This window comes from Hymenobacter setariae (assembly GCF_007713685.1).
GTDB lineage: Bacteria > Bacteroidota > Bacteroidia > Cytophagales > Hymenobacteraceae > Hymenobacter > Hymenobacter setariae.
Window position 1 is genome coordinate 230,687 of record NZ_VMRJ01000001.1, and the last position, 57,671, is coordinate 288,357.

Sequence of the window (57,671 nt, forward strand, 5' to 3'; positions counted from 1 at the left end):
CTCTGCATGACAGGCGTTTTTGCAAGCAAAGCCAATTAATGAATTTCGGGCTGGGCGGCATTCATGGCCTTGGTATCGGGGTCGCGGCGGGTGCGGCGGGCCCGCTCGCGTTGCTGCAGGGCCCAGGGCTCATCGGCCTCGTGGGGCATTACTAGGGGTATTTGCAGGCAGGCGCTCTGGGCGGGTAGCACTTGGCGCCAGTCCTCAATGAGCTGCTTATAGGCCGTGCCCACGGGCCGAACGTTGCGGTCTAGGTCGTAGAGCCCTAGGGGGTTCACTGTGCCGTGGTTTTCGCGCAGGGCAGTGTCCCAGTCCACTTGGTCAGTGAGCGAGTACCAGGTAAAGCCCACGATGGGTACGCCATCGTTGCGCACGCGCAGCACGTTGGCCCATTCTTTCCACAGCCAGTTCACCGCCTCGTCGCCTTTTGGGCCTTGCCACAGGTTGGTTTCGGTGTGCATCACAGGCAGCTGGTAGCGGTCGTGGTATTGGGTCGTAATAACGTGGTAGCCAAATACCTCGCCCGAAGCTGTGGTGCTGCCGTCGGCCCCCACGCGGTGCTCATTGGTGCGGTAGTAGTCGTTGCCCATGATGCACTGGTGCTTGAGGTTGTTGCCCAAGAAAAAGTGGTACTCGTCGCGGGTCATGCCGTTGTCGAGCAAGTACTCGTACATCTCCGAGTCCACGCGGCGGCCGTAGTTCAAGTCTAACGACAAGAAGCGCTTCGAGTTCATGAGCTCGGCGGGCTTGATGGCGGCGGGGTTTTCGGCGTGGAAATACTCGCTGCTCTCGCTTTGGATAAAGAGCGCATCGGCCCGCACTTCTAGGATGCGCTGCATAGCCAGCACGTTGCCCTTCACAATGTTTTTGAGGGCCGTCACAAACGAGCGGTCGTCGGCGAGTTGCTCGTTCCACCAGCCGTAGAGGGCCGAAAACTCGGCGCAGATATACATCTCATTGACGGGCGTATAGAGCTGCACCCACGGGTAGCGCGCGGCAAAATCGTGGCAGTAGTCACCAAAGAGCTTGGCGAAGTCTAGGTTCTGAAAATTACCCAGCCAGTCGGGCACCCCAAAGTGGCACAAATCCACGATGGGCATGATGTTGCGCCGCTTTAGGTCTTGAAAAGTGGCATCGGCGAAACTCCAGTCGTACTTGCCCACGCCCAGCCAAGTAGTATGGATGGGCGGCCCATAGCGCAAAAACCGAATGCCCAGTTCCTGCACCAGGTCAAAGTCTTTCTGCCAGAACTGGTAGTGCTTGCACTTCTCCATCTCATCCACCCGCAGGCGGCCGTTTTGGATGGTAGGGTTGGAGTTTTCGATGCCGGTGGCAAACAGAAACTGAGCGTCCATGGGGGTGGGGAGGGCGAGGATGGCAAAGGGAACACGGCTACATGAAAAAACCGGGAAGCTGCACGCTAGCAGCTTCCCGGTTCTAACGGATTCGGGCGTAGTGAGGCTACCTAGGCGTCCTTCCCAGCCGTGAAATTGAGCCCAAAAAACAGCTTTTCCTTGAGCAGTGAATTGGTGCGCCACAGCCGGTCTTCGCGGGCCATAAGCTGCGGCACGTTGTCAGATTTAAACATAAAGGGTGGAAACAGCCGAATGTACTGCACCTCCTGGGCCGGAATCTGTAGCCCTTGCTGGGCCAACTCGCGCCGCCACGTGGCTAGGTCACGGATGTTCTCATTGCCGAGCAAAATGTTCTTTTTCAGCTGTTCATCATAGATAGTGATGATGCGCTTATTGCCCCGGCGCAAATACAGTTTGAAGCTTTGCACCACGTTGCCGCCGTTTTCTTCCACCACAATGAGGTCACCGCCCGGCCGCAGGGCCTCCCGAAAAATGCGCAGCGCATCTTGCAGCGGCTCAAGGTGGTGCAGCGTGTCCTGGATGATGATGTGGTCGTAGGAAGCTGGCGGTGGGGGCGAATCAAACAGGTTTTCGTAGCTGTAAGTAAAGCCCGATACGTCGCCAAACTGCCTCCAGTACTGCAGGCGCTTGGCAATGTGCTCGTAGTAAAACTCTAGGGTAGTGCCGTGCACCTTGTAGCCATTGAGAGCCAAAAAAATGGCCGTGGTGCCGTAGCCACAGCCGCAATCCCAGATGGCGGCATTCTGGCTTGGCAGGTGCTTCAGGATGTAATGCAGCCGCTGCACCACGTAGGCCTTGCGAAACTCGAAGCTGGCGGGGTTGGCCAGCATTTTATAGTAGCTGGTAAGCTGAGGGTTACTACGTAATTCGTCTAGAAACAGGTCGAAAAACTCATTGACAGTCATACAGAAAACGGCAACTCGAAAAGCATAAAAAGTAGCAAGTCAGCCCACCCGCTAGGCGGCGAAGTTACACGCCGCTTGCAGTAGCCTCCGGCTAGTAGGCGACGCGCGCCCTAGGTAATGCACATAAGCCAGCGCCTATTACGACCTATAAGCATGCTTGTTGTGTGCGCTATTGTTTGGCTTATAACAAGATTAAGTTGGCGAGTAGGCTTGCGGCTTTTTCTCTACTTTATAGAGCTTAGCGGCGAACAAAAACACCACTATGTAGCAGATAATGGGCAGGTAATAAGCCTGTGCCACGCTGCGGTCGGCCACCAGGCCCATGAGCCGCGGAAAGAGCGCCGCGCCCACCACGCCCATCACAATAAACGACGAGGCCAGTTGCTTGTGACGCCCTAGGTCCTTGAGCCCCAGGCTGTAAATAGTGGGAAACATGATGCTGAAAAAGAAATTCAGCAGGATGAGCGCTACAAACGATACCACGCCCCAGTGCTGCGCTACTATGAGGCACATGCCGATGTTGGCCACTGCCACCGCCGCCAGCAGGCGGTTGGGGGCGATAAACTGCATGAGGTAGGTGCCCAGAAAGCGGCCCACCATCATGCCTACTAGGCTAAGCGAGAAAAAGTAGGCCGCTTTATCGTTACTCAGGCCGAAGTATTCGGTGCCGTAGTTGATAAAAAAGGCCCAGGTACCGCCCTGGGCTGCCGTGTTGAAAAACTGCGCCACGCAAGCCCACACAAAATGCTTATGCTGAAACAGGCTTTTGTCGGCCCCTAGGTCGGTGGGCGCCTCGTCGGTTTCGCTCACGGCGGTGCCGGGCGTGTGCTCGGCGTTGAGGGGCGGCACTTTCACAAAGAAGAAGGCCAGGCCAATGCTGCCCACCACGGCGCCAATGGCCGAGTACAGCACCTTGACGGAGGTGAGGTCGCCGGCCGCGTGGGTGCCACGCAGCACGAAGTATCCCCCGATGAGCGGCCCCGACACTGCCCCAATGCCGTTGATGGCGTGAGCGAAGTTGATGCGCCGGTCGGAGCTGTCAGGGTCACCAAGGCCATCGAGAAAAGGGTGCGCCACTGCCTCGAGCGTGGCTAGCCCACATGCCAACACAAACAAGGCAATGCGCAAGTAGCCAAAGGACAACGCATTGGCCGCCGGCACCATCAAGAAGGCACCTAGGGCGTAGAGTCCCAAACCCAGCAACACGCCTTTTTGGTAGCCAAAGCGCTTCATAAACCAGCCCGCCGGCAGCCCCATAATGAAGTAGGCCCCAAAAATCGAGAACTGTACTAGTGCTGAGTCGGCCTTGCTCACGTGCAGCACTTCTTGAAAATGCTTGTTGAGAATATCGCCCATCGTGACGCCTACGCCCCACAACATGAAGAGCGAAGTGACAAAGATGAGCGTAAGCACATAGCGCCGCTCAGTGAAGGCGGGGGCACCTAGGGCTGGCGGCGAAGTAGTTGTTTGCATAAACAAAAGAAAAAGTCGGAATGAACTTAGGCGGCATGCCTAATTAAAGCTACTCCGTAATGACCGAGCAGGTTGGCGAGCGCAGCAGTAGCACGGCCGAACCGACGCACAAAAAAGCCGTTGCCAATAGCTGGCAACGGCTTTTGCTGGTTGGTAGCAGTTAAATAGTTTATTCTACCACTAGGCGCAGTGCGCGGGTGGCGCGGGTGGCCGTGGCGTGTAGCAGGTACAGGCCGGGGGCCAAGCCCGCCAACTCAACTTGCGGTGTAGTGGCCGTGCGCACCAAGCGCCCCTGCCCATCGAACAGGCGCAGTGTAAATGCCCCGCTGAGGCCCTGCACCTGCACTTGACCGTGGGCCGGGTTTGGCACTAGTTGCCATGCTAGGGTTTGGCTGGGCGTGGTACCTAGGGGGGTGCCTGCGATGGCTTGCGGCACGAGGCTGGTATTAGGCTGGGCCAACTGGCCGCTGCCATTGTAGCCCCATAGCCACAGAGTGCCATCGGCGCGCACGGCAGCAGTGTTGGTACTATTGGCGGCTACGAACAGCCAAGTACCCCCGCCGCTAACAGGAGTTGGTGAGAGCTGGCTAGTAGTAGTACCAGTGCCAAGCTGGCCGTTGGCATTGCTGCCCCAAGCCCAGAGCGACCCATCCTGGCGCAGTGCTACAGAGTGGCTGTTGCCCGCCGCTACTGCCCGCCAGGTGGTGCCGCTGCCCACCTGCCTAGGAGTAGCATGGGCTAGCGTAGTACCATCGCCGAGCTGGCCGGAGGTGTTATCGCCCCAGGTCCAGAGGGTGCCATCCTGGCGCACGGCCACGGTGTGAGTAGCGCCAGCGGCTACGCTGGTCCAGGCGGCCCTGCCTATCTGCGTCGGAGTAGTTCGGTAGAGAGTATCGCTAATGCCGGTGCCGAGTTGGCCGTTGGCATTACCGCCCCAGGCCCAAAGCGACCCATCCTGGCGCAGGGCTACAGAGTGGTTATTGCCCGCGCTCACGCTAACCCACGTAGTAGCCGTGCCTATTTGGGTAGGCTCAGATGGTACTACGGTGGTGCCATTGCCTAATTGGCCTAGGCTGTTGCGGCCCCAGGCCCAAAGGGTGCCGTCTTGGCGCAGGGCTAGCGAGTGGTACCAGCCTGCGCTCACGCTAACCCAAGTAGTGACCGTGCCGATTTTGGTAGGAGTAGGCTGATTGGAGCCAAGATTGCCGTTACCAAGCTGCCCTTGGTTATTGTAGCCCCAAGTCCAAAGCGAGCCGTCTTGGCGCACAGCCATGGTGTGTAGCTGGCCGGTAGCCACGGCCTGCCAAGCAGTGCCCGCGCTTATGGTGGTTGGGTTCAGTTGGGCACCGGGGCCACCGGCTCCCAAGCCTAGTTGGCCCGCGCTATTGTCACCCCATGTCAAGAGGGCGCCGTCTTGGCGCAGAGCCGCCACGTGGCTAGCTCCTAAGGACACTGCGCGCCAGGGGCCAGGCATGGCTAGGGCAGCAGGCACTAGCTGCATACCAGTGCCGATGCCGAGTTGCCCATTGGCATTGCTACCCCAGTCCCAGAGAGTGCCATCAAGGCGCTGGGCTATGGTGTGATACCAGCCCGCCGCTATTGCCTGCCAAGTGGTGGCCGTGCCTACTTGGGTGGGTAGCAGCTGGTTGGTAGTACTGTTGGTGCCGAGCTGGCCGTAGTAGTTGTAGCCCCAGGTCCACAAGGTGCCATCCTGGCGCAAAGCAACGGTGTGGCCGTTGCCGGCGCTCACGCTAGTCCAGGTAGTGGCTGTACCGATAGGTTGGGGCGTCTTATACGAAAGGAGGTCGCCAGTACCGAGCTGGCCCTGGCCATTGGTGCCCCAGGCCCAAAGCGACCCGTCCCGGCGCAAAGCAACGGTGTGATTGTTGCCCGCACTCACACTAGCCCAACTCGTGGCCGTGCCAACAGGCTGAGGCGTCTTATACGAAATAATGTCGCCAGTACCGAGTTGGCCTGCGCCATTTTCGCCCCAGGCCCAGAGCGTGCCATCTTGCCGAATGGCTATGGTTTGATGGTAGTTGGCACTCACGCTGGTCCAGGTGGCGCTGCCCACTTGAGTTGGTCGCAGTCGGTTGCCGGTGCCATTGGTGCCGAGCTGGCCGTAGCCATCATCGCCCCAAGTCCAGAGAGTACCATCTTGGCGCAGAGCCACTACGTGGTGCCAACCGGCACTCACACTAACCCAGGTGGTGACATTATCTACCGGCATGGGGGTAACATGCCCCTGAATGGTACCATCGCCGAGTTGGCCTTGCCCGTTGGCTCCCCAGGCCCAAAGGGTGCCGTCCTGGCGCACGGCCACCGTAAAGTCCTGGCCCGCACTCACGCTGCGCCAGGTGGTGGCAGCCGGGCCGATGGCTACCGGCGTAGGCTGATAGGTAGCGCCCCCAGTGCCGAGTTGGCCGAAGGTGTTATCGCCCCAGGCCCAAAGGGTGCCATCGGCATAAATAGCCACCGTGTGCAGTTGCCCAGCTGCCAAGCGCTGGGCCTGCGCCCGGCTCAGCAGTAGCCCGCTCAAGCAAACTAAAAATACCCATAGTTTACTGGTAAAAATTGACATAGAATAAAGCGAAAAGAATAGGTTAGCGCGTTGAAATTCCGGCAAATGTAAGTGCTTGTTGAGCGGCTTCAATACGCGGCAAGCAGCTAATTTTTGGTGTTTCCTAAGCCCGCACTGGCGGCTGGCCACTTACGAGTAAGTAAGGGCAGTTGGGTGTACCTATTCTTAAAAAAGCCTCAACTGTAGCTGCGGGGTAAACTCAGCTCTAGCAAAAAGGAAGCCGCAGTGAGAGTAGCGACGCACACAGTGCCCCAAGCCGCACCGGCCGGGCGAGTAAGCCTGGCGTTTTTACTACTTGCGGTAAGAGAGTAAAACCTTGGTAATCAGCTAGCGTGCCCGTAAATAGCGACCTAAGTCCGAAATGCTGGTTATATTCAGCTCCGAGGCTTGCTGCTGCCGCATGAGTAGGCAATAAGCGTTGTTGAAGCCCAGCGGCGCCCGCCACGCCAGCCCATAGCGCCGCCCAAACTCGGCTTGCACGTACTGAAATACGGCCTCGGGACGTCCGCCCAGCGAGTCGAGCACCGCTGCCGAGGGCTGCAGCAGCACTTGCAGGCCCGTGCCAGTATACTCTGGGTACATATCAATCTGACCGCCGCGCAGAGCTTCAAAGCAGATGGTAGTACCCCCTAAACCGGTTTTGGTGGCTACTCCTAGGTCGGTATTACCCCGGATGAGGGCTGCATACATCTCTAGTAGAATGTACTGCTCGGCAAAAATTTTAGAGCCCAGGCGCACCTCTGGCGCGCCGGGTAGCAGCGGGCGCGGGGCTTTGAGCAAGCCGCGGCGCCGCAGCCATCCTAGGGCCACGGCCTTAGGGTCTTTATGCAGATTATCGACCTGGTAGTTGAGGTTGGTCATGGCCGAGTCGGATAGCTGCCCGCTGAGCTGGTCGAGCACAGGCCCCAGCTCGGGGTGGGCGCGCAGCAGCTCGGGCCGCAGTACCGGCGCGCAGTAGTAGGGTGGCAAGGCATGGCGGTCGTCGCGCAGCACCCGCAGGCCGTAGGCGCGAATACGCCCATCGGTAGAGTATCCGTCTATGACATCAACGCGGCCATCGCGCAGGGCTTCGTAGACTAAGGCCGGGGCTAGTACGCCGTGGGGCAGCTTACCTAGGCCGTAGATGCGGCTGAGGCCCGGCAGGCAGTCGGCCCGTCCCACAAACTCGGGGCTAAAGGCGGCCTGCAATGCCGGCCGGCCACCCTGCGCGCCTATCAGTTGCGGCCCCCAGTAGCCGGCCGCTAGCAGCGGCAGCGCCACCAGCAGCCCAAGGCCTACTGCCCGCAGGCGCCGGGCCGATAGCGCCGCGAGCGCGCCTAGTCCTGCATCGAAGGCCAGTGCCAGCGCGGCCGACGGAATGGCGCCCGCCAGTATCATTACCGGGTTGTTGAGCGAGATGCCTTCAAAAATGAACTCGCCCAGCCCACCTGCCGCCACGTAGGCGGCCAGCGTGGCCACGCCCACATTAATAACCGTAGCCGTGCGGATGCCCGCCATAATTACGGGCAGGGCCAGTGGTAATTCGACTTGGCGAAAAATCTGCCCATCGGTGAAGCCTAGCCCACGCGCCGCCTCTACCACGGCCGGTGGCACGCCCTGGATGCCGGCCACCGTATTGCGAATGATAGGCAGTAGCGAATACAGTAGCAGCGCCACAATGGCCGGCTTCGCCCCAATGCCCATAAATGGAATCAGAAAGCCCAACAACGCAATGCTAGGTACCGTCTGAAGCACGCCAGCTGCGCCTAGCACCGTAGACTGCCAGCGCGGCTGCCTCGTGAGCCATAACCCGATGGGGCCACCCACAGCCACGCCCAGTAGCAGCGCGGCCGCCGTGAGGGCCACGTGCTGGAGCGTTTGGTGGCCCAGCTTGCCGGCTTGCTCGTGCCAGAAAGTAAAAAGGTCGGAGAGGAGGTGCATGATGATTTTTTACCGCGGAGGGCGCAGAAGAAAGCGCGCAGGGTCACAAAAACTGCTTGAATTTTAGCCTAGGGCTTGGCCAAAGGCGGCCAGCAGCTGGCCCCGCGTGATGGCCTGCGGGCGGTCGGTTAGTCGTAAGGCCGGGGCCGCACTAGCGTCCAGTAGCCCCAGGGCCTCATGCACGCTGGCAGTGAACGGGATGATAATTGCATCAGCTGTGGCGGCCGGTTGGCCAGACTGCGGTAGGTAGGGCTGCACCTCGGCCAGCGTGATGCTGCGCAATTGCAAGGCCAATTGTTCGGCCTGGAAAAAGCTGCGCACGAAGTCGCTAGCTGGGCGCAGCAGCAGCTCACGCGGCGGCCCGAGCTGCTGAATCTTACCATTATTAAGCAGCATGATGCGGTCGGCCAGCTCGAAGGCCTCGGTCACGTCGTGGGTCACGAGCACCACTGTTTTGCGGCGCAGCTCGTCGAGCTCCCGAAAGTCGTGGCGTACTGCAGCGCGTGTGATGGGGTCGAGCGCGCCGAAGGGCTCGTCCAGCAATATCACGGGCGGGTCGGCGGCGAGGGCGCGGGCCAGGCCCACGCGCTGCTGCTGCCCGCCCGACAGCTCGGCCGGCAGCATAGGCCCGAAGCGCTCGGCCGGCAGGTGCAGGCGGTCAAGCAGCGCGGTGGTGCGGGCGGCCGTTTCGACCTGGGGCCGACCTAGGAGGCTCGGTACCACGCCCACATTTTGAGCCACGGTGAGGTGCGGTAGTAGCCCCACCTGCTGTATAACGTAGCCAATGCCGCGCCGCAGTTCCTCGGGTTTCTGCTGGCGCACGTCGCGACCATTTATTTCTATCGTGCCGCCGTCAGGCTCGATGAGGCGGTTCAGCGTTTTGAGTAGCGTGGTTTTGCCGCAGCCGCTGGGGCCCAGCAGCACCAGGGTTTCGCCCGCGGCTACTTCAAACGATAAATCATCGACCACCACCTGCGCCCCAAAGCGCTTGGTGAGGTGCGACACGCGGATGACGGGAGTAGGCAAAGGCAAGAAGTAAAAAGTAGCAACGCAAGATATGGAGGTGGTAGCCGGGGTAGCAGCCGGAGCCAGCATCGTCCTAGGTCCTCTTCTGCGACTAGCCTACGGCAAAAGGCCTGGCGCTCTTAACTATTGTATATAAAAGGCCCGCCAGTACTACCTAGGGTACTACCAGCGGGCCTTACTTGTTTAAATAATCCTTGCTGAGCGTGCTATAAGCCAGAGAGAATCGACTTTGTTAGCTCTGTTTAAAGAGAAACGCGCCACCACGCTCGCGCCTAGCGGGCTTAAAAATTCACCTTGGTAATGGCAAAACGCGGCGCAGTGGCCGTGTACGGGTACAGCACGTAAGGTATACCGGCCATGCGGCGAGTGATGGTGGTCGGGCTTACGGCCCCCGTGGCAAAGCTGCCAGTGGGGCGGGTGGTGGCCCAGGCATCATTGCTGACCATTCGGAAAACGGTGCTCTGGCTGCCTGCCACTACTAGTAGCGTATTGTTGTCGAATAGTAGCAGCCCGTCGGCCCCCACCAAGCTCTGGGTGCTGGTCACGGTCGTGAAGCTCGCGGGGTTGGCGAGTGGTACCTTATAGAGGGTGCCGTCGTTGGACTTGGCTACCAGTAAGTAGCCATCGGGGTGGTATACCAAGCCGTTGAGGCCAAAGCCCGTTCCCCCGCTTAGCTGTGAATTTTCCAGAAAAACTGTTGCCACGCCCTGCGCATCTACCTTATAAATGATGGGCGACAGGCTGTCAGTGATGTAGGCATTGCCTTGGTTGTCCACGGCAATGTCGTTGGCGAAGTGGGGCAGGTTGGGCCGCAGGGCCCCTAGGTCAATGTAATTGAGCAGCGCGCCTGTGTTAAGATTGAAAATGGCCAACGCGGCCAGTTTGCGTAGCGTAGTAGATGTCGAGCGGTTATTAGTGTTAGCCCCAGCATCTGACACGGCGGCCAGCAGGCGCTGGCGGGTGGCGTCGAGGTGCAGGCCGATGGTCGATACAAATCGGACATCGTCAGCAAACAAAGTGTAGGTGCTGTCGTCGCGCACGGTGCCGATGCGCCCCTGGGTGCGCGAGCTCACGAAAAAGCGCTGGTTAGCCTGGTCGTACTGAATGCCCTCGGGTGAGAGCGCCTGCTGGGGCACCGTGATTTTGGCGGGCAGGGAGGCCTCGATGGGCTCGCTGTTTTTGTCGCAGCTGGCCAGCAGGCCCAGGACACTTAGCGCCAGGGCTGCCCGGCGTACTTGGCGCGCCCGCAACCCAGGCTGGGCTAATAAGAAAAGAGAACCCATGAACAGCAGGATTAAATGTAGAAAAAATGAAATGCTTGCTTGTACGGCCGCCAGCTTAGAAAGCTGCCTCACCTGCGCCCCGTTCAGTCGGCCTCTACATACCAGGGCGCTAGGGGGTGGCGTTGGGGTGAGGGGCGCCCCGTTCGGTTGGGCCGCATTTTCTTTCTACTTTTGACCACTTGCGGCCCGGCAGCTCGGTTGGGGTCGCCTTCAAGTTCACGCTGCGCTTATTCCATGAAGCAACTTCCCCGGCTCGCGCTGGCGGCCAGCCTAGCGGCGCCGCTCGCGCTGGCTTCTCCCACCGCCCACGCCCAGCAAACTCAGACGTTCACCGCCGCCGAGCGGTATTTTCAGGAAGGCCTCGACCTGTTTGACCGCCAGCAGTACGGCGCGGCCCAGCAGGCTTTCCAGCTGTACCTGCGCCAGGCGCCGCAGCGCGTGAACGAGCAGAGCGGCCCGGCCGACGTGAGCGGCCGCCTCGAGCGCCTGGCCGATGCCGAGTACTATTACGCCGTGAGCGGCCTCTACCTGCTGCACCCCGATGCCGAGGGCCTCATCCTGGCCTTTGCCCAGCAGCACCCCACGCACCCTAGGGCGGCGGTGGCCTACTTCGAGCTGGCCAAGTTTTACTTCGACCAAAAAAACTACGGCCAAGCCCGTGCTTACTTTCTTAAAGTAGCGCCCGCCAACCTCAGCGCCGACCAGCGCGCTGAGTCCGATTTTAAGCTAGCCTACAGCCACTACGAGCTGAAAGAATACGACCAGGCGCGGCTGCTGTTCGACCGCAATAAGAAGCAGCCCGGCCCGTACCGTGCGGCCAGTGCCTATTATGCCGGCTACCTGGCCTACCAGGCCGGCGAGTACCCCGCCGCCCGCCAAGACCTGTTGGCCGCTGCCGACACCGAGCCGTACCGCAGCGCGGTGCCGGTGCTCATTACCCAGATTTATTATAAGGAGGGCGACTACGATGGGCTGATAACCTACGCTAGCCGAGCCTTGCAGCAAACGCCCCCGCCCCAGAGCGCCGACGAGGTGAGTTTGCTGGTGGGCGATGCCTATTACCAAAAGCAAGATTACAAGCAGGCCGGCACGTACTTCGACCAGTACGCCAGCGGTCGCCAGGGCAAAATCGACCCTAGCCTGCAATACAAAATTGGCTTTGCCAATTATAAGCAGGGCGATTATAAGAACGCCATTGCGAACCTCAAGCCCGTGGCTACCCGCCGCGACTCGCTGGGCCAAAACGCCGCCTATCACCTTGGCCTAAGCTACCTGCAAGCCGGTCAGAAAACGGCCGCCCTCCCTGCCCTTGACGCGGCCCGCCAGAGCACCTTGCAAAAGGACGTGGCCGAAAACGCCACCCTGCGCTACGCCCAGGTGCAATACGAGCTCGGTAATCAGCCCGACGTAATTGCGGCGCTCAAGGACTTCCGCCAGAAGTACCCGCGCTCAAAGAGCCAGCCCCTGGTGGACCAGCTACTCAGCGACAGCTTCCTGGCTTCGACCGATTACCAGCAGGCTCTGACCTACCTAGACGGCGTGCAGGACCGCGGCAATACCCTCAACGGCACCTACCAGCGCATCGCCTACGCCCGCGCCGCTATGCTGTATAATGATGGCAAGTACGCTGAGGCCCTGCCACTACTCGACAAGTCCTTGCAGTACCCGCAGGACGATGCCCTGCGCGCCGCCGCCCAGGTGCTGCGCGGCGAAATTTACTCGGTAGGCCAGCAATACCCCGAGGCTATCACGGCCTACGCCGCCGCCGCCCGCTCGGCCCGCGAAGGCGGCGTGGCGGCCGACGAGACGCAGTACGTACAGCTGGCCCGCTACGGCCTCGGGTACGCCTACTACAACACCAAGCAGTACGACAAGGCCCAGCCGCAGTTCAAGGCCTACCTGGCTGACCCCGCCGCCAAGCCCACCGACCCCAACTACTACGACACCACCCTTCGCCTGGGCGACACCTACTACGTGGCCAAGGACTACCAGTCGGCGCTGGCGCAGTACGACAAAGTCATTCAGGCCAACGCGCCCGACAAGGACTACGCCTACTACCAGAAGGGCGTGACCCTGGGGCTGCTCGGCCGTAAAGACGAAGCCGCCACGACGCTCTCGACGCTGCTCAAGGCCAACCCCAACTCGCGCTATGCCGAGCAAGCCGTGTTTCAGCAGGCGCAGCTTGATTTTCAGGCTGGCGACTATGCCCCAGCCGCCGAGGGCTTCACGCGGCTCATTCAAAATCGGCCCAATTCGCCCTTGCTGGCTGATGCCTACCAGCGCCGCGGCGTGGCCTACGCCAACCTCGAGCAGCAGGAAAAGGCCGTGGCCGACTTCCGCAAGGTGCTGGCCGACTACCCGCGTAGCTCGGCCGCACAGCCCGCGTTGTACGGCCTCCAAGAGAGCCTAACGGCCCTAGGTCGCACCGAGGAGGTAGACCAGGCCCTAGCCGCTTTCAAAACCCAAAACCCCGACAGTAAGGCTACCGAGAGCGTCGAGTTTGAAGCTGCAAAATCGCTGTATCTGGCCGAGAAATACAAGCTGGCGTTGCCGCGCCTGCAAGCCTACCTCAAGCAGTACCCCGACAATGCCCTGGCCCCGGATGCCCGCTTCTTCCTGGCCGACTCGTACCTGAAAACCGGCGACAAGGCCACCGCGCTACCGCAGCTTAAAGCTGTGGTGACGGAGAACAAGAGCGAGTTTGTGAACCGCGCCGTGGGCCGCGTGGCCGACCTGGAGCTAGAAAACAAAAATTACCCCGAGGCCATCATCTACTACGGTCGCCTGCGCACCGCCTCATCGAACCGCCGCGAGGTGGCCACCGCCACCCTAGGGCTGCTGCGCAGTTACTATGACAGTGGCGACTTTGCCGGCGCCCGACGCACCGCTACCGAACTCAGCACCCTGGCCGGCGCCACCGCCACAGCTACCAATACCGCCTTGCTCTACCTCGGCAAGGCCGACTACCAGCTCGGCAATCTTGACCAGGCGGCCACTGAATTGGCCGCTACCGTCACGGCCGCGCCCAGCGACGTGACCGGCGCCGAAGCCCAGTACACGCTGGCCGAAGTGCGTTTTAAACAGCAACAATACGACGAGGCCATCAAGGAAGCCTTTAAGGTAAATTCGGCTTATAGCGCTTACGAACTGTGGCAGGGTAAGGCCTTCTTGCTGCTGGCTGATGTGTACACCGCCCAGGGCGACACCTACCAGGCGCGGGCTACCCTGAACTCGATTATCGACAATAAATTCCCGGTTGCGGACATCGTGGCTGGCGCTCGCCAGCGCCTCAACGCCCTGCCCGCCAGCGACGACGCGCCCGCTACGGCCCCCGCCGCGCCGGCCAAAACCACGCCCGTTAAGCCCGCTGCTCCCGCCAAAGCGGCCCCAGCAGCACCTAAGGCTACCGCACCTAAAGCACCGGCCCGCACTCCCGTCACCAAGCCCAGCACCCGCCCCTAACTTGATTAGCACCTCCGATGCGTAAAAATGGTATAATGAAACGTTTAGAAGTGAGTAAATCAAGTTTTAGTGTAAGTGTTCGGCGTTCGCTACTGCTGGCCGCTGGCCTGAGCGGTGCCACCGCCCTAGGTGCCCAGGCGCAAGCCCAGCCTAGCCGCGGCCGGCCGCGGGGTACCATTCAGGACGCCGAGATTGAGATTGTGAAAGACCGGGTGAACACGCTGCCCGAGGCAACGCGCAACTTCGAGAAAATCCGGTTGGCCCCGCCGCCCAAGCCCACCCGTACGGTCACCTACACGTACCCCGATTTTCGGTTGCCCGCCACCCGCCTCAATACCGCGATACCGGTGCTGCCCATCGCGCCCGAGGCCCCGAGCCTGCTCACTGGCAACTACCTCAAGCTGGGCATCGGCAACTATGGCACCGTGTACGGCCGTGCCCACCTGCACTCGACCCGCAACGAGAAGTATAGCTATGGCCTCGACCTGCGCCACCAAAGCTCGGCCAATGGTCCCGTCGATGGCAGCAACTCGGCCACTACCCAGAGCAGCGCCGCTCTTACCGGCGAGGTGTACCAGGGCAACGCTGCCCTAGGGGCCAGCCTCGACTACGGCCGCGAGCGCTACCACTTCTATGGCTATGACGCCAGTAAGCTCACGAGCACGCCCGACAAGGGCAGCATCGAGCAAACCTTCAACCGCTTCGGGGCCCGGGCTTACGCCCGCAACCGCGCCCCCGATGCCGCCATTCAGTACGACCTAGGTCTGGGCTACAAGTACTGGAAGGACGCCTACACGTCGTCGGAAGGCAATTTCTTCCTGGATGGCAAGCTCGGTTACGCGCTCAGCGAAACCAGCAAGCTGACCTTGCAGGGCGAGGCGTCGTTCATCACGGAGAAGGAAGACCTGGCCGCTATAACCCCTCCCGGGACCGTTAGTAACATCAGCCGCACCCGCAACTTTGTGCAGGTGACGCCCGCCTACGAGCTGGCCGGCAAAACAGGCGTTTCGCTGACCCTAGGGGCCACCTTCGGCTATTCGAGTGAGCCCAACACCGTGCCCGGCGGCAGCACCGACCAGCTCAACGGCGTGCCCAAGACTGCCGTCTACCCGGCCGTGCGCATTGGCTACGCCTTGGTACCGGAGAAACTCCAGATTTACGGTGGCCTAGGGGGCGCTTTGCAGCGCGTGACGCGCTACGACCTCACGCAAGAAAATCCCTGGTTAGCCCGCGGCGCCAGCCAGACCGTGGCCGACGCCCACCAGGGCGTATCGGTGTATGGCGGCTTTACGGCAGCTCCGGCCAGTGGGCTCGAAGTGGCGGCCCGCGCCACCTTCAGCCGCTCGCGCAACCTGTACTTCTACCGCAACTCGCTCACCGATACCACCAAGTTTGACCTGGTGTACGACCAGGAAAGCATCGGCGTAGCCAACGTGCATGCCGAGGTGCTCTACAGTGCCGCCGAAAAGGTGCGGGTAGGCCTCAAGGCCGACTTCAACCACTATGGCGTGAAGAACCTGAACCAGGCGTTTGGGCGGCCGTCGTTCATCGGTACGCTCTACGGCACGTACAATGCCACCGACAAGCTGTTACTCGGCGCCAACCTCTACTATTATGCGCCTAAATACGGCATCGGCTACCTCACCAACCTCGTGAATGGCATCCCCGTTCAGGAGGTCATTAGCCGCCAAACTAACTCCGTCGTAGACCTTAGCTTGCGCGCCGATTACCGCATTACCCCAAAATTCAGCATCTTTGCAATGGGGAACAACCTCACCAACCGCCACTATCAGCGCTACCTGAACTATCAAAGCCAGGGTATCAATGTGATTGGCGGCGCCGCCTACAGCTTTTAGCCTTAATGGTTAATGGTTAATTATCAATGGTTAACGCCGTTGATATGCTGCCATTAATTAACCATTAACAACTAACCATTAACCACTAAAAAATGAACCTTTCCGACCACCTGCGCCCACTACTCCGCGAGCACGACTGCGTGATAATTCCGGATTTCGGGGGCCTCGTGGCCGAGTATGCACCGGCCCGCGTGCAACTCGCCGGCCGGCACCTACTGAGCCCACCCACCCGCCACGTGGCCTTCAACCAAGCCCTGACTCGCAACGATGGCCTGCTGCTTGATGCCCTGCGCCAGCACCTAGGGCTCTCGGCCGCCGAGGCCCGCGAGCAGCTGCGCCAGGCCGTGGCCGCGCTGCACCAGGAGTTGCAAGCCCAGCAGCGTATCGAGCTGCCCGGCGTTGGTGTGTTTCGGCAGTTGGCGGGCCGCGGCTTGCAGTTTGAATACACTGGCACCGAAAATCTTTTTGCGGCCGCCTACGGCCTGCCCGAGCTTACGGCGCACCCCATCGCTGTCATTGACGCTCGCCAAGCTCGCGAGCAGCAAGCGCAGCTAGTACCACGCCTGCGCTCGGCCGCTACTCGCAGCAACCGTGTGTCCCTAGTCGTGGCGGTCAAACGTGGGGGAATCATTGGGCTGGCTGCTGGGGTAGTAGCAGGGATTATCTCCTTCCTGTCTCTACATCCGCAGGTGGTGCCCGTGGCCTGGCAAGGCTACCTGCCCCGCTGGGAGCAGTTGAGCACCGCGCCCGTGCCGCAGCAGGCTGCCTTTGCCACCGCGCCGCTCAGCGCGCCAGCCACACCAATTGCGAAGGCTTTCGAAGAGAAAGTTGAAATGCCAACGGTGATACTCAAAACTGTGCCCGTACCCGCCGCTGAGCCAGCAGCGGTAGCACCAAAACCAGCCACTGCCAAGCCCGAAGTAGCAGTCAAGCCTGTGGTAGCGGCAGTAGCTAAGCCCACGGTAGCCGCAGCGGCCAAGCCCGCTGTTAAGCCTGTTGTGAGTGTGAAAGATAGCAAAGCCTTAATGGTGGCTCCGGCCGTAGCTAAAGCCACCGCTGCTGTGGCTAGCCCGGCCAAAGCAGCGTCTTCGTCGACTCCTACAATTAAAGCGCGGACTGGTCGTTTCTACATCGTGGTGGGCGCCTACACTTCGCTGGCTGGTGCGCAACGCGGCCGCCAGGGCGTGGTGCACGCCGGCCGGCCAGCGCCCATGACTAAGATTATCGCGCCCTTCCCCGGCACGAATAAGTACCGCATTTCGGCCGCCGACTTTGCTACTTATGGCGAGGCGCTGGCCGCTGCCGCACAGCTGCGCCAGAACCCGCATCTTGACAAAGGCCTGTCTGTATTTCCATACTAAGCAGGGCCAGCGGCCGGCCTTCTAGCGGCTGGCTGCTCCATGACTACGCTTCTCAAGTCACTGGCCAGTCGCTGGTGGCTAACTGCCTACTTTCCCTCCCGCTGAATGTCCGTTTTTCTGCTGCAAGCCGGCCCTGCCCTCACTACCGTAGCCACCGACACGGCCGCCGCCCACGCCAATGCCATGGCCAACGCGGCCCCGGGCCTTTCGCTTATCGACCTGATACTGAAAGGGGGCTGGATAATGCTGCCCATCTTCGCACTGCTCATCGTCTCGATTTACATCATTGCCGAGCGCTACCTCACTATTCGTAGCGCGGGCGGCAACCCCGAGTCGTTTATGACGGGCATTCGCTCCTTGATGGTGAAAGGGGACTTGCAGGGTGCCAAGCTTTACTGCGCCCAGAACCCGTCGCCGCTGGCCCGCATGGTAGAAAAGGGCCTGCGCCGCATCGGGCTGCCCATAACCGAGATTGAGGCTAGCGTCGAGAACGTAGGCAAGATTGAGATTGCCCGCCTCGAAAAGAACATCAGCATCCTAGGTATCATCGCGGGCATTGCGCCCATGCTGGGCTTCGTAGGTACGATTATCGGCGTTATTAAAATCTTCTACGCTATCAGCAGCAGCGGCGAGTTTGGCATTACCCAGATTGCGGGCGGCCTTTACACCAAGATGGTAACCTCGGCGGCCGGCCTCATTGTGGGTATTATTGCCCACATTGGCTACCACTGGCTCAGCATCTTGGTCGAGCGCATGGTTTTCCGCATGGAAAACTCGGCCATCGAGTTCATGGACATTCTTCAGGATAATTAAGAATTATGAATTAAAAATTATGAGTTGATTTTGCTGCAGTAGCGGGTCAACTCATGATTCATAGTTTTTAATTCATAATTCAAACGCAGTGAATCTCTCCCGCCGCCGCCACGCTTCTTCGCACGTCGAGACTAGCTCGATGAACGACATCATGTTCTTCCTGATGTTGTTCTTCCTGATTGTGTCTACGATGGTGAATCCCAACGTTATCAAGCTGCTGCTGCCTAATGCCAAGAGCAGCAAGCAGGTGATGAAGCAGCCCATTACGGTGAGCATCAACGCGGCCGGTGAGTACTTCGTCAATAAAAAGCCTGCTACCGCCGCTACACTCGAGTCCGAACTGCGGGCCCTCATCCCGGCCGACGCGCCCGCCGAAGCCCAGCCCACGGTAGTGCTGCGCGTAGATGCCGGTTTGAACGTGCAGAAACTGGTAGATGTACTCGAAATTGGTAACCGTCTAAAGATGAAAATGGTAATGGCAACGCAGTCGCAGCAAGCCGCGGGAAAATAGTAAAGCCGTAGTTGCTATGCTGAGCTTGCGAAGCATGTTGTCACCGCTGATTTTAAGTATAAATAAGTAGTAGTTGAGCATTGCGAACGCGATAAGTTGCTTCGCAAGCTCAGCATGACACAACAAACTATGGCCCTCGACTATCCCGAAGAGCACCGGCGCGAAGCCCTAGGTATCACGGCGGCGGTCGTGCTGCTGCTGGCGCTCGTGTGCTTCTTTTTGAAGTTTAGCGGCCCCAACCCCCCGCTAACTACCCTAGGTGGCGATGGCGTGGAGCTGAACTATGGCCTCGACGAGGCCGGCTCGGGCGATGTGCAAACCATGGCCGCGGCCAACGCCTCGCCCAACCGCGAAGACTCGCGCCCCGCCGCAGCCCAGCCCGACCCTACACCGCAGCCAGTGCAGCCACGTGTAGAAGCTACCCCTGCGCCCCAACCCGAAACCCAGGAAAAAGTAATCACCAGCGAGGCTGAGGACGCTGAAGTGGCCGCTCCACCCGTGGAGAAACCTGTCGCGAAGCCCGCGCGGCCCGTCGAGCCCGTGCGCGAAACGCCCGCGCCCCCCAAGCCCCGCGAGCAGCCCCGGGCCCTATACACGCCTAAGGGCAGCGCCAATGGCACGGCCGGCGGCAACGGGGTAGCAGGCACCAGCAATGCGCCCACGGGCAATAGTAATGGCGACCGCCCTGGCACCGTAGGCGACCAAGGCGACCGCAACGGCTCGCTCGATGCCAAGGCCCTCTATGGAGCGCCAGGTAGCGGCGGCAGCGGCTCGCGCCCCGGTAGTGGCGGCGGGGGCGGCCTCGAAATGAGCGGCTGGCGCTTCGACAGCACGCCCGTAGTCGAGGCTGTGGACGATAACCCTGGCGTCATCCGCTTTAAGATAAAAATCAACAGCGACGGTGAAGTAGAAGCGGTGACCAAGGTGTCGGGCAACGTGTCGCCGGCCCAAGAAAAGCTCTGCCGCGATAAGCTGCTCGACGCCAACTTTGTAAAAACCAATGCGGGTGCGGGCGGCGCTACAGGCTTTTATACCTTCCGTTTCTCGGTGCGGTAGTCGGAAAAAGTGAGTAACCAAAAAGGAGCAATGAACAGCTGCTGGAGACCAAATCCAGGTGCCGTTCATTGCTCCTTCTTTATTGATAATTAAAAATGACTTATCAAGAAACACTAACTTGGTTGTACGCACAACTGCCCATGTACCAGCGGGTAGGGGCTGCAGGCTTCAAGAAAGGCTTGGGCAACACCGAGGCGCTGGCCGCAGCCCTAGGGCACCCCGAAGCTAAGTTTCGGAGCGTGCATGTGGCGGGCACAAATGGCAAGGGTTCATCGTCGCATATGTTAGCGGCAGTGCTGCAAAGCGCCGGCTACAAAGTGGGCCTCTACACCTCGCCACACCTACGTGAGTTCACCGAGCGCATTCGAATAAACGGGCAGGAGTTGGCCCCAGACTACCTGGTGAGCTGGGTCGAAAACCACCGCCACTTGTTCGACGAGATTCAACCCTCCTTTTTTGAGATGTGCGTGGCGTTGGCCTTCGATTACTTTGCCGCCGAGCAAGTCGATGTGGCCGTGGTGGAGGTGGGCCTAGGTGGGCGGCTCGACTCCACCAATATTATTACGCCGCTGGTGTCGCTCATCACCAATATCAGCTACGACCACCAAGCTATGCTAGGCAACACCCTGCCCGAAATAGCGGGAGAGAAGGCGGGCATTATTAAGCCCGGCCGCCCGGTGGTGGTGAGCCAAAGTCAGCCCGAGGTAAAAGCGGTTTTTGAGCAAAAGGCGCAGCAGGAAGGAAGCCCGCTGCTGTTTGCCGATACGCGCTATGCAGTGCAGCTGGCAGCTGGCGAAGCTCCAGCCGCCAGCCTAGGTATGCAGCTTGTCGATGTACTACGCGACGGACAGCCCTACTTGCAAAACGTAGCGCTGGGCTTGCTTGGCGACTACCAGCGGCTGAACCTGCCCGGCGTGCTGGCCGCGCTCGATGAGCTGCGTATGCAGGGCTACACTATTACTGAGGATGCCTTGCGCCAAGGATTGCGCGAGGTGACGCGCCTCACGGGCTTGCGTGGGCGCTGGAGCATCCTAGGGCAGCGCCCGCTGGTGGTAGCCGACACGGGCCATAATGAGGCTGGGCTACAGCTGGTGCTGGCGCAGCTGGGCCGCGTGCCACATCAGCGCTTACACTTGGTCATTGGCACTGTCAATGACAAGGATGTGACGAAAGTGCTGGCCTTGCTGCCCCGTGAGGCTACCTATTATTTCTGTCAGGCCGACATACCGCGCGCCCTGCCGGCCGCCGAGCTGGCGGCGCTGGCCCAGGCTGCCGGGCTTACGGGCCAGACCTACGGGCCAGTACCTGCGGCGGTAGCAGCGGCTCGTGCCGCAGCAGGGCCCGACGATGTGGTCTTTATTGGAGGCAGCACCTTTGTGGTAGCCGAGGTAGCCGAATTGTACGAGTAGGGCAGTCCGGCTAGCTTTGCGCCCTAGCGACCCGCGCTAGCGTGCTCTGTCCATGAACTTTCTGCATCGTCATTACGCCACACTGGTGCAGCACCGCTATAAGCTGTTGCTGGTGAGCTTATTGGTGCTGGTGTTAGGTTCGGGACTGGCGCCGGCGAGCGTCGACCCGCGCCTATTTGCGACGCTGCTGCTGCAGAATATGGCGGTAGGAGTGCTGGTCTTTTGGGAAGAGCGGCCGCTGCTACTCATCGGCTGTCTTCTGGCGGTGCTAGGGCTCGAAATCGGGGCGCAGGTGTGGGGCTGGCCGGCCGTGCGCGGCTTTACGGGGGTGGCGTACAGTATCTTCTGCTTTGCTATTACGCTGCGCATCTTCCGCAAGGTGCTGCGAACCAATAAGGTCACAACGGAGCTGCTGGCGGCTACTATGTGCGGCTTTGTGCAGCTGGGCATGGTAGGCACGTTCCTATTCGTGTGCATCGACCTGTGGCAGCCTCAGTCTTTTGCCAATGTCGTGTCGGGGCCGGGCAATGTGCAGCCCCTCAATTACTTTAGCTTCATTACCCTGCTCACCGTGGGCTACGGCGACATTGTGCCCGTGAGCAATGTGGCCCGCAAGGCCACCATCTTGCTGGGCCTAGTGGGACACTTCTACGACGTGTTCGTTATCAGCGTCATTGTGGGCAAGTACCTAGGTGGTGGCACCGCGCCCGCGCCGCCCCAGCCCTGAAACCTAGGCGCCGGGCGTAGTTTTGCGGCCTTTCTGCTCATTTTCGCTTTTTGCCCCGTGCCTCGTATTAAACTCCAGCGCTTTGCTGAAAACGCCAACCGCCCCGACATTATCGAGCCGGGCAAAGAAAACTTTGGCCGCTTAGCAGGCAATTGGGCCGCTGATTTCTTTCATAACGCCCAGCCGCTGGTGCTCGAAGTGGGCTGTGGCAAAGGCGAATACACCGTGGGTTTGGCCCAGCAGCACCCCGAGCAAAACTTCCTGGGCCTCGACATTAAGGGCGAGCGCATCTGGCGGGGTAGCACCCGCGCCGAGGCCCTAGGTCTCAGCAACGTAGGTTTTCTGCGCATTCTGGCGCACCAACTTGCCGACCACTTTGCGCCCGGCGAGCTCAGCGAAATCTGGATTACCTTTCCCGACCCGCGGCCGCGCGACCGCGACATCAAGCGCCGCCTCACGGCCCCGCGCTTCTTGGACTTGTACCAGCGGCTGCTGGCGCCCAGTGGCGTGGCCCAACTCAAGACCGACAGCGAAGGTCTGTATGACTATACCCTCGAAGTGCTGGCGGCTCGGCCCGGTGCCACCATTGAGGTAGCTACTCGCGACCTCTACGCCGAAACCGACCCCGCTTTTGCCGCTGCGCAGGCCATCCAGACGCACTTTGAGGGTAAGTACCGCGCCGTGGGCGTGCCCATCAAGTACGTGCGGTTTCGGCTCGGCTAAGCAGCCAGTTCTATCTTAGGGCCACCTATGGAGCCCGCTATTCTCGACACCCTGCCGCTCTTTCCGGAGCTAGACCGCCTCTTGCTGGAACTGCTGCGGAGTTTGGACCCCGCCGACTGGGAGCTGCCCACCGTGGCTGGCCATTGGCGGGTGCGCGATGTAGCGTTGCACCTGCTCGATGGCAATTTGCGCAGCGTGTCGATGCTCCGCGATGGGCATTTTGCCGGTCCTGGCCCCGCTAGCGCCGCTCCGGCTGATGTGGTAACCTATCTCAACCAGCTCAATCAAAGCTGGGTGGCGGCCACCCAGCGCCTGAGTCCGGCCGTGCTTATTGACCTGCTAGCTCATAGTGGACCACCTTACTACGAGTACCTAGCCACGCTCGACCCGCAAGCGCCGGCCACCTTTGCCGTAGGCTGGGCGGGCGAGGCCGAGTCAACCAACTGGTTTCATATTGCCCGCGACTACACCGAGAAGTGGCACCACCAGCAGCAGATTCGGCAGGCCGTGGGGCAGGAGGCCGCGTTGTATGAACCAGCGCTGTATCACCCTTACTTGGCAACGAGCGTGCGGGCCTTGCCCCACCGGCTACATCATGTAGCCGCGGCTCCCGGCGAGCGGGTGCGCTTTGAGGTCACGGGCCCCGGCGGGGGCTGCTGGGTACTGCACCGTGAGGCCGCTGGCTGGGCACTCGGGCTCGAAACTGCGGCCGACTCGGCCAAGCTACCGGCTCGAGCACACGTAAAAGTGGCCGGACCCGTAGCCTGGCGGTTATTTTCCAAGAACATCAGCCTGGTTGAGGCGCTGCCTTTTGTCGAGCTAACCGGTGACCAGCAGCTGGGGCAGTGGCTGCTGGGCGCAGTAGCCGTGATGGCCTAAGTCGGCCTAGATTGAGACCCTAGGGCTATACTTCCTCTAGAACTTCAAACACAGCTTCCAACTCCGTGAAGTCGCGTAGGCCAGGCTTTATTTCGTCGCCGCCTTCGAGGATAAGGCCAGTGGGCCGCACAAACTGAGCGAGGCGTTGGGCTTCGGCCGGTGTGTGCAGGCCACCCACCCAAATGGCTGCCTGCCGGGTGAGGCCGTACCAATAGGCTGTGTCGAGCGGCTCGGTTGAGGGTAGAGACGTGAAGAAGGCAAAGCCCTGCGGCAGCGCCGTGCTGAGGTCAGCAATGGCGGCAGTGAAATAATGCTGGTCGGTGATGACGGCCGGCGGCACCTCAACCAGCGCCGGCACGGCCAGGCCTTCGGGAAGTGTCTGGCGGCTGCGGTCGAGGCGCAGCAGCACGCTGGTGAGGCCGCACTCGGCCACTAGCCGGTTGATTTCGGGACTGGGCACGTTGCCAAACTCGCCAATCAGCTCCACCCCAGCCACCCAGCCAGCCAGCTCCTTCACGGTAGCCGCATCGACGGCGCCCGGCAGGGTAGGGTCGAGGGTGAAAATGAGGCCGTCGGCGCCCATGCCGGCGCAGTAGCGGGCGTCGGACAAATTATTGATGCCGCGCACGAGCACGGGAAGAGCTAAGGACATGTAACAGGTAGCAGTTAATAAGGGGCAGCCTAGTAGCTGAAGCGGCTAGGCTGCCTGGCAGTGCAAAGTTGCGGCTAAAGGAACATTTACCAGCAGCCTGTTACTATTAGCAGCCTTCTCTTCAGGCATGGGCTGCTAACCGGCAACTGGTAATTGAGAAAGGAAGTGGTACCTTTGTATTGGCGCCAGCCGGAACATTCACCTCCCTGGGTGGCTTGCCGATTTAATGGAAAATACTCCAACCAAAGGCCGCGTCCTCGTGGCCATGAGTGGCGGCATCGACTCGTCGGTGGCCGCCGTGCTGCTGCACGAAGCCGGCTACGAAGTAGTGGGCATGACGATGAAAACCTGGGACTACGCCAGCGCCGGCGGCTCGAAAAAAGAAACCGGCTGCTGCTCGCTCGATAGCATCAACGATGCGCGCGACATTGCCGTGCGCCTAGGTTTCCCGCACTACATCATCGACATCCGCGACGAGTTTGGCGATTTTGTCATTGACAACTTCACCGAGGAATACCTCGCTGGCCGCACCCCTAACCCCTGCGTGCTTTGCAACACCCACATTAAGTGGGATGCCTTGCTGCGCCGCGCCGACATGCTGGGCTGCCAGTACATTGCTACCGGCCACTACGCCCAAATCCGGCAGGATGCCGACACCGGCCGCTACGTGGTAAGCAAAGGCCTCGACGAAAACAAGGACCAGAGCTATGCGCTGTGGGGCGTGACGCAGCAGAGCCTGAGCCGCACACTGTTCCCGCTGGGGGCTATGCGCAAAACCGAGATTTACGACGAGGCTCGCCGCCGCGGCTTCACCGCTTTGGTCAACAAGCCCGAGAGCTACGAAATCTGCTTTATCCCCGACAACGACTACCGCGGCTTCTTGCGCCGCCGCGTGGCCGGGCTGGAAGAGCGCGTGGCGGGCGGCCGCTTTGTGCTAGCCGATGGCACTGACCTAGGGCGGCACGAGGGCTACCCGTTCTACACCATCGGGCAGCGGAAAGGGCTGGGCATCGCGCTGGGCTTTCCGGCCTACGTGGTAGCCATCCGGCCCGAAACGAATGAAGTGGTGCTCGGTAATTATGACGAGCTAGCGAGCTCATTTACTACCGTCCACAAGCTCAACATGGGCAAGCTCGGTAGCCTCGAAGGCCGCGGCTTGGTGCCCGCCGTGGTGAAAGTGCGCTACCACCACGCGGGCTCGCCGGCGTTTTTAGAGCAGGTAGAAGATAAAATCAACATCTACTTCACCGAGCCAGTGCACGCCATCACGCCCGGCCAAGCGGCCGTGTTCTACGACGGCGACGATGTACTGGGTGGCGGCTGGATTACGCGCCACGTTATTGGTGAAGTGCCGCAGCCAGCCGCAGCGGCAGCGCTGGCTTAAGCGGTTTGACTAATGTTAAAGAGGAGTTGATGCGCAGCTGAATTGCGCGTTAACTCCTCTTGTTTTAGCTATCAGCTGAATAATGTAGCTGTGAAAAGTACCCTAGGTTGCCCGGCGGCTTAGGGGTGAGTGCGAGCTAGTTGCTAGCTTTGCTCCGAGCCTAGGGCAGCTTCGGCCTAGGTGTTTAGTTAATGCTATTCTATCGTGCTATGATGCTACGTTTTCGCTATTCATTCCTGTCTAAGGCACTGAGTGTCGCTGCTTTGCTTGGGACTGGAGCTCTATTAGAAGGCTGCCGCCACGAGTCGGTAGTGCCTACGCCAGCCGTTGATTATTATCCGCTAGAGGTAGGCACCTACCGCACCTACGCCGTGAGTGATACGGTGTGGAGCAAGGGCGTGGCCACACCCGCCAACTACCAATTTCGGGAGGCCGTGACCGAAAAGTTTACTGATGCGGCTGGCCAAACGGCCTACCGGGTGCTACGCGCCCGCCGCGTCAGCAGCAACCAAGCTTGGTCTGATGACAGCGTGCTAGTGGTGCAGCAGCAGGTGCAATCTATTCTGATGACGCGCGACAACGTGCGCACCATCGAGCTTATTTACCCGGTACGGGCTGGCAAAACCTGGAAAAAATATGCCTTTACCACCGAACGCGCCGACAGCGTGCGCGCCTTCGATGCCAATGTCGAGCAGCCCTTCACCACGCCCGGCGCCACGCCCAAGACCTACGCTACCACTGTCATTGCGCGCGACCAACAGCCCATCGAGGCCAACGATGGCCTACTGCGCCGAGGCGGCAATCTGCAAGTATTTGCCCAAGGCGTAGGCCCGGTGCTACGCCGCCGTTACGCCTACGAAACATTTTACACCACTTCCAATGGCGCTTCGGTTATTACGCCCGCCGTTATTCAGGTGGGCCGCTCGCGCCTAGAGGTGCTCATCGACAGCGGCAAGCTTTAGGTGGCTACGTTGCCTTATCAGTAATACTGATAATACTGAAACGACCTGCTGCGCGCCGCGGCAGGTCGTTTTTTTAGCGTTAGCTAGCCGTTAGAGCTTCGCTTGCAAGATGGTAATACTGTGTGCCTCGGCTGTATACGTGGTAGCGCCAGCAGGTAGGGTGCGCTGCTTGTAGCTGACTACGTTCTTGTCCGGGGCCTTCAGCGTATTCATGGCTTCTATTGAGGAAGCGTTTAGCTCATGTGCAGTCCAGGGGCCTGCTACTTTGGCGTTGAGCTTTAAGGGCACCACTACTTTGCTATCGCGGTTGACGATGGCTAGGGTAAGGGTTTTGCCATCGGTGGAGGCCGATACATCAAGCGCCTCCGTGCCAGTGGTAGTTACGGCCACGCTCTGGGGGCCGCAGAGCCGCCGGTAGAGCTCTAGGGGATAGTAAATCGTCTGGCAGATGGACGTGGTTCCGTTCGTCATGATGGGCGCCAGCACGTTCACGGTTTGGGCCCAGGTGGCCAGGCCTATCACTGCCGCATTGCGCTGAAAGATGTTGAGGAACGTGGCTACCCCTAGGGCGTGGTTCCAGGTATAGTCTACCTCCAGGTCGTAGGCGCCGCGGCCGCCGTTTTCCCAGATGCCCCACTCATCGACCGCAATCTTGACGGGCTGCTGACGGGCCGGGAAGCGGTACCACTTGCTGAAGCTGGCTACTTTGGGCGGGGTGAGGGCGGCAATCTGGGCCGCGGTGGTTTTGATGGCGGCTTCCATCTCGGCAATGGACGTAAAGAGCGAGGCCGGGTCGCTGGGCTTGGAGCTGGCGTAGAGGTGAAGCGCAATGTAGTCGCAGATGGGGTGCAGCTCTTGCAGCACCTGCTGGTTCCAATCAGGTTTGTCGCCCACCATAATGAGCTGGACGGACGGGTCTTGCAGCTTCATGAGCTTGGCGTAGTACCAGGCTTGCTTGATGTAGTCGCGCGGGTCTTGCAGTCGGCCGGCATCTTCCTTGGCGGCTTCTTCATTGCCCAGGCCCCAGTACTTTACCTGGTAGGGCGCGGGGTGGCCGTTGGCTTTGCGCTGGGTGGCGTAGTCGCCCTCCGTGGCGTTGCAATACTCGACCCACTCGGCGGCTTCTTCGGCCGTGCCGGTCGACATATTCACGGTCAGGAACGGCGCGGCGCCGAGAAGACGGGCGTACTCCATAAATTCATCGGTGCCGACATGGTTGTTGTCGTAGCCGCCCCAGATGAGGTTTTTGCGCACCGGCCGGTTTTTGCCCACGCCATCTTTCCAGTGGTAAATCTTGGTGACCGTGCCGCCGGGGTAGCGCAGCAGGGTGGGGCGCAGCCGCTGCACTTTTTCGAGTACATCGGGGCGAAAGCGGTGCTGCTGGTCGTCGTAAATGCCGCCGTAAATGGCGCGCCCTAGGTGCTCGATAAACTGCCCGTAGATGGTAGGCGCTATTGTGCCCAGGGACTGGTCGAGGTGCACCGTGATGTCGGCGGTTTTGGGCGCGAATAATCTTTTGACGGGGCCCGGTACCATAGCCCCAGCGAGGGCAGTAGTACTCAGGCCAATAAATTGTCGGCGAGGCTGTTTTTCCATTTAAACTCTTTGGCGGATGATGCTTACGCGGGAGTTGGGGCGTGTGTACCGTGGACTCTGCGAGTCCGCGTGTGCATGAGTTAAAACGCTCCTACACGCGGACTCGCAGAGTCCACGGTACACCCGTCCTCTTGCATTAGCCCGTTATACCAGCCACGTGTTCCGCAAAAAGCGCAGCCAGTTGCCGTGCATCATGTCTTCGATGTCCTCGGTCGAGTAGCCGCGTTTGGCCAGCAGGTCGGGTATTTTTTGTAGGTCGGCGATGGTCTCTAGGTCGTATGGGCACTGCTCGCGGCCGAAGGCGCCGTCGAGGTCGGTGCCCAGGCCCACGTGCTGGGCACTGCCCATCACTTGGCACAGGTGGTCGATGTGGTCGATGGCTACTTCCAGGTTACAGTGCATCCCTAGGGGCGTAGACACGCCGCGCACCCAGTTGGGCACCATCATCCAGGCGTCGAGGGCAGCGCCTACTACGGCGCCGCGGGCGGCCAGTGCCCGCAGCTGCTCGTCGCTGTACTGGCGGTTGTGGTTGACGAGGGCGCGGCAGTTGTTGTGACTGGCCCACACGGGGCCGCCAAAGAGGTCGAGCGCTTCCCAAAAGCTGTCGTCGCATAAGTGGGTCGCGTCCAAGATGATGTTGAGGCGCTCCATTTCGCGCAGCAGCGCGGGGCCTTGGGGCCCTAGGCCGCCGGTGGCATCGGTGCCCTGGGCGTAGCGGCCGGGCCCGTAGTGGGCGGGCCCCACGGCGCGCAGCCCGTACTGGTAGGCTTGCTCTAGGTGGCCCACCGTGATGAGCGAGTCGGCTCCTTCCAGGCTCAGGATGTAGCCGATGGGCTTGCGGTCTTGAGGGGTGTCGTCGGCCCAGCGGCTGAGGTGCTGCTCTAGGGTGGCGCGGTCGCGCACCTGCGTCATTTCGCCGGCGGCCTCCATAGCTTGGTACCAGGCTAACTGGCCCTGGGTTTGGGCCCAGGCTTGGGCGGGCGAGTGCCAGCCGGGGAGGGGATTATCGGGCGCCACGTAGCGGGCAATCTGGGTGGCTACCACTAGCCCAATGTTGCCTTGGCGCAGGGCGGGCAGGCTCACGGTGGCCAAGCCCCGGTCGGGCTTATCAGTGAGGCCGGCTTCGCGGGCGTTGAGGGCCGCTACGGGTTGGGTGAGGTCGCGGTTCCACTCCAAGGCATTCATGCTCAGGTCGAGGTGAGCGTCTACAATCAGCATAAGCTACACGGTAAGAATTCGGTCGCGGGCCACGGTGGGCCACGTGCCGGCCAGGTGGTGGTTTTCGATGGCGGTGGCTTGGGCGTAGAGGGCCACCGTGGGGCAAATGTGGTGCGGCAGGCCGTAGAGCACGTTGCCCACCCGGTAGCCGTGGTCGGGCCCAGCTTCTACTACCAGGTGCTCTTCGCTGTGGCCAATGGGTTGTAGCTCGGGCGCATTCAGGAAAGTAACGCGCTTATCGAGCGGGCTTTCCGAAGCAATGGCTTTGTGCCCTAGGTCTACGCACAGCGTGGTAGTGGTGGGCAGCGAAACTACACGGCACAGCACCAGCGAGGCCGGCAAAAACGGCTGCTCTGCAAACGCCCGGCCGTAGCCGCCATCCCAATAAATAAACGTGCCGGGGCTGCACTCCACACCCGGCCGGGCGGCGTGTACGGGAAATGTGGGCGTGCCGCCCGCCACGATGACGGGCGCAAAACCCGCTTCTTGCAACTGCTCAGTTAGCGCCGCTACGGGCGCAAAAGCCTGGTGGCAGCGTTCGGTACGCACGGCTAGGTCTTCGTCGTGAATGTGGCCGTCGTAAACGTGCAGGCCCACCACGTCGAGGTTCGGCAAATCCTGGCACTGCTGGTAGAAGCGAAACGCTGCCGCTAGCGCAATGCCCGAGCGGTTCATGCCCACGTTTAAATCGATAAAGACCGGCACCAGCAGGTGGCTGGCTTCGGCCAGAGCGTTCAGGTGCTGGGCGGCTTCTGCATTGTCGAGCAGGCACGAAAAGCGGGTGCGCGGGTACTCTTGCATCAGGGCGAGCAGGCGGCTGGCCTTGGGGCCCACGGGCTGGTAGGCCAGCAGCACATCGGGCGCTTGGCAGCTGCCAAGCAGCTCGGCTTCGGCGATGGTGGCGCATTTAAACTTGGTGATGCCAGCGGCCAGGGTCAGCAGCACGGCTTCGCGGCTTTTGTGGGTTTTGATGTGCGGGCGCAGCCGCCCTAGGTCGTCAATTTGGGTGGCGAGCAGCGCCAGGTTATGCCGCACTCGGTCGGGGTACACCACCAGCGCGGGCGTGTCCACCATGTCCGCGTCTGCTATTTCAAACCACTCTGCCATGTGTTGGGGTGTTATTGAGGGCACTTTGAAAATTACCTGTCATGCAGAGCGTAGCGAAGCATCTCGCTCGCTTCGTTGCTAGCATAAGAAAATACTGCACCACGCTAGATGCTTCGCTGCGCTCTGCATGACCAACGATTAATTAATCGCTATAACGATGCTGAAAAACAGATTACTCCAATTCGAACAGCGCCTCAATCTCGACCGGAATGTTATCGGGCAGCGAGCCAAAGCCAACGGCGCTGCGCACGCCAATGCCATTTTCGGTGCCCCAGACCTGGGCAAAAAGCTCGCTGCACCCATTGATGATGTAGGGGTGCTTCTCAAAATCGGGCGTGCAGTTCACCATGCCCAGCACCTTAATTACGCGCTTGACCTTGTTGAGGCTGCCTAGGTTGGCCATGATGGTAGACAGGATGGTAAGGCCCACTTGACGGGCGGCCAGCTTGCCGCCTTCTTGGTCGATGGCATCGCCGATGCGGCCGATAATTAGGCTTTTGTCGTCTTGCACCGGCCCGTGGCCCGATACGTAGAGGTACTTGCCATCGACTAGGCAGGGCTTGTAGACACCGAGGGGTGTGGGGGCGGGGGGCAGGCGCAGGCCGGTTTGGGCGAAATTTTCGTCGGGGGTAGCCATGAGAAAATTAGAAGGGAAGAAATTGATTGAGCAAGATTACGCCCGCTAGCCCGGTCACGGACACGAGGGCTTCCATGACCGACCACGACCGGAGCGTGTCTTTCACGCTGAGGTTGAAGTATTCTTTGAACATCCAAAACCCGGCATCGTTGACGTGCGAGAACATGAGGCTGCCCGCGCCCACGGCCAGCACCATCAGGTTGGGGTTGGTGTGGGTTTGGAGGAGCAGCGGCGCAATGAGGCCCGCCGTGGTGAGCCCCGCCACCGTGGCCGACCCCACGCAGGCCCGGATGATAGCCGCCATGAGCCAGCCCAGCACCAGCGGCGGCAAGGCCACGTGCTGCAACAAGCCCGCAATTTCGGTGCTAGCGCCACTGTCGGTGAGCACCTGCTTGAGGGCGCCCGAGGCCCCAATTATCAGTAAAATCAAGCTGATGTCCTTCACGGCTTCGGCGTAGATGGCCATGATTTGGGGCATGCTGCGGCCCGTGCGCCAACCTAGCGAGTAGGTAGCGTAGGCCACGGCCAGCAGCATTACAACCGAGGGCTGGCCCAGTAGCGCCACCACTGCTTGTCCCGGGGCGCCCGCCGGCGCCAGCACGGGGTACAGGGCAGCCAGCATCAGGAGCAGCACCGGAAACAGGGCCGTGAAAAAGCTGTTGGCCGTGCCCGGTACCCGGGTCTCGGCCGCCGGGGCCGGCGCAAACACCTCTAGCGGTTCTGACACCAGCCCTTTTAATGTTTGGGAGAATAGCGGCCCGGCAATGATGATGGCTGGCACGGCCACCGCCAGGCCGTAGAGTAGCGTGAGGCCCATATTAGCCCCAAACTGCACAACCAGCGCCGTGGGCGAGGGGTGTGGGGGCAAAAAGCCGTGCGTGACCGAGAGCGCCGACAGCATGGGCAGCCCTAGGTAGATGGCCGGCAGCTTGTAGCGGTACACAATGGAAAAAATGAGCGGCACCATCAGCACGAAGCCGATACCATAGTAAAGCGGAATGCCGATAATAAACCCCGTCACCACCATCGCCCACTGTATGTAGCGGGGCCCGAAGGCGCGCATGAGCGCGGTAGCCAGGTTTTGGGCGGCGCCGGTTTCGGCTAGCAGCTTGCCCAGCATGGCCCCTAGGCTGAGGATGAGCACGAGCGACCCTAGGGTGTCGCCGATGCCCTTTTCGATGGACTTGGCGATGTTAGCGAGCGGCATGCCTAATAGCACCCCGGCTAGCAGCGAAATAGCTAGGAAGGCCAGGTAGGCATTGACCTTGCAGACGGATATCAGCAAGACCAAACCCACGATGCACAGCAAGACGATAACTAAGGTCATAGGGGCTAGTAGTTTACTAGAATCTCATCGACCAGCAGCCAGGACTTGCCGCCCGCGCCGTACTCGCCGGCCGGAATGACGCCCTGGTTGCTGCCCTGCACCTTTATGTAGCGGGCCGATACCGGCGCAATGCGGGCGCGCACCGGGTTGATGCCGTTAATTGGAAACTCGGTTTGCTGGTACACGGGCTGGTAGTTTACGCCATCGCTCGACACCGAAAAGACGAGCTTGGTGGGCGGCCACATCTTCTGCCAGTGGTAGTTGAGCACGTTGGTGCCCACGCTGCTGAGCTGCTGCGGGGCCCCTAGGTCGAGGGTTGCCACCAGGTCGGTGCCGCTAAAGCCGTACCACTGGCCATCGTTGTAGCGGCTGGTGCCGGCCACGCCGTTGGTAAGGCCCCAGGTGGTGCCGGGGTTGTAGTTGCCGGCCGGCGGGTTGGCTAGCGCCACAGCCTTGCCGGTGGCCGGGCCCACCGTAAACTCCTTGCTATAAACCGGCTGCGTGCGCCGAGAGCCCGCGAAAACGCTGGCTTTCACCACGCAGCTTTGGCTGATGAGCAGGGGCGCAGTGTACTTCTGGCTCTGGGCGGTGGGCTCCTGGCCGTCGGTGGTGAAGCGGATATCGCTCTGCGGCGCGCTGGCTTGCAGCTTGAGCAGCGGCAGGCCGCCAGGGCCCGCCCGTAGGCTGTCGGTCACTTCGTCATAGTTGCGGGCGGGCACCACCCCTAGGGCGCCCAGCAGCGGGTCGTGGGTGCGGACGCGGGCCAAGAAGCCGGAGTAGTTGCGCGGGCCGCGCGGCGACCAAGCGATTTCGGCCAAGGCCAGTAACCTAGGAAACACCATGTACTCTAGCTTGCGCGGGGTGGGCATGTACTCGGTCCAGACGTTGGCCTGCACGCCTCGCACGTAGCGGGCCTGCGCGGCGGTGAGCACAGCCGGCACCGGCTCGTAGCGGTAAAGCTTGCGCAGCGGCGTGTAGCCGCCCGCCGCCAGCGAGTCGCGCGGGTTTAGTGACTGGTAATAATCCAGATACACCTCTTTCTCGGGCGTCATCACCACCGAGTGCCCTAGGCGAGCCGCCTCGATGCCGCCCTGCTCGCCGGTCCAGCTCATCACGGTGGCACCCGGCGACAAGCCGCCTTCTAATATTTCGTCCCAACCTAGGAGTTGCTTATTTTTGGTAGCCAGGTATCGGCCCATGCGCTGGATGAAATAGCTCTGCAACTCGTGCTCGTCTTTCAGGTGCTCGGCCTTGATGCGGGCCTGGCATTTGGGGCAGACTTTCCAGCGCGTCTTGGGGCACTCGTCGCCGCCGATGTGCACGTAGCGGCCCGGAAAAATGGCCACCACCTCGTCGAGCACGTCGGCCAGAAACGTAAAAGTGTCTTCATTGCCGGCGCAGTACACGTCATCAAATACGCCCCAGAACGTAGCCGCCTGGTACGGCCCGCCCGTGCACCCTAGGGCGGGGTAGGCAGACAGCGCCGCCAGCGCGTGCCCCGGCATTTCAATTTCGGGAATGACCGTGATGTGGCGCTCGGCGGCGTAGCGCACCAACTCACGGGCCTCGGCCTGGGTGTAGTAGCCGCCGTAGCGCTGGCCATCGAAGCGGTGCGGCAGTTCCTTTTTGTGGCCTATCAACGTTTCGGCGCGGTAGGCCGCCACGATTTGCAGGCGCGGGTATTTCTTGATTTCGAGGCGCCAGCCCTGGTCGTCGGTCAAGTGCCAGTGCAGGGTGTTGATTTTGTAAAAGGCCAGCACGTCGAGCCACTTCTTCAGCACCGGCACCGGGAACATGTGCCGGCTCACGTCGAGGTGCATGCCCCGGTACCCAAACCTAGGGTAGTCTTCTACCACGCAGCCCGGCACGCGCAAGGCGCTCCCAGTGCCGGCGGGCAGCAGCTGGCTCAGGCTTTGCAAGCCATAAAACACACCCGCCTCATCGTGCCCCGTCACCGTAATACGACCAGGCGCCACCACCAGGCGGTAGCCCTCCGGGTGCGTCACGGCCTGCGAATCGAGTTGCAGGTAAATGCCACCCGCGGCCCCAGTCGCCGCCCTAGGTTGGAGGCTGAGCGTGAGGTGGCCCACGGTGCACACGTACTGTCGAAACCTAGCCGCCGCGCTCGGCGTCAGGCCCGGCCCGGTGTGCACCGCCGTGCGGCTCGTGAGCACGAAGGGCGCGCCGCCCGCCCGCGCCCGCACCGGCTGCGGAATAATGGGCAATGGCGGTCCTAGGTTCGGCTGCGCCTTAGCTGCTTGCCAGATACACAGCAGTACTAAGCAGAGAACTGTTGTTATGAGGTGTCCTCGGGCAGGCAAGTGAGTGTACCGTGGACTCTGCGAGTCCGCGCGTGGGGAGGTAGGTAGCAGCTTATTCACGCGCGGACTCGCAGAGTCCACGGTACACTTGCTCGGAAGCTGCGCTACTATTAATGGTTGCTGCAACGTGCTATTCGTTAATTCACTAGCTTGGTGTCGCCTTCTACCGCCACGCCGCTTTGCTCGGCCACGGCTTTGTATTCGAAGGCGCCCTTAGGCGTTTTTAGCGGCGCTGTGAAGCGGCCGTCGGCGCTCACGGGCACCCAGGCCGAGTACTGCCACGGGTCGGCGTACAGAGTCTCGACGCGGCCGCGGTAGGGCCGGTAGGCGAAGCGGGCGCGGGTTACACTTTTACCCTTGTAGTTGTAGAGACGCCCGCTGAGCTGGGTGCTGGCGGCGGCCGGCTTGGCGGCGGTGGTTTCTACGGTCACGGCCTCGGCCAGGGCGGGCTGCACGTTGGCTAGTTTGATAACCAAGGCATTGGGCCAGCGGTGGTCGTCGTAGATGCGCTGCGACTTCACGGCTGTTACGACCAGCCCGCCGGGCGTCTGCTGGAAGGTGGGGCGCACGTCGAGGCCGGGCTTGTACTCCATTATTTTACCGTTCTGGCCCAGCACGCTCACCGTGGTGTTGGGCTGCGCCTTTACCGAGTGCAAGGTAAACGTCCGGCGCTCGCCTTCTTTCCAGTCGGGCACCTCCGTCACGATGGCGTACAGGTTCTTGCCCTTGGCCGTAAATAGCACGTTATTTTCCTTATTCACTACCCAGCTGCGGGTGCTGTCGATGCTTTCGTGGTTGAGGAAGTACCACGCGGCCATCTCGCGCAGGCGGCCTTCCTGCTCGTCGGGCAGCGCGCCGTTGGCCTTGGGGCCCACGTTGAGCAGCAGCGAGCCGCCCTTCGAGCGGGCCTCCACCAGTAGGTCAATGAGCTGGGTGCCCGACTTGTAGCGCTCGTTGGTGGGCTGGTACTGCCAGGCCGTGCCGATGGTGATGGGCGAAAGCCAGGGCTGCGTAATGGGCGTGCCCGGCAGGGTTTGCTCGGGCGTTTTAATGGCCCCGCGGGTGATGAGCAGGTTGGGTTGGATGCGCCAGCAGGTTTCTTTCACGACTTCCTTGGGCTCGCCGTCGATGAAAAACACATCGATTTTGCCGTAGTTGGTCATCAGTTCCTCGCACTGCCGGCGGTTGTAGTCGTTGTACTTCTGGGTCATGGCCGCGTCAAATTTTAAGTTGTCGCGGGTGATGGGCAGGTGATTGGCGTGCAAGAAATAGAAGTCCTCGGGCGAAAAATAAAAGCCCACGTCCAGGCCCGCGGCGCGGGTGGCATCCACAAATTCCTTCAGCAAGTCCTTCTTATAAGGGGTCTTGGTGATGTTGAAGTCGGTCGTTTTGGTGTCCCACATGCAGAAGCCCGCGTGGTGCTTGGTCGTGAACACGATGTACTTCATGCCCGCCAGCTTGGCCAGCTCGGCTATCTCACGCGGGTTAAACTTGTCGGGGTTAAACGTCTTAGGTAGCTCCGTGAAGAAGCGGTTCACGTAGTCGTCCGAAGCGCCCACCAGCGAGTGGCTGATAACTACGCCCAGTTGCGCATCCACGCTGAAGTGGATGAACAGGCCGGCGCCGGTGTTTTTCAGCCACTGCTCGCGCTCGGGCTTATTCAGGTTGTAGCTGCTTTTCTCGTCGTCGTTCACCACGTCGTTTTGGGCGCGGGCGGCTTGGAAGCACAGCAGCAGGGGCAGGATGGCCAGTAGTTTGGTGGGCATCAAAGAAGCTTGAAAGAAGCAAATGGGCCCTAGGTTGCCCTAGGGCCCATTTGCTATGATTAGGTAATCAAAATCAGTTTCTAGGTCAAGGAATGGGCGCGCTGCCCTGGCGTTTAACCTCACCCCCGGCCCCTCTCCTTGAGGAGAGGGGAGCCACGGCGGCGCTGGTGTTCGTGCACGTGTACAATCGTCAGGCTCCCCTCTCCCCAAGGAGAGGGGCCGGGGGTGAGGTTGGCGCCCTATTGCTTATCCCAGTACACGCGGGTCAGCAGGTTGTCGGGGCCCTGCCGGGCCACGGCCGCCGCGTAGGAAGTCGGGTTTAGGTTCTGCTCCGAAATGGGGTAGATGAAGCGGCGCGGAAACTGCCCGCCCGTGGCGTTGCCCACGTAGTTGTTGGGCGTGAGGGCGGGGTAGCCGGTGCGCCGGTAGCTGGCAAAAGCCTCCTGCGCATCGGGGAAGATGCTGACCCAGAACTGCGTATATATCTGCTGCATCTGCTGCGCAAAGGTGCCCGTCACCAGCTGGTTGCGGCTCACGTAGGCGTTGATTTTAGCGGTCGGAATGGTGCCGTCGCTCGCGCTGAAGAGGCTCCACTGGCGCAGGGCCGCGGCCACGCCATTAGAGTACAGCGTAGCCGCCGGCGTGCCGGTCGACCAGCCCCGCAGGGCCACTTCGGTTTGCAGAAAGTACGACTCGGCCGCCGTGAACACCAGAAAGGGCGAGTTGCGCAGCAGCACCGTCTTGGGGTTGGGCTCGCTGAGCTGGGCAAAGTTGGCGGGCTTGGACCCTAGGTTGGCCGGCATGCCCTGCTGCTTGGCAAAGGTGGTGTCGGTCACGTTGGGCGAGCCGCCCGTGTACACCACCGACACCACTGCTAGGCGCGGGTCGCGAGTTTGCTTGAGGTAGTTGATGAAAACGTCTTGATACTTGCCGCCTTCCTGGTTGGTGCTGCCGTTGGCCGCGATGTAGTCGCTGATGTAGAGGTTATACGCCAGCGGGTTTTGGTTGATGAGCTGGCCGCTGGCCAAATACGATACCTTAGCAATGTCGCCATCGGCCGTAATGACGCCGCCCGCCAGTGCCTTGGTGGCCCAGCTTTGGGCCGCCGCCGCGTCTACTTTGGTCAGGCGCATGCCTAGGCGCAGCATCAGGGAGTACGCCAGCTTTTTCCACTGCGTGGGGTTGCCGTTGTAGATGAGGTCCGACTGGCCGTAGGTGGCTTTGCTGGGGTCCAGGCTCTGGGCGGCTTCGTCCAGCTCCTTCAGCATGTCGGCGTAAATGTCCTTTTGCGCGTCGTAGGCGGGCGTAAACTGGTTGTCGGTGTAACCCTTGGTGGCCTGCAAGTACGGAATATCGCCGTACACGTCGGTGAGGCGGCTGTAGCAGTACACGCGCCAGATGCGCGCCTCGGCCAGCAAATTCACCCGGGCCGGGTCGTCCTTCACCGAGTTGATTATCAGCGTGAGCTCGTTGAGCGCGCCGGGGTAGGCATTGCTAAACGACGACGACGACGAATTGACCTGGCTGGCAATGTACTTCGAGCCAAAGCCCGCCACGTCGTTGTAGCTGGTGGTGTACTGCATGGTGCCCAGCAGGAGCAGCAGCTGGTTGGCCACCCCATCGTACTGGGCCTTGGTGAATAAAAATTCCGGCGTGAGGGTATTCACCGCATTGGGGTTGGTGTTTATCTCCTCAAAGTTTTTGGTACAAGCCGTACCTAGCAGCAAGCTCGTCGCCACCAGCAGGCATTTAGAAAATAAGCGCTTCATCGGGAATGCTGGAGGGGTTAGAATTTAACGGAAAGGTTGACGCCGTACGACCGGGTGCGGGGCAGGCCGATGGACTCTAGGCCCTGGTAGTTGCTGTTGCTGAAGCTCTGCTCGGGGTCGAAGTCGGTGTGCCGCAGCAGCGTGGCCAGGTTGCGGGCCACGAAGGCGATGGTAACCGACTGCACGTTGAGCTTGCTGATGTGGAAAGCCGGCAGGTTGTACCCTAGGATAACCTGGCGCAGCTTGATGAAGCTACCATCGTGCAGGAAGAGCTCCGAGTAGTTTTTGTAGTTGTCGTAGTAGTTGCGCAGGCCGCTCACGGGCACCGTGCGGTCGTAGGCGCTGCCGTCCTGGGTCACGCCTTGCAGGCGCAGGCCCGACTCGCGGCCCGGCAGCGTGGTCTTTAGCAGCCCGAGGCGGGTTTCGTACACCTCGCTGATAGAGAACACCTTATTGCCAAATTTGCCATCGAGCAGCACGTTGAGCGAGAAGCGCTTGTAGCGGAAATCGTTGTTGAAGCCCATGGTGAGCGGGGCTACGCTCTTGCCCAGCGGCTGCAAGCCGGTGGCCACCGGAAAGCCACTCGTGGCGTTGTACACGGTGTTGCCGTTGGCGTCTTTCAGGATGCGGGTGCCCACTATCTCGAAGGCCGACTCGCCCACGATATTATTGATATTGCCCCAGTTGCCCACCGTCGAGGCCAGGTTGATAGACGAAATACCCTCGGCCAGACTCAGCACCCGGTTGTCGTTGTAGGCCACGTTGTAGCTGGTGTTCCAGGAGAAAACGGAGCTTTTAATGGGCGTGCCGCTTATCAAGAACTCGATGCCTCGGTTGCGCACGCGGCCCGCATTCAGGTACACGCTGTTGTAGCCCGAGGTGGGGCTGATGGTCGAGTTAACGATATCCCTATCCGTCAGACGGTTATAGTACGTAATATCGAAGCTCAGGCGGTTATCCAGAAACTGGCCCTCGATGCCGCCCTCGGCCGTGGTCGAGAGTACCGGCCCTAGGTTGGCATTGGTGATGCCCGCGATGCCCGAGCCCGGCGTGTTGCTGCTCACGTTTTGCAGCGGCTGGCCCGAGCTAGGTACGTTGCTGTAGGTCAGGTTGACGGCGTAGGGGTCGGGGGCGCCCTGGCCCACCTGCGCATAGGCGCCCTTGAGCTTAATCAGGTTTACCGCCTTGGGCAATTGGAAGAGGTCCGATACAATGAGGCTGCCGTTGACGCTGGGGTAAAACTGGCGGTTATTGCTGGGGCTCAAGTTCGAGTACCAGTCGTTGCGGCCCGTCACGGTCACGTACACCAGGCCTTTGTAGTTGAAGTCGGCTGAGCCAAACGCCGAGTTTACTTGCTGCCGCGACGAGAGCGCCAGCGTGGTCGATGAGGCCAGGTTGTTGTAGCTGTAGAAGAACGGAATCGTGAACCCGGTGCCCGCCTGGTCCAACTCGTTCAGCTCGGAGTGCCGCCGGTTGGCCCCCGCCAGCAAGGACACGCCAAAGTCCTTAATCTGCCGGTTATAAGTCAGGGTGGCGAGCCCGTTAGTTTCGCTCACATCCGACTTGATGCCCACGTACTGCCCGGTCAGGGCATACAAGGTGCCCGTGGGCGTGACGCTGGCAAAGTTGTAGTCGTAGTGGTCCTGGCTTACTACGCCCTTGAGCACCAGCCCTTTCAGAAGCTCGTAGCTTATCGAGCCCTGGCCGATAAAGCGGTTTTTGCGGTCGTCTTCCTGAAACTTGTTGATGACGAAGTAGCCGTTGGTGGCGATGCCGGCGTCGTTCCACACGGTTTCGTAGCCGCGGGCGTCGTAGCCGGGGTTCAGCCAGCGCACGTCGGCGGTGTTGGCAATCATGTAGGGCGACCAGTTGGGGTTGGCCGAGGCATCGCCCGCGCTGGGGCGGTTGTGGGCCACTTCGAGGTTGTACTGCGCCAGGGCCTCGTAGCTGAGGCGGGAGTTGAGGTGGCCGCTTAGGTTAAGGTTCGCCGTTTTGCGGTTGTAAGTGGTGCCCGGCAAGATGCTCTTGCTATTCAGGTCGGCCAGCGAAAACCGGTACGCAATCGACTCATTGCCACCCGAAAACGCGACCGTGTTGGTGAGCGTGGTGCCGGTGCGGTAGAAGTGCCGGAGGTTGTCTTTCTGGGCCACGTAGGGGTGCGTTTGGCCATCCACGCCCACGTAGTCGGTCGAGCCATCGAGCTTGGCGCCCCACGAGCGGCGGCCCGTGGCCTGGGCGGCGGCCAGGGTGGTGGGCTTTACGCCCCCGTCGCCCTGCCCGTATTCGTATTGAAAGTTGGGGAAAACGGCAATCGACTCCGCCGTAAACGTCCCGTTGTATTCCAGACCGATGCCTTTTTGCGCCCGGCCTTTTTTGGTGGTGATGAGGATAACCCCGTTACCCCCGCGCGAGCCGTAGAGGGCCGCCGCCGTGCCGCCCTTAAGCACCGTAATCGACTCGATATCATCGGGGTTAATGCCCGAAATACCGTCGCCCCGGTCTACGTTGCTGCCGCCGCCGTTGGCCGTGGGGGCCTGCCCCGGCACCGAGTTGTCAATCGGCATGCCGTTGACTACGTACAGCGGCTGGTTGTTGGCCGAGCCCGAGAGCGAGCCATTGCCGCGAATAATGACGCGGCTCGAGCCGCCCGGCCCCGTCGAAATCCCCGCCACGTTCACGCCTGCCACCTTGCCGGTGAGGGCGTTGGCCACGTTGTTTTCGCGAGCCTGGGTGAGGTCTTCGCCCTTCACCTCGGTTACGGCATATCCTAGGGAGCGCTTTTGCTTGTTGATACCTAGGGCCGTTACTACCACCTCATCCAGGTTTTGGTCGCTCTTGGCCAGCTTGATGGTGAGCGGCGCCGACCGGTTGGTCACGGTAATCTCCACCTTGCTGTACCCCACAAACGAGGCCACCAGCGTCACGGGCTTGCCGTCGTAGCTGGCGGGCAGCTTCAGGCTGAAGCTGCCGTCGGCGTCGGTGGCGGTGCCTATCGAGGGGTTGTCTTTCAAAATAACCGAGGCGCCCGGCACGCCGCCGCCGTCTTCGGCAAACTGCACCTTGCCTTTGATGGGCTCGTCGGCCATGCGCTGCCCGCTGGCCGGAATAATAACGTACTGCCGGGCGGTAATCTGCTTGAAATCTAAGCCCGAGCCCGTTAGTAGCTGGCCCAGCCTAGCATCAATGGCTAGCGCCGAGCTGTCGGCCACCGTCCCAAACTTGTTATCAAGCAGGCCCTCCTGGTAGGCAATCTGCACCCGGTACGTTTGCTTGAGTTGGCGCACTACCTCCTTCAGCGGTCGCCGGGTGGCGGCGCTAGGCTGAAGGCTTTGTGGCCGGTAGTGCGCGCCGCCGGTGGGGGGCGGGCTCACCATGGCTAGCTGGGCCGCGCTAGGCAAGCTGCGGCAGGTAAGCAGCAGCAGCGGAGCGCACCATTTCAAATTCCTGGAGTCGAAATTTCTCATACGGGTGTGGTGGGAGGTAAGTAATTAATTTACAATTATTTGTTTGCCATTCTGGTAGATGCTCACGTGTAAGATGGTCGAAATGGTTTGCAGCAACTCCTGCACGCTGGCCACGTTGATGTCGCCCTCAATTTTGAGGTGGCGGGCGGCGGCACGGGTGTAGCGCACGCGGTAGCCGTGCGTGTCCTCGAGCGACTTCAGGATGTCGCCCAGCGTGCCGTTGCTGAACACAAACTGGCGTTTAGACCAGCTTGCGAGCTTCTCGGGGTGGGCTAGCTTGTCGGTGAGGGCCAGGCGCTGGGCCGCGTATTTGGCGTAGTCGCCGGGGGCGAGCACCAGCGAGGTCGCCGGCCCCGCCGGGGTCGTGGCCGTCAGCCTGATTTTGCCCGTCACGAGCCCTACCCGCACGTCGGCGTGCCGGTTTACCACGTTGAAAGTGGTACCTAGGACCTCGATATTCAAGTTGTTGCAGTGCACCACAAAGCGCTCGCCCGGCCGAATGTGGGTCGAGTCTTGGTTGAGATGCACCACCTTAAAGAAGCCTTCGCCCTGGAGCCAGGCCTCGCGCACGTGCTGGCCCCAGCCCCGGTGGTAGGTCAGCGTCGAGTTGCCGTTTAGCACCACGCGCGTGCCATCGGGCAGGTCCACCGTTTTCAGTTCGCCAAAGGCGGTTTCCACCCGCTGCTCCTGGTTGTACCATACCGCCAGCGAGCCCAGCCCCAGCGGCATCACTGCCGCCGCAATGCGCAGTGCCCGCGGCCAGCGCCGCGTGGCCCGCGGCAGCACCAGTGGGCTGGTGGCAGTAGGACCCACCGCTGCCTCGATGCGCTGCCAGATTTCCGCCTGCTGCGAGCTCTCGAAGGTGGTCTGGGTACGGTAAACGCGCAGCAGCCGGGTGGCCTGCGCAATAGTTTCTTTCTGAGCTGGGTAGCGTTCGCCCACTTGCTGCCACAGGCGCACAGAGTCGGCGGTCGGCTCTAGCACCGACTTTACAAAGGCATCATCTTCCAGCAACTCGGCAATTGTCAACGAAGCGTATTTCGTCAAATCCATAGGGTAGGCGCATTGTCTACCTTGGATATACCCGAGCCTATCTTAATTATCCCTTCACGCCGAAAAAATTTTCAATTAATTTTTCGCATTACCCGGCAAGAGCCGGATGAGCCAGTCCCATTGGTGCGCAGTTTAGTGCTTTGGCACTGCCTAGGAGCTTATGATTGAGCTAAATAGCTTTGGATGGGACAGCATTATTCACCAAACAAAGTGCCGCCCAAAGCAGAAGAGCCTTTAAATAATTCTTCTAGCTTGTGCAGAGCTTTGTAAAGTAGCTTGTAGGTGGAAGCTACCGTGATATCCATGATATCGGCGATTTCGGGGTAGCTGAACCCTTCGTAGAAGCGGAGGAATACGATTTCTTGCTGCCGCGCTGGCAGGGTGCTAATCACGGCCTTCATCTTGTGCTGAAGCGCTCGCTCTTCTTCGTCTTCGATAACGGCTTGGTCAAACGACACCTCGAACGGGAAGGCTTCGGCGCCCTCATCCACGCTGGTGAAGCGCGACCGCACGTGCAGCTTGCGAAAGATGATGCTGCGCAAGGCCTTGAACAAATAGTTCTTTACCGATAATGGATTGCCTAGGCTCTGCCTAGTAGTCCATAATTTAATAAATAAATCCTGCACAGCATCCGCAATCAACGCCACGTCCCGGGTGAATTTGTGGCCATAGTTGTTCAGCAGCTTGAAATAGTAGTTGTAAAGCGTGGTGTAAGCTTGCCAATCATCTTGCTTAAATAAATTCCATAGCCGTAGCTCTTCGTCGGGAGGTAGCATAGTGGCTAAAGAAATTAATAGTCAGAGTATTATATTTTAAGAAAGCGAAACTCGGTAAGCGACAGCAAATTTTAGATGACCACTGCTTTGGTGCAGCGCGAGTAGCCTAGTTGGGAGAAGTAGCAACGAAGCCGCCGCCTGGCCAACGGATAGCCACTGGTAATACTAGGGAACGAGGCCCAAGAATGCCGCGTCAGGTTAGCTAAGTAGAAGGAAGTGCCCTGCTGGCTGGGGCAGTAAAAAGCCAGCTTGCGGCCCGCTGGCTAACCAAGAAGGCTGAGCCAGTAGGAGGGAGGCAGCGCAAGTAAATAGGCTGGCCTAGGGTGTCAGCTCCCGAAGCTGCCGCATGGCCGCCGGCCCCACCTGGTTGCCCGGACTGCCGCAAACATAGAAGGCCCTAGGGTGATATGCAAGCTGCCCCAGTAAAGAAGTAGGAGCCGTTACTACTTGGGCGGCACACCGCTAGCCAGCGCAGTAGTCGGGCTGCCACGAACTACCTAGGGCGCGCTCCTGTCTGGATTACGCGGTGGCGCGCCCCGCGCTAACTTGCCGTTTCTTCTCTACTTACTGTTATGAAATATTCCTTAGGGTTGGCCATTGCGTTCCTGCTGGGCTTGCTAAGCTCGGGCGCCCAGGCGCAAGGCACAGTGCGCCGCCACCTTATTTATTTTCAAGATAAAACTGGAACGCCCTACACCATAAGCCAGCCGCAGGCCTTTTTATCGGCGCGGGCGCTGGCCCGGCGCAGCCGCCAGGGCATTGCGGTGCGCCCGCGCGATTTGCCCGTAAACCCTGCCTACGTGGCCCAGGTGCGGGCCGTGAGTGGCAGCCCGCAAGTGCGCTACACTTCGCGCTGGCTCAATGCGGCGGTGGTAGCCTGCGACTCGGCCACCCTAGGGCGCATTTATCAGCTGCCCAGCGTCAAAGGTGGCCAAACCCTGAGCCGGCTGCCGGAGGCGCCCTATGCGGCCCCCGCGCCCGCCTCAGCCCCCGCTGCCCGCACCACGGCCGAGGACCGCGCCACCTACGGCAAGGCCTACGCCCAGAACGAACTCATCGGAGCGGCGGCCATGCATAAGGCGGGCTACCAGGGCGAAGGCATGCAGATAGCGGTGTTCGATGCTGGTTTTCCGGGGGCTGACCAGCTGGAAGCCTTGCAATTATTGAAGCAGCAGGGCCGGATAGCCGGCACCCGCAACTTCGTGGACGGCGGCACCAGCGTGTACCAGCGCAACAGCCACGGCACCAACTGCCTCGGGCTGATAGGCGGCGAACTGCCGGGCACCTACGTGGGCACGGCCCCGCACGCCACCTTTCACCTGTGCATTACCGAAGACGTGGCTAGCGAGTACCCGGTAGAAGAAGCCAACTGGCTGGCTGCTGCCGAGTACGCCGATTCGGTCGGCGTCGATGTCATCAGCTCGTCGCTGGGCTATAATACCTTCGACCGGCCGGCTGTGTCGCACACCTACGCCGACCTCACCGGGCGCACGGCCATTGGCAGCCTAGCGGCCCTCGGGGCCGCGCGGGCAGGCATGGTGGTCGTGAACTCGGCCGGTAATGATGGCAATAACTCGTGGCGCTACATCTCGGTGCCGGCCGATGCTGACAGCATCATCACGGTGGGGGCGGTGGACTCCTTGCGTCGGCATGCCAGCTTCAGCTCCTACGGCCCCACCGCCGACGGGCGCATCAAGCCCACGCTGTCGGCCATGGGCGTGGCCTCGGCAGTGCTCTCGGCCACGGGTACTATTTCGCGGGGCAATGGCACTTCCTACGCTTGCCCCGAACTGGCCGGGATGGTAGCGGGCTTCTGGCAAGCCAATCCTACGCTCACTGCCCAGCAGGTTATCTCGGCGCTTTGCCGGTCGGCCTCGCAGGCCCAGGCACCCGACAATACCCTCGGCTACGGCATCCCCAATTTTGTGGCCGCCTACAACTTGCTGCACCCCGGCGCCCCGCTGGCGGCCACCCCGGTCGCTGCCGGAGGCACTCGCCTAGGTATTTACCCCAACCCAAGCCACACCGGCGAGCTTACCCTAGTGCTACCACCTAGCTTACAGCGCCAGGCCTTGCGGGTGCGCGTGCTCGATGTCAAAGGGGCCACGGTGCTCGAGCGCAGCCTGCCCGCCCAGGCCACGGCCGAAGTGCTGCTGCACCCCGCCCGCCAGCTGGCGCCCGGTACCTACCAGTGCGTAGTGCAGCCGCTAGCCGGTGGCAGCACCCAAACGGTGCGCTTTACCCAGCAGTAGTAATTGAAGTAATTGGGCCGCAGGCTACAACGCTTGCGTACTTCTAGGCCAAGGCCCGCTGCACCCGCTCGTTAGCAAAAATTGCTAATAAAAATTGCTTTTTGTAGCTAATATTATTGGCTATTTAATAATGAATTTCGTACCTTTATAGGGTAATAAAACACGCTTCTCTCATGGTTCAGATGATGACCACCAAGCGCATTGGGCGCCGCCAGTTTCACTTCACGGTGGAGGGCAAAAACTTTCACGAAGTAGTGGCTGAATACGAGCGCCTAAGCTTTCCCGACGTGGGAGCCTGCGGCCTGTGCGGCTCCGATAACCTTGACCTCAGCAGCCGCGTGGCGCAGGGCAAGTTCAAGTACACCTCCATTAAGTGCCGCGATTGCAAGGGCGACCTCACCTTCGGCAAAATGCAGGAAGACGAAAACACGTACTTCCTACGCCGCAAGGAAACCGGCGAGCTCGACTGGCGCGCCTTCGAAAAGAAAGCTGAATAGTCGCTTAGCAGTGGCTACTCCTTAAAATTTGCCTTCTTCGCATGCAGAAGCCGGCTGCTGGCAAGGTGCCCGGCGGCCGGCTTCGTACTTTTGCTCGCTGTGGACTTGTGCGAGCGATTACCTTCTGACACTCTTCTTTCTCTACCTCCGTGAATATCAAACCTGGCAGCCGCCGCCACGAACCCTTGCTAGCCCCCTCGCTGCTCGCCAGCGACCTAGCCAACCTGCAAGCCACCGCCGAAACCCTAGCCGGGGCCGAGGCCGACTGGCTGCACTTCGACGTGATGGACGGCCGCTTCGTGCCTAATATCTCCTTTGGCCTGCCCGTGCTCGAAGCTCTGCGCCCCCACGCTCGCCAGCCCATCGACGTGCACCTGATGATAGAGCAGCCGGAAAATTACCTAGCCGCTTTCCGCGACGCGGGTGCTACTAACATTACGGTGCATTATGAGACGTGCCCCCACCTGCACCGGGTAGTGGAGCAAATTAAGAGCCTAGGCTGCACGGCCGGCGTGGCCCTGAACCCGGCCACCCCCGTGAGTTTGCTCGAAGACATTGCCGCCGACCTAGACGTAGTGCTCATTATGTCGGTAAACCCCGGCTTTGGCGGGCAAACGTTTATCCCAAATACCTTGCGTAAGGTGGCGGCTCTTAAAGAACTGCTACTCGACCAAGGCTCGGGCGCACTCATCGAGGTCGATGGCGGCGTGAACGAAACCAATGCCGGTCCGCTCGTGGAGGCCGGGGCCGACGTGCTGGTGGCCGGTAGCTTCGTGTTCAAGTCGCCCGGTGGGGCGGTGCCCACCCTGGCCCGCCTGCGCAAGAAGCTGCGCCAAGTGGTAGAGTCGAGCGCCAAGTAAACAAGTAAAAAGACTGGCGGCCCCAGCTGTGGCGGGGCCGCCAGTTAAGTTGCTTTCTATAATTAGTGAGTTGTTGAGGTTGAAGCAGCGCGTACTACTTATTTGGGTATTAGGAAGCCTGGCCGGGATACATAGGGTCAGCCACGGCCAGCAGGTGCCCGCCGGGCCCCGCGCGGTGCTGCTCACCCTCACTGGCACCGTGCGCGATGCCCAAGGCCAGCCTCTAGAACTGGTAGCGGTGAGTATAGAAGGGCAGCCCGGCGGCACTATCACGACGGCCACGGGCAGCTTTACGCTACGCCTGACCAAACCCGCGGGGGAGGAGCCCCTGGTGCTGGTGGCCCGCCGCCTAGGGTACCAACCCACGCGCTTGCCGCTGCAACTGCCCGCCGATGCCGGTCGGCCCCTGCGCTTGGTGCTGCAGCCCGATACTAAAACCCTCACCGATGTAACGGTGCGCGCCCGCGCCGCCGACGCCGACGCCCGCGAGCAGGTCAGCCTCGTGCAACTCGACCCCACTACGGCCAAGGTGCTGCCCTCGCCCTTCGGCGACTTCAACGCCATTCTCAAAACGCTGCCCGGCGTGGTCAGCAACAACGAGTTGACCAGCACTTATAACGTGCGCGGCGGCAACTACGATGAGAACCTGCTCTACGTCAATGGCTTTGAGGTGTACCGGCCGTTTCTCGTCACGCAGGCGCAGCAGGAAGGCCTCAGCTTTATTAACCCCGACCTGGTGCAAAAGGTCGATTTTAGCACCGGCGGCTGGCAGCCTAAGTATGGCGACAAGCTTTCGTCGGTGCTCGATATTCAGTACAAGGAGCCCGCCAAGTTTGCGGCGTCGGCCACGGCCAGCCTGGTGGGTGGCGCGGCCCACGCCGAGGCGCGCTCGGCCAACGGCCGCGTGAGCTACTTAGGGGGCGTGCGCTACAAGAATGCGCAGTACGTGCTCAACTCGCTGCGCCAAAACCAGGGCCAGTACAACCCCACGTTCTACGACGCGCAAGGCTACGTGAACATCGGCCTGGGCCGTAAGGATGGCGACTTGCAAAAAACTAGCCTGGGTGTGATGGGCGTGCTGGCGCACAACGACTACCGCTTCGTGCCTAATACCGGGCAGGTCACGTTTTCAACGGGTGGCTCGCAGTTTACTCGCGTCAACATCTATTACGATGGCCGCGAGCGCATGCAGTACGACACCTACCAGGGTGGGCTGAGCTTGCGGCACAACTTCCACCCCGGCTTGCAGCTAGAGCTGCTGGGCTCGGCGCTGCTCACGCGCGAGTTTGAGTTTCGCGACGTGGAGGCCGCGTACCGCTTTTCGGAAGTAAACAACGACCCCACCAGCCCCGACTACAACCAGCCGGTGCGCACCCGCGATATCGGCTCGTCGTTCAACCACTCGCGCAATGACCTCACGGCCCGCATCTTCACGGCCGAGCTGCGCGGCCGCTGGAACCCCGGCGGCGACCCCCTAGGTGCCCACACCATCCGTTGGGGCGTTAAAACGGGCCGCGAAATCATTCACGACCAGCTCGATGAGTACAGCTTTGCCGACTCGGCCGACTACGTACCCGACGCCCGCCGCACCCGCCTAGTCGCCGACCTCACCTTGGAGAGTCAGCGCACCCAAGGCTATGTGCAGCACACCTGGCAAATCGACTCGCTCAAGACCCTGACCTATGGCCTGCGTGGGCACTACTGGTCGGTCAATCAGCAGTTTGTGCTCAGCCCTAGGGTGCAGTTTGCGGCCCGTAGCCGCCGCCACCCCGAGCGCAGCTGGAAGCTGGCGGCCGGCCTCTACGCCCAGCCGCCCTTCTACCGCGAGCTGCGCAACTTCCAGGGTGTGCTCAACCCCGTGCTGCGCGCCCAGCGCTCGCTGCACCTGGTAGTAGGCCGCCAGACCGAGCTGCACCTCATGAACCGGCCGTTCCGCCTCAGCACCGAGGCGTACTACAAGCGCCTCACCGACGTCATTCCCTACGAAGTCGATAATGTGCGCCTGCGCTACTACGCCAACAACAACCTGACCGCTTACGCGGCTGGCTTCGAAACCCGCCTCAGCGGCGAGTTCGTGAAAGGCGTGGAGTCGTGGCTGAGCCTAGGGCTGCTCACCACTCGCGAGAAGGGTGATACTGTGGCCACCATCGTAAACGGAAAACGCACTGGCTATGAAACCCTAGGTTACATTCGTCGGCCGCAAGACCAGCGCCTCACGGCCAGTATCTTCTTCCAGGACCACCTGCCCGATAACCCCTCGGTGCGCGGCTACGTCAACCTAGTGTTTGGCACTGGCCTGCCCTTCAGCCCGCCCGGCTTACCGCAGTACCGTGGCGACCAAGCCATCACCCGGGCTTACCAGCGCGTCGATATTGGCTTCTCCAAGGTGGTGAGTTTGCGCAACACGCCCAAGCCACATGTGTATTCCCTTGAAAGCCTGTGGCTAGGTTTGGAGATTCTTAACATCTTAGGGGCCAACAATGTGGCTGGCTACAGTTACTTGCAAGACGTGAATGGGACGACCTACGCCGTGCCCAGCTACCTCTCGCAGCGCGTGCTCAATGTGCGGGCGATAGCGCGGTTTTGATGGTAAGCTATAAGCGCAACGATGAAGTATTTGCTGGTTATAGGTCTGAGTCTAGGAATGCGCGTCGCTGGTGCGTGCGATTGCCTTTTCCTAACAATGCAACAGGCTTATCGCGCGGCGGACTATGTAGTGCGGGCGCGAGTAATTGCCTTGCGCGATACGGTACACTATGACTTATATAGCAACCCCGTGCGGCCCCCTTTTCGGAGCGGGTATCTGCCGGTTTTGCGTATTAACAAACTATATAAAGGTCGCTTGAGCAGCCGCCAGCAAGTGTATCTCACTGCTGGTTCGGGTACAATGTGTGACGCCTATTTTCAACAAGGTGCCGAGTACCTGTTGTTCATTAATAAGTATAAAGGCGAGTACACTACATCCACTTGTCAGCGCAGCTTTCTGCTGACGGATACCGTATCGCTCAAAGAGTTTGAACTACTTGTAAAGTAGGGGGCCTAACTACTTATGAAACGCCTACTATTACTGCCCGGCTACCTCGAAGACGGCACCATTTTCGATACCCTGCGGCCCTTGCTGCCGCCTGCGATGGTGGAAGTTATTGAACTAGAGCCTGCTCTGGCGCAGTGGAAACCTAGGGGCCCGGTGAGCGCCGTGACACTAGCGCGATACCTGGCCGAGCGCCACGGCATCGGCCCCGCCGACGTGGTGATTGGCCACTCGATGGGCGGCTGGATTGCGGCCCACATTAAGGTCGAAACCGGAGCTACGGCCGTACTGCTTAGCTCTTTTACCGACCAGCACAAGGTAGTGGCTGCCTCGCGCAATCCGGTACTGCTGCGGCTCTACGCCTACCTAGGGCTCGGGCGCAACCGTTGGCTGCGCGAGCGGGCCAAGCGCCAGTATAAATTTGAAGAATCGCGTACCCTTTATGCGCAACTCGCCGATGGCTTGGTCCGGATTCCGCGCCGCTATGTGCACCGACAGCTACAGGTGCTTTTTGCCCCGGTGCCGCCCCTAGGGGTTTCACCCGAGCTACGGGTGCACGCCCTGGCCGACAATGTGGTGTTGCCACCCGACGAGCCATTCTTGGAGATTCCCGGCGACCACTTTGCGCACTACTACTACCCAGAAGTAGTAGCAGCTGCTATCAAGCCATTGTTGAGCTGATAGTATGGCCCGGCTGCAGGTCTTGCAGCTTCTTACAACGGCTCCTGTTTAATGCGGGGGTCGAAGACAAAATCGTCGGTGCTTAGCAGCTTAACTTGGCTAAAGTCTGGGTGTCCGGTGTTAATCAAATAATTAGCTTCGGAAGTAATAATGGCCGACGGTACTTTTAGCACCGCGCTACGGCGCAGCTGATACCATGCACTCCCTATTTCCTGGCACTGCGGATAACTCGTTACCAACTGCCAGTCGGGGGGAAGTAGGGCGGCGGGTACTTCCTCAATGAGCACTTGGTCGGGAATATCGAGGCGCATCAACTTAAATGGGGCCTGCAAGCCCTCGGCCCCTCGGTGCACCACGTTTTCGAGGCAAGCTAGCGAGGCGGTGGCCGCGGTATAGATAATGTATTGTCCCGCCGTGTTCCAGCGGTTGGCTACCCCCGAGGCCGTGAGGCTGAGAGCATACCTAGGGGCAGAAATACGAAATACTTCCACCGTTACGCCAGGTCGCCGTATGCAATGCGAGTCAGCTCGTCGGCCACTAGGTCGATGCCGCCGCCGGTGTAAAACAAGTCGATGGGTAACTTGCCCGCTAGGCCATAGGCGGGCTTTTGGAGCCAGCGCGTAAAGGACTCGGCATCACCAAATACCTCCCGGCCTAGCTCGGCCACTTGCGCCAGCTTGAGCAGCTGCTCGCTCTTGGGGGCGTCGAGCAGCTTGTCTTCCTGCTGGTAGTGGCGAAAGGTTTTAGTTGTAATGCCTAATATATCGGCCATTTGGGTAGTATCCAGCCCGAGGCTGCTACTAATGGTCTGTGCTTTTACGGCGGGCAGCCCCTGCTGCGCCAGCAGCACAAGGCGCAAGGCATCGTGCGAGGCCTCTGGCGACCCGAATACTTCCAGAATGAGCGCTGAAACAGCTTCCTGCTTCCTGGTTTCGAAGGCGAATGGGACAACTTGCATGGCAGTGAGAGAAATAAGGCAGCAACAAAAATAAAGGAACTTTTTCCCTTAAACCAGGAAATTATTCTTTAAGTTTTGTAAACCATACTCACATACTATAACTGCTAATGCCAGTTAATTGTATCCTAGCAAGACAGTCGGCCCTATGGCTTCGCTGAGTGCATAAATAATAAGCTGAAAAATAGACGCCTCCGAGCCGGATAAGTAAAAATATTCGGGCCTGCCGTTCTATCTGGGTTGCCAACTAGCATCGGCCGCTTACCTTTGTCCCGTTATGATGTTCAACGCCCGTAGCGCTACGCCCGTGCTTACTGCTGCCCAACCAGCCCCGCTTGCGGGCTGGGGCGTGGCCGTGCATCACCACCACCATCTGTAGGGGACCGGGCAACCGGGCTGGCCGCCGCTTCGTAGCCCCGCCAGCCGCTCGCGTCTCCGCCACCGTTCCCAGGTATCTGGGCTGTCTGTTTCTCGTTCGGGTTTTCTAATGCGCTGTTCGGCTGGCTAGATGCTGCCGGGGGCGGGTTTGTTATCGCCGCTCGCCGTGCGGGTGGTTTCTTTTTCTAATGCTACGCTTAGCCATTCAAAAGTCCGGCCGCCTGTCGGACGACTCGCTGCAACTCATTCGGGAGTGCGGCATCAGCTTCGTTTCGTCTTCCTATAAACTGAAGGTAGAAGCCAGCAATTTCCCGCTCGAAATCCTGTATTTGCGCGACGACGATATTCCGGGCTACGTGCAAGACGGTGTAGCCGACCTAGGTATCGTGGGCCAGAATGTGCTGGTCGAAGCCGGGGGCGCCGCTCTCGAAGTCGAAGCCCTCGGTTTCAGCAAGTGCCGCCTAAGCTTGGCGGTGCCCCGCGGGGCCGAGTACAACTCGGTAGCCGACTTGCAGGGGAAGAACATTGCTACTTCGTACCCTAGGTTGCTCGGCGACTACCTGGCGGGCCAGGGCGTGCAGGCGCACTTGCACACCATCAGCGGTTCGGTCGAAATTGCGCCCAGCATCGGGCTGGCTGAGGCCATCTGCGACATTGTAAGCAGCGGTTCGACCTTGCTCGGCAACGGTCTGCGCGAAGTCGAAACTATTTTCCGCTCGGAGGCCGTGCTCATCGCCGCCCCCAACCTGACCGCCGAGAAGCAGCAGCTACTTGACCAGCTGCGCTTCCGGATGCAGGCCGTGCGCCGGGCCCAGCGCTCGAAGTATATCGTGCTCAACGCGCCGCTAGCTGCCCTAGATGCGGTGAAGGCTCTGCTGCCGGGCATTAAGTCGCCCACCGTGACGCCGCTGGCCGAAGAAGGCTGGGTATCGGTGCAATCGGTGGTGGAGGAAGACAAATTCTGGCACATTGCCGGCGAGCTGCAAGCCATTGGGGCAGAAGGTATCCTGGTGATGGCCATCGAAAAGCGGATTTATTAAGCTGTTAGCGAGGGTATAATAGCCCAAAGCACAACCCCATGCAGATTTTCCGTAACCCCGGGCCGGTCGAGTGGGCCGCGCTCCAAGAGCGCCCACAGGCCGCTAGCAATGCCGCCGTGCTAGCCCGCGCCGCCGAGATTTTTGACGACGTAGCCCAGCGTGGCGACGAGGCGCTGCGCCAGTACGCTGCCCAGTTCGACGGCGTGCCCGACCTAGGTAGCCTGCGCGTGAGCCCCGAAGAGCTAGCCGCTGGGGCGGCCCAGGTGCCCGCCGAGCTGCAAGTCGCCATTCGGCAGGCGCGCCAGAATATTGAGAAGTTTCACGCCGCCCAGCGCCCCTCCGCCGTGGAGGCCGAGGTTGAAACTATGCCGGGTGTGCACTGCTGGCGTCGCAGCGTGGCCGTGCCGCGGGTGGGGCTTTATATTCCGGGCGGCTCGGCCCCGTTGTTTTCTACCTTACTAATGCTGGGCGTACCGGCCAAGCTGGCGGGCTGCCGCGAAATTGTGCTGTGCACCCCGCCCGGCCGGGGCGATGGGCGCATTGCGCCCGCTATTCTCTTCGCCGCGCAGGAACTTGGGTTGACGACTATCATTAAAGCTGGGGGTGCGCAGGCCGTGGCGGCTCTTACCGTGGGCACGGGCAGCGTGCCAGCCGTGGACAAGATTTTTGGCCCCGGCAACCGCTACGTAACTGCCGCCAAGCAATTGGCCGCCCAGCGCGGGGTGGCCATCGATATGCCCGCTGGCCCGTCGGAGGTGCTCGTTATTGCTGACAGTAGCGCTAACCCGGCCTTTGTGGCCGCCGACTTGCTCTCGCAGGCTGAACATGGTCCTGATTCGCAGGTAGTGCTGCTGACCGATTCGGAAGCTATTCTACAAGGAGTGGTGGCCGAGTTGGAGCGCCAACTGCCGTTGCTGCCCCGTGCCGAAATAGCTCGCCAGGCGCTGGCCGAAAGCCGGGCTATCCTGCTGCCGGATGTGCGCACGATGCTAGACTTCAGCAACCAATACGCGCCCGAGCACCTGATTTTGGCCGTGGCCGCGCCCGAAGACCTAGCTGCCGACATCTACAATGCGGGCTCCGTGTTTATGGGTCACCTCACGCCCGAAGCCGTGGGCGACTATGCCTCCGGTACCAACCACACGCTGCCGACGGGTGGCTACGCCCGCGCCTACAGTGGGGTGTCGCTCGATTCGTTCTACAAGAAAATTACTTTCCAGCAGCTCGCTCCCCACGGATTAGCCGCCCTGGCCCCGGTGGTAGAGGCAATGGCGGAAGCCGAAGGACTCCGCGCCCACGCTCAGGCAGTGGCGTTGCGCCGCGAGCATTTGGCAGCCAAGCAGTAGACTGGGCGCCACGAGTCACTTCTAGTCGCCTAGTTAGCCTGGCATAACCGGGCGTAGCTGCGAAATTCGTTTAATCCGTTATAATCTGCGGTTATGTTTGACTTAGAATCTCTTATTCGCCCCAACGTGCGGGTGATGAAGCCCTATTCCTCGGCCCGCGACGAGTTTCAGGGTGAGGCCCGCGTGATGCTCGACGCCAACGAGAATAGCCTCGGCAGCGCTGGCCCGGCAGAGTTTAACCGCTACCCCGACCCGCAGCAGCGCGCCGTGAAGCAGGCCCTAGGTGCGCTGAAAGGCATAGCGCCCGAGCAGGTATTTCTCAGCAACGGCTCGGATGAAGTAATTGACCTGCTGGTGCGCCTAGTAGCGCGCCCTGGTCAAGACAGCATTCTGAGCACGCCGCCCACCTTCGGCATGTACGAAGTAGCCGCTGCCCTCAATGATGTGACGTTGGAGCGCGTACCGCTCGACGCTGATTACCAACTCAGCCCCGACGCGCTAACGCAAATTCTGGCCTCCAAAGCCAAAATCGTGTTTTTGTGCTCGCCCAACAACCCAACCGGCAACCTGCTGCGTACGGCCGACATCGAGCAAATTTTGCGAGGCTTCCCCGGCTTGGTGGTGGTAGACGAGGCCTATGCCGACTTTGCCGACCAGCCCAGTTGGCTCACGCGCCTAGGTGAGTTTGCAAACTTGGTGGTCCTACAAACCTTCTCCAAGGCCTGGGGCCTGGCGGGCATCCGCCTAGGGATGGCCTTCGGCTCGCCGGAGGTTATCGCTTATCTCAACCGCATCAAGATGCCTTATAACGTGTCGGAGAACACCCAGCGCCTGGCCCTAGCCGCGCTCGCCGACACCAGCCGCTTCGAAGCTATGCGCCAGGAGCTGTTGCAAAGCCGCGTTACGCTGCAAGCCGCGCTGGCCGAATTGCCCATCGTGGACCACATCTTTCCGTCTGATGCAAATTTTCTGCTCACCCGCTTCCGCCTCGACGTGGGCGCCGTGTACCAGCACCTGCTGAGCCAGGGCATCGTGGTACGCCGACCCACTCAGGCGGCCTGTGCTGGCAGCCTGCGCCTGACCGTGGGCACGGCCGCCGAAAACGACACGCTAGTAGCTGCCCTGCGGGCATTTGTATAGCGACCTAGGATAACAATGAAGTCTTATAGCGTAGAAACTGGCGATGGAATTATCCAGGACTTCTCTATTTCCTTCAAAGAGCAGAAAACTAGTTTTGTATTGGAACGCTGGGAATACAATAATCTAGAACGAATTACCCTGATTTTTACGGGGGTAGTGTTGCAGGATTTTGAGTATTTCAGCGATTTTAACTGCATCTCAGATATTGGCGAAACGTCGGATGCAGTAGAGTTTCAGCCATATTGGCAAGCCTACCTAGATAAATGGCAAAAGCACGTGAAAAGGCACCTAGCTGAGATTGCGCAAGGTGCTTCGTGGCGCTATTTCTTCATTTCTACTAGTGGGGGATTAGATGGCTTTGTTATCTGTAAAGACTTTGAACTTACTACTGCCATTGTACTGGATGGTGACTAGCTCAATACTTCTTAATTATTCATGAAAAGAGTCCTCTTCATTGACCGCGACGGCACTATTCTCATTGAGCCGCCGACCGACTACCAGATTGATGCCTGGCACAAATTTGACTTTGTACCGGGGGCCATTACGGCCCTGGCTCAACTGGCCCGCGACGGTGAGTACGAGTTAGTGATGGTTACCAATCAGGATGGCCTTGGCACTGACAGCTACCCCGAAAATACATTCTGGCCCTACCAGCAAAAAATGCTGGACATCCTAAAAGGGGAGGGGGTTGAATTCAGTGAAATACTCATCGACCGCAGCTTTGCCCACGACCCGGCTCCAACGCGCAAGCCCGGCACGGCGCTGCTCACCCGCTACCTCGAACCAGCTAATGGCTACGACCTGAAGCACTCCTACGTGATAGGCGACCGCCTGACCGATGTGCAACTAGCCGAGAACCTAGGGTGCCAAGCCATCTTGCTGCACGCCGAGGCTGATGAGCGCGCCGCTCTCAGCACGACCGACTGGTCGCGAGTGTACGAGCACCTGCGCCGCCCACCGCGCAAAGCCCACGTGATGCGCAACACCAACGAGACGCGCATTGAGATTATCCTCAACCTCGACGGCACCGGCCACACCGACTGCCAGACCGGCTTAGGGTTCTTCGACCACATGCTCGACCAATTGGGCAAGCACAGCGGCTGCGACCTCTACGTGCGCACCCACGGCGATTTGCACATCGACGAGCACCATACAGTAGAAGACACGGCCATTGCCATCGGCGCGGCCTACAACGAAGCGCTCGGTGATAAGCGCGGTGTAAACCGCTACGGCTTTCTGCTACCCATGGATGATGCGTTGGCTCAGGCGGCCATTGACTTCTCGGGCCGGCCGTGGTTGGTTTGGGCCGCGGACTTCCGCCGCGAGCGGGTAGGCGACGTGCCGACCGAGCTATTTTACCATTTCTGGAAAAGCTTCTCCGACGCAGCGCGCTGTAACCTTAACATCAAATGCAAAGGCGACAACGAGCACCACAAAATCGAGGCAATTTTCAAGGCCGTGGCCAAGTCTATTAAGCAGGCAGTGCAGCGTGACCCTACTGGGCAAAACGTAATTCCTAGTACCAAGGGCATTTTGTAAAACCTATTTACTCATTTGTTAATTAATTAAACTATCAAATGAGTAAATAGATAAGTTGGTCCATAAGTTTAAGTTATGAATATTGCGGTTATTGATTACCAGGGGGGCAATGTGCAGTCAGTGCTATTCGCGCTGGAGCGATTAGGTGTTACGAACGCCGTGCTCACGTCGGACCCTGCCGTCATTCGGCAAGCCGACCGGGTGTTGTTTCCGGGGGAAGGGGAGGCGAGCTCGGCCATGCGGGCGTTGCGGGCCGCTGGTTTGGATAAGGTATTGCCTACACTTACGCAACCGTTTTTAGGTATCTGCCTAGGTATGCAGCTGCTGGGTCGTCACAGCGAGGAAGGCCCGGCGGGCGGGACCGAGTTGCTCGGGATGCTGCCCTTCGATGTCGTGCGCTTCACGCCGCCCGATGCCATGCATAAAGTGCCCCATATGGGCTGGAACAACTTGCATGACCTGCAAACGCCGCTTTTCGCAGACCTAGGTGGAGTAACCTCGCCTAGTGATGAAAGCCTCCAGTCGCACTCGAACCAGCAACCTCAACCTAGCGCCGCCG

General features: G+C 60.4%; 45 protein-coding genes (1 of these 45 cut by a window edge). 24 read left to right on the forward strand and 21 right to left on the reverse strand.

What is annotated here, in order from left to right; translation table 11 throughout:
* Positions 1-35: 35 nt before the first annotated feature.
* From FNT36_RS00970 to FNT36_RS01000, 7 genes are all read right to left on the reverse strand, one after another.
* Entirely contained in the window at positions 36-1,355 is a 1,320-nt protein-coding gene (locus FNT36_RS00970) for a family 1 glycosylhydrolase (protein ID WP_144843077.1), read from the reverse strand.
* A 110-nt stretch (positions 1,356-1,465) separates the two neighbouring features.
* A complete protein-coding gene (locus tag FNT36_RS00975; RefSeq protein WP_144843079.1) occupies positions 1,466-2,281 on the reverse strand; it encodes a class I SAM-dependent methyltransferase in 816 nt (271 codons plus the stop codon).
* A 192-nt stretch (positions 2,282-2,473) separates the two neighbouring features.
* A complete protein-coding gene (locus FNT36_RS00980) occupies positions 2,474-3,754 on the reverse strand; it encodes a sugar MFS transporter (RefSeq protein WP_144843081.1) in 1,281 nt (426 codons plus the stop codon).
* A gap of 169 nt (positions 3,755-3,923) precedes the next feature.
* The gene (locus FNT36_RS00985) at positions 3,924-6,293 is read right to left on the reverse strand and encodes an RCC1 domain-containing protein (RefSeq protein WP_233635580.1); all 2,370 of its coding nucleotides are present in this window, start codon (positions 6,291-6,293) and stop codon (positions 3,924-3,926) included.
* 369 nt (positions 6,294-6,662) lie between these two features.
* The gene (locus tag FNT36_RS00990; protein ID WP_144843085.1) at positions 6,663-8,255 is read right to left on the reverse strand and encodes an ABC transporter permease/substrate-binding protein; all 1,593 of its coding nucleotides are present in this window, start codon (positions 8,253-8,255) and stop codon (positions 6,663-6,665) included.
* A gap of 63 nt (positions 8,256-8,318) precedes the next feature.
* Positions 8,319-9,281: an ABC transporter ATP-binding protein gene (locus FNT36_RS00995; RefSeq protein WP_317129587.1), complete on the reverse strand. Its 963-nt coding sequence runs from the start codon at positions 9,279-9,281 to the stop codon at positions 8,319-8,321.
* Between the two features lie 281 nt (positions 9,282-9,562).
* On the reverse strand, positions 9,563-10,564 hold the full coding sequence (locus tag FNT36_RS01000) for an SMP-30/gluconolactonase/LRE family protein (RefSeq protein ID WP_144843089.1): 1,002 nt from the start codon (positions 10,562-10,564) through the stop codon (positions 9,563-9,565).
* A 234-nt stretch (positions 10,565-10,798) separates the two neighbouring features.
* Here FNT36_RS01000 and FNT36_RS01005 point away from each other — a divergent pair, with 234 nt between their 5' ends.
* From FNT36_RS01005 to FNT36_RS01050, 10 genes are all read left to right on the forward strand, one after another.
* On the forward strand, positions 10,799-14,026 hold the full coding sequence (locus FNT36_RS01005) for a tetratricopeptide repeat protein (RefSeq protein ID WP_144843091.1): 3,228 nt from the start codon (positions 10,799-10,801) through the stop codon (positions 14,024-14,026).
* Positions 14,027-14,061: 35 nt separating this feature from the next.
* Entirely contained in the window at positions 14,062-15,882 is a 1,821-nt protein-coding gene (locus tag FNT36_RS01010; protein ID WP_144843093.1) for a TonB-dependent receptor, read from the forward strand.
* Positions 15,883-15,974: 92 nt separating this feature from the next.
* On the forward strand, positions 15,975-17,243 hold the full coding sequence (locus FNT36_RS01015) for an HU domain-containing protein (RefSeq protein ID WP_144843095.1): 1,269 nt from the start codon (positions 15,975-15,977) through the stop codon (positions 17,241-17,243).
* Positions 17,244-17,348: 105 nt separating this feature from the next.
* Complete coding sequence (locus FNT36_RS01020; RefSeq protein ID WP_144843098.1) at positions 17,349-18,056, forward strand: MotA/TolQ/ExbB proton channel family protein; 708 nt, start codon at positions 17,349-17,351, stop codon at positions 18,054-18,056.
* An 88-nt stretch (positions 18,057-18,144) separates the two neighbouring features.
* Positions 18,145-18,567: an ExbD/TolR family protein gene (locus FNT36_RS01025; protein ID WP_144843100.1), complete on the forward strand. Its 423-nt coding sequence runs from the start codon at positions 18,145-18,147 to the stop codon at positions 18,565-18,567.
* A gap of 114 nt (positions 18,568-18,681) precedes the next feature.
* Positions 18,682-19,623 (forward strand): hypothetical protein, encoded by a 942-nt coding sequence (locus tag FNT36_RS01030; protein ID WP_144843102.1) that lies wholly within the window; start codon positions 18,682-18,684, stop codon positions 19,621-19,623.
* 95 nt (positions 19,624-19,718) lie between these two features.
* Positions 19,719-21,032: a bifunctional folylpolyglutamate synthase/dihydrofolate synthase gene (locus FNT36_RS01035; RefSeq protein WP_144843104.1), complete on the forward strand. Its 1,314-nt coding sequence runs from the start codon at positions 19,719-19,721 to the stop codon at positions 21,030-21,032.
* A 52-nt stretch (positions 21,033-21,084) separates the two neighbouring features.
* Positions 21,085-21,759, forward strand: a complete 675-nt coding sequence (locus tag FNT36_RS01040; RefSeq protein ID WP_144843106.1) for a potassium channel family protein — start codon at positions 21,085-21,087, stop codon at positions 21,757-21,759.
* 57 nt (positions 21,760-21,816) lie between these two features.
* Complete coding sequence (gene trmB / locus FNT36_RS01045; protein WP_144843108.1) at positions 21,817-22,482, forward strand: tRNA (guanosine(46)-N7)-methyltransferase TrmB; 666 nt, start codon at positions 21,817-21,819, stop codon at positions 22,480-22,482.
* Between the two features lie 27 nt (positions 22,483-22,509).
* Positions 22,510-23,361, forward strand: a complete 852-nt coding sequence (locus FNT36_RS01050) for a maleylpyruvate isomerase N-terminal domain-containing protein (RefSeq protein WP_144843111.1) — start codon at positions 22,510-22,512, stop codon at positions 23,359-23,361.
* Positions 23,362-23,386: 25 nt separating this feature from the next.
* Here the strand turns inward: FNT36_RS01050 and FNT36_RS01055 are convergent, their stop codons facing one another.
* Positions 23,387-24,013 (reverse strand): beta/alpha barrel domain-containing protein, encoded by a 627-nt coding sequence (locus FNT36_RS01055; RefSeq protein WP_144843113.1) that lies wholly within the window; start codon positions 24,011-24,013, stop codon positions 23,387-23,389.
* Positions 24,014-24,239: 226 nt separating this feature from the next.
* Here FNT36_RS01055 and mnmA point away from each other — a divergent pair, with 226 nt between their 5' ends.
* A complete protein-coding gene (gene mnmA, locus FNT36_RS01060; protein WP_144843115.1) occupies positions 24,240-25,397 on the forward strand; it encodes a tRNA 2-thiouridine(34) synthase MnmA in 1,158 nt (385 codons plus the stop codon).
* A 209-nt stretch (positions 25,398-25,606) separates the two neighbouring features.
* Positions 25,607-26,359 carry a hypothetical protein gene (locus tag FNT36_RS01065; protein ID WP_144843117.1) on the forward strand — a complete coding sequence of 251 codons (753 nt, stop codon included), beginning with the start codon at positions 25,607-25,609 and terminating at the stop codon, positions 26,357-26,359.
* Positions 26,360-26,449: 90 nt separating this feature from the next.
* Here the strand turns inward: FNT36_RS01065 and FNT36_RS01070 are convergent, their stop codons facing one another.
* The 11 genes from FNT36_RS01070 to FNT36_RS01120 all read right to left on the reverse strand — a co-directional run bounded on the left by FNT36_RS01070 (position 26,450) and on the right by FNT36_RS01120 (position 43,393).
* Complete coding sequence (locus tag FNT36_RS01070; protein WP_144843119.1) at positions 26,450-27,955, reverse strand: alpha-L-arabinofuranosidase C-terminal domain-containing protein; 1,506 nt, start codon at positions 27,953-27,955, stop codon at positions 26,450-26,452.
* A 144-nt stretch (positions 27,956-28,099) separates the two neighbouring features.
* Positions 28,100-29,173 carry a dipeptidase gene (locus FNT36_RS01075; RefSeq protein WP_144843121.1) on the reverse strand — a complete coding sequence of 358 codons (1,074 nt, stop codon included), beginning with the start codon at positions 29,171-29,173 and terminating at the stop codon, positions 28,100-28,102.
* A 3-nt stretch (positions 29,174-29,176) separates the two neighbouring features.
* Positions 29,177-30,280: a D-TA family PLP-dependent enzyme gene (locus tag FNT36_RS01080; RefSeq protein WP_144843123.1), complete on the reverse strand. Its 1,104-nt coding sequence runs from the start codon at positions 30,278-30,280 to the stop codon at positions 29,177-29,179.
* A gap of 172 nt (positions 30,281-30,452) precedes the next feature.
* Positions 30,453-30,917, reverse strand: a complete 465-nt coding sequence (locus FNT36_RS01085) for a RidA family protein (RefSeq protein WP_144843125.1) — start codon at positions 30,915-30,917, stop codon at positions 30,453-30,455.
* 7 nt (positions 30,918-30,924) lie between these two features.
* Positions 30,925-32,244, reverse strand: a complete 1,320-nt coding sequence (locus FNT36_RS01090) for a gluconate:H+ symporter (RefSeq protein WP_144843127.1) — start codon at positions 32,242-32,244, stop codon at positions 30,925-30,927.
* A gap of 5 nt (positions 32,245-32,249) precedes the next feature.
* On the reverse strand, positions 32,250-34,469 hold the full coding sequence (locus FNT36_RS01095; RefSeq protein WP_233635581.1) for a glycoside hydrolase family 20 protein: 2,220 nt from the start codon (positions 34,467-34,469) through the stop codon (positions 32,250-32,252).
* 233 nt (positions 34,470-34,702) lie between these two features.
* Positions 34,703-36,331, reverse strand: coding sequence for an alpha-L-fucosidase (locus FNT36_RS01100; RefSeq protein ID WP_144843129.1), 1,629 nt, complete (start codon positions 36,329-36,331; stop codon positions 34,703-34,705).
* Positions 36,332-36,570: 239 nt separating this feature from the next.
* Positions 36,571-38,100: a SusD/RagB family nutrient-binding outer membrane lipoprotein gene (locus FNT36_RS01105; protein WP_144843131.1), complete on the reverse strand. Its 1,530-nt coding sequence runs from the start codon at positions 38,098-38,100 to the stop codon at positions 36,571-36,573.
* A gap of 17 nt (positions 38,101-38,117) precedes the next feature.
* Positions 38,118-41,564: a SusC/RagA family TonB-linked outer membrane protein gene (locus tag FNT36_RS01110; RefSeq protein ID WP_144843133.1), complete on the reverse strand. Its 3,447-nt coding sequence runs from the start codon at positions 41,562-41,564 to the stop codon at positions 38,118-38,120.
* Between the two features lie 24 nt (positions 41,565-41,588).
* Positions 41,589-42,617 carry a FecR family protein gene (locus FNT36_RS01115; RefSeq protein WP_144843135.1) on the reverse strand — a complete coding sequence of 343 codons (1,029 nt, stop codon included), beginning with the start codon at positions 42,615-42,617 and terminating at the stop codon, positions 41,589-41,591.
* A 194-nt stretch (positions 42,618-42,811) separates the two neighbouring features.
* Entirely contained in the window at positions 42,812-43,393 is a 582-nt protein-coding gene (locus tag FNT36_RS01120) for an RNA polymerase sigma factor (RefSeq protein ID WP_144843138.1), read from the reverse strand.
* Between the two features lie 572 nt (positions 43,394-43,965).
* On the opposite strand from FNT36_RS01120, the gene FNT36_RS01125 reads away from it, so the two are divergent.
* The 6 genes from FNT36_RS01125 to FNT36_RS01150 all read left to right on the forward strand — a co-directional run bounded on the left by FNT36_RS01125 (position 43,966) and on the right by FNT36_RS01150 (position 50,714).
* Positions 43,966-45,645 (forward strand): S8 family serine peptidase, encoded by a 1,680-nt coding sequence (locus FNT36_RS01125; protein ID WP_144843140.1) that lies wholly within the window; start codon positions 43,966-43,968, stop codon positions 45,643-45,645.
* 182 nt (positions 45,646-45,827) lie between these two features.
* A complete protein-coding gene (locus FNT36_RS01130; RefSeq protein WP_198989468.1) occupies positions 45,828-46,142 on the forward strand; it encodes a hypothetical protein in 315 nt (104 codons plus the stop codon).
* A gap of 149 nt (positions 46,143-46,291) precedes the next feature.
* On the forward strand, positions 46,292-47,002 hold the full coding sequence (rpe, locus tag FNT36_RS01135) for a ribulose-phosphate 3-epimerase (RefSeq protein WP_233635582.1): 711 nt from the start codon (positions 46,292-46,294) through the stop codon (positions 47,000-47,002).
* Positions 47,003-47,081: 79 nt separating this feature from the next.
* Positions 47,082-49,589, forward strand: coding sequence for a TonB-dependent receptor (locus tag FNT36_RS01140; protein WP_233635583.1), 2,508 nt, complete (start codon positions 47,082-47,084; stop codon positions 49,587-49,589).
* Between the two features lie 57 nt (positions 49,590-49,646).
* Positions 49,647-50,036: a hypothetical protein gene (locus tag FNT36_RS01145; protein WP_262712166.1), complete on the forward strand. Its 390-nt coding sequence runs from the start codon at positions 49,647-49,649 to the stop codon at positions 50,034-50,036.
* Between the two features lie 15 nt (positions 50,037-50,051).
* Positions 50,052-50,714: an alpha/beta fold hydrolase gene (locus FNT36_RS01150; RefSeq protein ID WP_144843147.1), complete on the forward strand. Its 663-nt coding sequence runs from the start codon at positions 50,052-50,054 to the stop codon at positions 50,712-50,714.
* A gap of 32 nt (positions 50,715-50,746) precedes the next feature.
* On the opposite strand, the gene FNT36_RS01155 is transcribed toward FNT36_RS01150, so the two are convergent.
* Both FNT36_RS01155 and parS read right to left on the reverse strand, forming a co-directional pair.
* Entirely contained in the window at positions 50,747-51,205 is a 459-nt protein-coding gene (locus FNT36_RS01155; RefSeq protein WP_144843149.1) for an RES family NAD+ phosphorylase, read from the reverse strand.
* A gap of 2 nt (positions 51,206-51,207) precedes the next feature.
* The gene (gene parS, locus FNT36_RS01160) at positions 51,208-51,672 is read right to left on the reverse strand and encodes a type II RES/Xre toxin-antitoxin system antitoxin (protein WP_144843151.1); all 465 of its coding nucleotides are present in this window, start codon (positions 51,670-51,672) and stop codon (positions 51,208-51,210) included.
* A 563-nt stretch (positions 51,673-52,235) separates the two neighbouring features.
* Between parS and hisG the strand changes: the two genes are divergently transcribed.
* The 6 genes from hisG to hisH all read left to right on the forward strand — a co-directional run.
* Positions 52,236-53,087 carry an ATP phosphoribosyltransferase gene (gene hisG / locus FNT36_RS01165; protein WP_144843153.1) on the forward strand — a complete coding sequence of 284 codons (852 nt, stop codon included), beginning with the start codon at positions 52,236-52,238 and terminating at the stop codon, positions 53,085-53,087.
* 38 nt (positions 53,088-53,125) lie between these two features.
* Positions 53,126-54,433, forward strand: coding sequence for a histidinol dehydrogenase (gene hisD / locus FNT36_RS01170; protein ID WP_144843155.1), 1,308 nt, complete (start codon positions 53,126-53,128; stop codon positions 54,431-54,433).
* A 93-nt stretch (positions 54,434-54,526) separates the two neighbouring features.
* On the forward strand, positions 54,527-55,573 hold the full coding sequence (hisC, locus tag FNT36_RS01175) for a histidinol-phosphate transaminase (protein ID WP_144843157.1): 1,047 nt from the start codon (positions 54,527-54,529) through the stop codon (positions 55,571-55,573).
* 15 nt (positions 55,574-55,588) lie between these two features.
* On the forward strand, positions 55,589-55,987 hold the full coding sequence (locus tag FNT36_RS01180) for a hypothetical protein (RefSeq protein WP_144843159.1): 399 nt from the start codon (positions 55,589-55,591) through the stop codon (positions 55,985-55,987).
* Positions 55,988-56,008: 21 nt separating this feature from the next.
* A complete protein-coding gene (gene hisB / locus FNT36_RS01185) occupies positions 56,009-57,112 on the forward strand; it encodes a bifunctional histidinol-phosphatase/imidazoleglycerol-phosphate dehydratase HisB (RefSeq protein ID WP_144843161.1) in 1,104 nt (367 codons plus the stop codon).
* A 75-nt stretch (positions 57,113-57,187) separates the two neighbouring features.
* Positions 57,188-57,671 carry the 5' portion of an imidazole glycerol phosphate synthase subunit HisH gene (gene hisH, locus FNT36_RS01190; RefSeq protein WP_144843163.1) on the forward strand. 197 nt of this gene lie beyond the right edge of the window, so 484 of the gene's 681 nt are visible here — the first part of the coding sequence; it begins with the start codon at positions 57,188-57,190; its stop codon lies beyond the right edge, outside the window.

What these genes read in the sequence shown, in the direction of transcription:
- FNT36_RS00970 (WP_144843077.1), bottom strand. Translation starts at nt 1,355, where the DNA reads ATGGACGCTCAGTTTCTGTTTGCCACCGGCATCGAAAACTCCAACCCT.
- FNT36_RS00975 (WP_144843079.1), bottom strand. Translation starts at nt 2,281, where the DNA reads ATGACTGTCAATGAGTTTTTCGACCTGTTTCTAGACGAATTACGTAGT.
- FNT36_RS00980 (WP_144843081.1), bottom strand. Translation starts at nt 3,754, where the DNA reads ATGCAAACAACTACTTCGCCGCCAGCCCTAGGTGCCCCCGCCTTCACT.
- FNT36_RS00990 (WP_144843085.1), bottom strand. Translation starts at nt 8,255, where the DNA reads ATGCACCTCCTCTCCGACCTTTTTACTTTCTGGCACGAGCAAGCCGGC.
- FNT36_RS01000 (WP_144843089.1), bottom strand. Translation starts at nt 10,564, where the DNA reads ATGGGTTCTCTTTTCTTATTAGCCCAGCCTGGGTTGCGGGCGCGCCAA.
- FNT36_RS01005 (WP_144843091.1), top strand. Translation starts at nt 10,799, where the DNA reads ATGAAGCAACTTCCCCGGCTCGCGCTGGCGGCCAGCCTAGCGGCGCCG.
- FNT36_RS01010 (WP_144843093.1), top strand. Translation starts at nt 14,062, where the DNA reads ATGAAACGTTTAGAAGTGAGTAAATCAAGTTTTAGTGTAAGTGTTCGG.
- FNT36_RS01015 (WP_144843095.1), top strand. Translation starts at nt 15,975, where the DNA reads ATGAACCTTTCCGACCACCTGCGCCCACTACTCCGCGAGCACGACTGC.
- FNT36_RS01020 (WP_144843098.1), top strand. Translation starts at nt 17,349, where the DNA reads ATGTCCGTTTTTCTGCTGCAAGCCGGCCCTGCCCTCACTACCGTAGCC.
- FNT36_RS01030 (WP_144843102.1), top strand. Translation starts at nt 18,682, where the DNA reads ATGACACAACAAACTATGGCCCTCGACTATCCCGAAGAGCACCGGCGC.
- FNT36_RS01035 (WP_144843104.1), top strand. Translation starts at nt 19,719, where the DNA reads ATGACTTATCAAGAAACACTAACTTGGTTGTACGCACAACTGCCCATG.
- FNT36_RS01040 (WP_144843106.1), top strand. Translation starts at nt 21,085, where the DNA reads ATGAACTTTCTGCATCGTCATTACGCCACACTGGTGCAGCACCGCTAT.
- FNT36_RS01050 (WP_144843111.1), top strand. Translation starts at nt 22,510, where the DNA reads ATGGAGCCCGCTATTCTCGACACCCTGCCGCTCTTTCCGGAGCTAGAC.
- FNT36_RS01055 (WP_144843113.1), bottom strand. Translation starts at nt 24,013, where the DNA reads ATGTCCTTAGCTCTTCCCGTGCTCGTGCGCGGCATCAATAATTTGTCC.
- mnmA (WP_144843115.1), top strand. Translation starts at nt 24,240, where the DNA reads ATGGAAAATACTCCAACCAAAGGCCGCGTCCTCGTGGCCATGAGTGGC.
- FNT36_RS01065 (WP_144843117.1), top strand. Translation starts at nt 25,607, where the DNA reads ATGATGCTACGTTTTCGCTATTCATTCCTGTCTAAGGCACTGAGTGTC.
- FNT36_RS01070 (WP_144843119.1), bottom strand. Translation starts at nt 27,955, where the DNA reads ATGGAAAAACAGCCTCGCCGACAATTTATTGGCCTGAGTACTACTGCC.
- FNT36_RS01075 (WP_144843121.1), bottom strand. Translation starts at nt 29,173, where the DNA reads ATGCTGATTGTAGACGCTCACCTCGACCTGAGCATGAATGCCTTGGAG.
- FNT36_RS01080 (WP_144843123.1), bottom strand. Translation starts at nt 30,280, where the DNA reads ATGGCAGAGTGGTTTGAAATAGCAGACGCGGACATGGTGGACACGCCC.
- FNT36_RS01085 (WP_144843125.1), bottom strand. Translation starts at nt 30,917, where the DNA reads ATGGCTACCCCCGACGAAAATTTCGCCCAAACCGGCCTGCGCCTGCCC.
- FNT36_RS01090 (WP_144843127.1), bottom strand. Translation starts at nt 32,244, where the DNA reads ATGACCTTAGTTATCGTCTTGCTGTGCATCGTGGGTTTGGTCTTGCTG.
- FNT36_RS01100 (WP_144843129.1), bottom strand. Translation starts at nt 36,331, where the DNA reads ATGCCCACCAAACTACTGGCCATCCTGCCCCTGCTGCTGTGCTTCCAA.
- FNT36_RS01105 (WP_144843131.1), bottom strand. Translation starts at nt 38,100, where the DNA reads ATGAAGCGCTTATTTTCTAAATGCCTGCTGGTGGCGACGAGCTTGCTG.
- FNT36_RS01110 (WP_144843133.1), bottom strand. Translation starts at nt 41,564, where the DNA reads ATGAGAAATTTCGACTCCAGGAATTTGAAATGGTGCGCTCCGCTGCTG.
- FNT36_RS01115 (WP_144843135.1), bottom strand. Translation starts at nt 42,617, where the DNA reads ATGGATTTGACGAAATACGCTTCGTTGACAATTGCCGAGTTGCTGGAA.
- FNT36_RS01120 (WP_144843138.1), bottom strand. Translation starts at nt 43,393, where the DNA reads ATGCTACCTCCCGACGAAGAGCTACGGCTATGGAATTTATTTAAGCAA.
- FNT36_RS01125 (WP_144843140.1), top strand. Translation starts at nt 43,966, where the DNA reads ATGAAATATTCCTTAGGGTTGGCCATTGCGTTCCTGCTGGGCTTGCTA.
- FNT36_RS01130 (WP_198989468.1), top strand. Translation starts at nt 45,828, where the DNA reads ATGATGACCACCAAGCGCATTGGGCGCCGCCAGTTTCACTTCACGGTG.
- FNT36_RS01145 (WP_262712166.1), top strand. Translation starts at nt 49,647, where the DNA reads ATGCGCGTCGCTGGTGCGTGCGATTGCCTTTTCCTAACAATGCAACAG.
- FNT36_RS01150 (WP_144843147.1), top strand. Translation starts at nt 50,052, where the DNA reads ATGAAACGCCTACTATTACTGCCCGGCTACCTCGAAGACGGCACCATT.
- parS (WP_144843151.1), bottom strand. Translation starts at nt 51,672, where the DNA reads ATGCAAGTTGTCCCATTCGCCTTCGAAACCAGGAAGCAGGAAGCTGTT.
- hisG (WP_144843153.1), top strand. Translation starts at nt 52,236, where the DNA reads ATGCTACGCTTAGCCATTCAAAAGTCCGGCCGCCTGTCGGACGACTCG.
- hisD (WP_144843155.1), top strand. Translation starts at nt 53,126, where the DNA reads ATGCAGATTTTCCGTAACCCCGGGCCGGTCGAGTGGGCCGCGCTCCAA.
- hisC (WP_144843157.1), top strand. Translation starts at nt 54,527, where the DNA reads ATGTTTGACTTAGAATCTCTTATTCGCCCCAACGTGCGGGTGATGAAG.
- FNT36_RS01180 (WP_144843159.1), top strand. Translation starts at nt 55,589, where the DNA reads ATGAAGTCTTATAGCGTAGAAACTGGCGATGGAATTATCCAGGACTTC.
- hisB (WP_144843161.1), top strand. Translation starts at nt 56,009, where the DNA reads ATGAAAAGAGTCCTCTTCATTGACCGCGACGGCACTATTCTCATTGAG.